48 protein-coding genes and 2 pseudogenes (2 of these 50 running past the window's edge) are annotated in these 57,671 nt (G+C 54.1%); 28 read left to right on the top strand and 22 right to left on the bottom strand.

The genetic code is table 11. From position 1 onward, the window contains the following. Together CA13_RS08560 and CA13_RS34885 are read left to right on the top strand one after the other, a co-directional pair. Positions 1-29, top strand: the final stretch of a protein-coding gene (locus tag CA13_RS08560) for a hypothetical protein (RefSeq protein WP_146395535.1). It extends 445 nt beyond the left edge of the window; the window shows 29 of its 474 coding nt (coding positions 446-474); its start codon lies beyond the left edge, outside the window; it ends in the stop codon at positions 27-29. A 37-nt stretch (positions 30-66) separates the two neighbouring features. Next, positions 67-243, top strand: a complete 177-nt coding sequence (locus tag CA13_RS34885; RefSeq protein WP_419194101.1) for a hypothetical protein — start codon at positions 67-69, stop codon at positions 241-243. Positions 244-289: 46 nt separating this feature from the next. Here CA13_RS34885 and CA13_RS08555 read toward each other — a convergent pair whose 3' ends face one another. After that, positions 290-559: a toxin-antitoxin system HicB family antitoxin gene (locus CA13_RS08555; RefSeq protein ID WP_146395533.1), complete on the bottom strand. Its 270-nt coding sequence runs from the start codon at positions 557-559 to the stop codon at positions 290-292. A gap of 2 nt (positions 560-561) precedes the next feature. Then, positions 562-1,008, bottom strand: a complete 447-nt coding sequence (locus CA13_RS08550) for a putative toxin-antitoxin system toxin component, PIN family (RefSeq protein ID WP_146395531.1) — start codon at positions 1,006-1,008, stop codon at positions 562-564. A gap of 52 nt (positions 1,009-1,060) precedes the next feature. Here CA13_RS08550 and CA13_RS34880 point away from each other — a divergent pair, with 52 nt between their 5' ends. The 4 genes from CA13_RS34880 (at position 1,061) to CA13_RS08535 (ending at position 7,041) form a co-directional block, all read left to right on the top strand. Then, entirely contained in the window at positions 1,061-1,213 is a 153-nt protein-coding gene (locus CA13_RS34880) for a hypothetical protein (RefSeq protein WP_419194100.1), read from the top strand. 600 nt (positions 1,214-1,813) lie between these two features. Continuing rightward, the gene (locus tag CA13_RS08545; RefSeq protein WP_146395529.1) at positions 1,814-2,908 is read left to right on the top strand and encodes a type IV toxin-antitoxin system AbiEi family antitoxin; all 1,095 of its coding nucleotides are present in this window, start codon (positions 1,814-1,816) and stop codon (positions 2,906-2,908) included. Then, positions 2,905-3,453, top strand: a complete 549-nt coding sequence (locus CA13_RS08540) for a hypothetical protein (protein WP_146395527.1) — start codon at positions 2,905-2,907, stop codon at positions 3,451-3,453. The genes CA13_RS08545 and CA13_RS08540 overlap by 4 nt, the downstream gene beginning before the upstream one ends. 321 nt (positions 3,454-3,774) lie before the next feature. Then, positions 3,775-7,041 carry a GH116 family glycosyl-hydrolase gene (locus CA13_RS08535; RefSeq protein WP_146395525.1) on the top strand — a complete coding sequence of 1,089 codons (3,267 nt, stop codon included), beginning with the start codon at positions 3,775-3,777 and terminating at the stop codon, positions 7,039-7,041. Positions 7,042-7,159: 118 nt separating this feature from the next. Here CA13_RS08535 and CA13_RS08530 read toward each other — a convergent pair whose 3' ends face one another. Further along, positions 7,160-7,510 (bottom strand): hypothetical protein, encoded by a 351-nt coding sequence (locus CA13_RS08530; protein WP_146395523.1) that lies wholly within the window; start codon positions 7,508-7,510, stop codon positions 7,160-7,162. Between the two features lie 12 nt (positions 7,511-7,522). On the opposite strand from CA13_RS08530, the gene CA13_RS36115 reads away from it, so the two are divergent. After that, on the top strand, positions 7,523-8,044 hold the full coding sequence (locus CA13_RS36115) for an MDR/zinc-dependent alcohol dehydrogenase-like family protein (protein ID WP_146395521.1): 522 nt from the start codon (positions 7,523-7,525) through the stop codon (positions 8,042-8,044). Beyond that, positions 7,990-9,459, top strand: a complete 1,470-nt coding sequence (locus CA13_RS08520; protein WP_146395519.1) for a hypothetical protein — start codon at positions 7,990-7,992, stop codon at positions 9,457-9,459. The genes CA13_RS36115 and CA13_RS08520 overlap by 55 nt, the downstream gene beginning before the upstream one ends. Positions 9,460-9,506: 47 nt before the next feature. Here the strand turns inward: CA13_RS08520 and CA13_RS08515 are convergent, their stop codons facing one another. After that, positions 9,507-9,680, bottom strand: coding sequence for a hypothetical protein (locus CA13_RS08515; protein ID WP_419194099.1), 174 nt, complete (start codon positions 9,678-9,680; stop codon positions 9,507-9,509). Between the two features lie 121 nt (positions 9,681-9,801). Between CA13_RS08515 and CA13_RS08510 the strand changes: the two genes are divergently transcribed. Both CA13_RS08510 and CA13_RS08505 read left to right on the top strand, forming a co-directional pair. Further along, positions 9,802-10,173: a hypothetical protein gene (locus CA13_RS08510; RefSeq protein ID WP_146395517.1), complete on the top strand. Its 372-nt coding sequence runs from the start codon at positions 9,802-9,804 to the stop codon at positions 10,171-10,173. Continuing rightward, positions 10,170-10,490: pseudogene (locus CA13_RS08505) on the top strand (DUF2924 domain-containing protein); the annotation flags it as partial. The gene CA13_RS08510 and the pseudogene CA13_RS08505, both read left to right, overlap by 4 nt. On the opposite strand, the gene CA13_RS08500 reads toward CA13_RS08505, so the two are convergent. Both CA13_RS08500 and CA13_RS08495 read right to left on the bottom strand, forming a co-directional pair. Next, positions 10,485-10,874, bottom strand: coding sequence for a hypothetical protein (locus CA13_RS08500; RefSeq protein ID WP_419194098.1), 390 nt, complete (start codon positions 10,872-10,874; stop codon positions 10,485-10,487). The pseudogene CA13_RS08505 and the gene CA13_RS08500 overlap by 6 nt on opposite strands. An 18-nt stretch (positions 10,875-10,892) precedes the next feature. After that, positions 10,893-11,408 (bottom strand): TlpA disulfide reductase family protein, encoded by a 516-nt coding sequence (locus CA13_RS08495; RefSeq protein ID WP_146395513.1) that lies wholly within the window; start codon positions 11,406-11,408, stop codon positions 10,893-10,895. Between the two features lie 608 nt (positions 11,409-12,016). On the opposite strand from CA13_RS08495, the gene CA13_RS08490 reads away from it, so the two are divergent. The 3 genes from CA13_RS08490 to CA13_RS08480 are packed head-to-tail and all read left to right on the top strand — an operon-like array spanning position 12,017 to position 15,394. Continuing rightward, positions 12,017-12,583 (top strand): DsrE/DsrF/DrsH-like family protein, encoded by a 567-nt coding sequence (locus tag CA13_RS08490; protein WP_419194097.1) that lies wholly within the window; start codon positions 12,017-12,019, stop codon positions 12,581-12,583. 21 nt (positions 12,584-12,604) lie between these two features. Then, positions 12,605-12,844, top strand: coding sequence for a sulfurtransferase TusA family protein (locus CA13_RS08485; protein WP_146395509.1), 240 nt, complete (start codon positions 12,605-12,607; stop codon positions 12,842-12,844). 6 nt (positions 12,845-12,850) lie between these two features. Next, positions 12,851-15,394, top strand: coding sequence for a sensor domain-containing protein (locus CA13_RS08480; RefSeq protein ID WP_146395507.1), 2,544 nt, complete (start codon positions 12,851-12,853; stop codon positions 15,392-15,394). Positions 15,395-15,511: 117 nt separating this feature from the next. Here CA13_RS08480 and CA13_RS08475 read toward each other — a convergent pair whose 3' ends face one another. The 3 genes from CA13_RS08475 to CA13_RS08465 all read right to left on the bottom strand — a co-directional run bounded on the left by CA13_RS08475 (position 15,512) and on the right by CA13_RS08465 (position 17,354). Next, positions 15,512-16,294, bottom strand: coding sequence for a methyltransferase domain-containing protein (locus tag CA13_RS08475; protein ID WP_146395505.1), 783 nt, complete (start codon positions 16,292-16,294; stop codon positions 15,512-15,514). Beyond that, positions 16,291-16,785, bottom strand: a complete 495-nt coding sequence (locus CA13_RS08470) for an RES family NAD+ phosphorylase (RefSeq protein WP_146395503.1) — start codon at positions 16,783-16,785, stop codon at positions 16,291-16,293. The genes CA13_RS08475 and CA13_RS08470 overlap by 4 nt, the downstream gene beginning before the upstream one ends. 230 nt (positions 16,786-17,015) lie before the next feature. After that, complete coding sequence (locus CA13_RS08465) at positions 17,016-17,354, bottom strand: helix-turn-helix domain-containing protein (RefSeq protein WP_146395501.1); 339 nt, start codon at positions 17,352-17,354, stop codon at positions 17,016-17,018. 163 nt (positions 17,355-17,517) lie between these two features. On the opposite strand from CA13_RS08465, the gene CA13_RS08460 reads away from it, so the two are divergent. The 9 genes and pseudogenes from CA13_RS08460 to CA13_RS08420 all read left to right on the top strand — a co-directional run bounded on the left by CA13_RS08460 (position 17,518) and on the right by CA13_RS08420 (position 27,454). Then, positions 17,518-19,212, top strand: a complete 1,695-nt coding sequence (locus CA13_RS08460; protein ID WP_146395499.1) for a class I SAM-dependent DNA methyltransferase — start codon at positions 17,518-17,520, stop codon at positions 19,210-19,212. A 2-nt stretch (positions 19,213-19,214) separates the two neighbouring features. Then, entirely contained in the window at positions 19,215-19,679 is a 465-nt protein-coding gene (gene tnpA / locus CA13_RS08455; RefSeq protein ID WP_146395497.1) for an IS200/IS605 family transposase, read from the top strand. Continuing rightward, complete coding sequence (locus tag CA13_RS34870) at positions 19,676-20,080, top strand: hypothetical protein (protein ID WP_419194096.1); 405 nt, start codon at positions 19,676-19,678, stop codon at positions 20,078-20,080. The genes tnpA and CA13_RS34870 overlap by 4 nt, the downstream gene beginning before the upstream one ends. A gap of 48 nt (positions 20,081-20,128) precedes the next feature. Continuing rightward, positions 20,129-21,499 carry a restriction endonuclease subunit S gene (locus CA13_RS08445; RefSeq protein WP_419194095.1) on the top strand — a complete coding sequence of 457 codons (1,371 nt, stop codon included), beginning with the start codon at positions 20,129-20,131 and terminating at the stop codon, positions 21,497-21,499. Then, a complete protein-coding gene (locus CA13_RS08440) occupies positions 21,496-21,738 on the top strand; it encodes a hypothetical protein (protein ID WP_146395493.1) in 243 nt (80 codons plus the stop codon). The genes CA13_RS08445 and CA13_RS08440 overlap by 4 nt, the downstream gene beginning before the upstream one ends. 15 nt (positions 21,739-21,753) lie before the next feature. Continuing rightward, complete coding sequence (locus tag CA13_RS08435; protein WP_473087506.1) at positions 21,754-21,927, top strand: cytidine/deoxycytidylate deaminase family protein; 174 nt, start codon at positions 21,754-21,756, stop codon at positions 21,925-21,927. Further along, positions 21,927-22,988 carry an ATP-binding protein gene (locus tag CA13_RS08430; protein ID WP_146395489.1) on the top strand — a complete coding sequence of 354 codons (1,062 nt, stop codon included), beginning with the start codon at positions 21,927-21,929 and terminating at the stop codon, positions 22,986-22,988. Before CA13_RS08435 ends, CA13_RS08430 begins: the two co-directional genes overlap by 1 nt. 333 nt (positions 22,989-23,321) lie before the next feature. Beyond that, positions 23,322-24,170 (top strand): annotated as a pseudogene (locus tag CA13_RS08425) (type I restriction endonuclease); the annotation flags it as partial. 221 nt (positions 24,171-24,391) lie between these two features. Beyond that, positions 24,392-27,454 carry a DEAD/DEAH box helicase gene (locus CA13_RS08420; protein ID WP_419194094.1) on the top strand — a complete coding sequence of 1,021 codons (3,063 nt, stop codon included), beginning with the start codon at positions 24,392-24,394 and terminating at the stop codon, positions 27,452-27,454. 293 nt (positions 27,455-27,747) lie between these two features. Here CA13_RS08420 and CA13_RS08415 read toward each other — a convergent pair whose 3' ends face one another. Together CA13_RS08415 and CA13_RS08410 are read right to left on the bottom strand one after the other, a co-directional pair. Beyond that, complete coding sequence (locus tag CA13_RS08415; RefSeq protein WP_146395487.1) at positions 27,748-29,310, bottom strand: phytoene desaturase family protein; 1,563 nt, start codon at positions 29,308-29,310, stop codon at positions 27,748-27,750. A gap of 258 nt (positions 29,311-29,568) precedes the next feature. Beyond that, positions 29,569-30,210, bottom strand: a complete 642-nt coding sequence (locus CA13_RS08410) for a GNAT family N-acetyltransferase (protein WP_419194093.1) — start codon at positions 30,208-30,210, stop codon at positions 29,569-29,571. Positions 30,211-30,494: 284 nt separating this feature from the next. Between CA13_RS08410 and CA13_RS08405 the strand changes: the two genes are divergently transcribed. After that, positions 30,495-31,508: a ketopantoate reductase family protein gene (locus CA13_RS08405; protein WP_146395483.1), complete on the top strand. Its 1,014-nt coding sequence runs from the start codon at positions 30,495-30,497 to the stop codon at positions 31,506-31,508. 31 nt (positions 31,509-31,539) lie between these two features. Next, positions 31,540-32,901: a phenylacetate--CoA ligase family protein gene (locus CA13_RS08400; RefSeq protein ID WP_146395481.1), complete on the top strand. Its 1,362-nt coding sequence runs from the start codon at positions 31,540-31,542 to the stop codon at positions 32,899-32,901. Positions 32,902-33,352: 451 nt separating this feature from the next. On the opposite strand, the gene CA13_RS08395 is transcribed toward CA13_RS08400, so the two are convergent. From CA13_RS08395 to CA13_RS08380, 4 genes are all read right to left on the bottom strand, one after another. Then, positions 33,353-36,628 (bottom strand): efflux RND transporter permease subunit, encoded by a 3,276-nt coding sequence (locus CA13_RS08395; protein WP_146395479.1) that lies wholly within the window; start codon positions 36,626-36,628, stop codon positions 33,353-33,355. Next, a complete protein-coding gene (locus tag CA13_RS08390; RefSeq protein ID WP_146395477.1) occupies positions 36,625-38,037 on the bottom strand; it encodes an efflux RND transporter periplasmic adaptor subunit in 1,413 nt (470 codons plus the stop codon). The genes CA13_RS08395 and CA13_RS08390 overlap by 4 nt, the downstream gene beginning before the upstream one ends. A 117-nt stretch (positions 38,038-38,154) precedes the next feature. Then, positions 38,155-40,959 (bottom strand): sulfatase-like hydrolase/transferase, encoded by a 2,805-nt coding sequence (locus CA13_RS08385; protein ID WP_419194092.1) that lies wholly within the window; start codon positions 40,957-40,959, stop codon positions 38,155-38,157. A gap of 107 nt (positions 40,960-41,066) precedes the next feature. Beyond that, positions 41,067-42,422 carry an Lcl C-terminal domain-containing protein gene (locus CA13_RS08380; protein ID WP_146395475.1) on the bottom strand — a complete coding sequence of 452 codons (1,356 nt, stop codon included), beginning with the start codon at positions 42,420-42,422 and terminating at the stop codon, positions 41,067-41,069. 93 nt (positions 42,423-42,515) lie between these two features. Between CA13_RS08380 and CA13_RS08375 the strand changes: the two genes are divergently transcribed. The 4 genes from CA13_RS08375 to CA13_RS08360 all read left to right on the top strand — a co-directional run bounded on the left by CA13_RS08375 (position 42,516) and on the right by CA13_RS08360 (position 48,923). Then, complete coding sequence (locus tag CA13_RS08375) at positions 42,516-43,124, top strand: sigma-70 family RNA polymerase sigma factor (protein WP_146395473.1); 609 nt, start codon at positions 42,516-42,518, stop codon at positions 43,122-43,124. A 209-nt stretch (positions 43,125-43,333) separates the two neighbouring features. After that, complete coding sequence (locus CA13_RS08370) at positions 43,334-45,469, top strand: hypothetical protein (protein ID WP_146395471.1); 2,136 nt, start codon at positions 43,334-43,336, stop codon at positions 45,467-45,469. Positions 45,470-45,616: 147 nt separating this feature from the next. Continuing rightward, on the top strand, positions 45,617-46,324 hold the full coding sequence (locus CA13_RS08365; protein ID WP_146395469.1) for a hypothetical protein: 708 nt from the start codon (positions 45,617-45,619) through the stop codon (positions 46,322-46,324). Between the two features lie 70 nt (positions 46,325-46,394). Continuing rightward, positions 46,395-48,923, top strand: coding sequence for a serine/threonine-protein kinase (locus CA13_RS08360; RefSeq protein ID WP_146395467.1), 2,529 nt, complete (start codon positions 46,395-46,397; stop codon positions 48,921-48,923). A gap of 581 nt (positions 48,924-49,504) precedes the next feature. Here the strand turns inward: CA13_RS08360 and CA13_RS08355 are convergent. The 7 genes from CA13_RS08355 to CA13_RS08325 form a co-directional block, all read right to left on the bottom strand. Next, the gene (locus tag CA13_RS08355) at positions 49,505-50,392 is read right to left on the bottom strand and encodes an IS1096 element passenger TnpR family protein (protein ID WP_146395465.1); all 888 of its coding nucleotides are present in this window, start codon (positions 50,390-50,392) and stop codon (positions 49,505-49,507) included. Between the two features lie 18 nt (positions 50,393-50,410). Next, entirely contained in the window at positions 50,411-51,046 is a 636-nt protein-coding gene (locus CA13_RS08350) for a Fic family protein (protein ID WP_419194091.1), read from the bottom strand. Beyond that, positions 51,043-51,420, bottom strand: a complete 378-nt coding sequence (locus CA13_RS08345) for a helix-turn-helix domain-containing protein (protein WP_146395461.1) — start codon at positions 51,418-51,420, stop codon at positions 51,043-51,045. Before CA13_RS08345 ends, CA13_RS08350 begins: the two co-directional genes overlap by 4 nt. Positions 51,421-52,465: 1,045 nt before the next feature. After that, positions 52,466-53,878 carry a DUF1214 domain-containing protein gene (locus CA13_RS08340; RefSeq protein ID WP_146395459.1) on the bottom strand — a complete coding sequence of 471 codons (1,413 nt, stop codon included), beginning with the start codon at positions 53,876-53,878 and terminating at the stop codon, positions 52,466-52,468. A gap of 65 nt (positions 53,879-53,943) precedes the next feature. Beyond that, on the bottom strand, positions 53,944-55,461 hold the full coding sequence (locus CA13_RS08335; RefSeq protein ID WP_146395457.1) for a DUF1254 domain-containing protein: 1,518 nt from the start codon (positions 55,459-55,461) through the stop codon (positions 53,944-53,946). A gap of 115 nt (positions 55,462-55,576) precedes the next feature. Beyond that, positions 55,577-57,073 carry a DUF1254 domain-containing protein gene (locus CA13_RS08330; RefSeq protein WP_146395455.1) on the bottom strand — a complete coding sequence of 499 codons (1,497 nt, stop codon included), beginning with the start codon at positions 57,071-57,073 and terminating at the stop codon, positions 55,577-55,579. Between the two features lie 71 nt (positions 57,074-57,144). After that, positions 57,145-57,671: the 3' portion of a TetR/AcrR family transcriptional regulator gene (locus CA13_RS08325; protein WP_146395453.1), read on the bottom strand. The gene runs 127 nt beyond the window's last position; 527 of the gene's 654 nt are visible here — the last part of the coding sequence; the start codon falls outside the window, past its right edge — the gene reads right to left on this strand; it ends in the stop codon at positions 57,145-57,147.

Below are 57,671 nucleotides of genomic sequence, written 5' to 3'. Positions count from 1 at the left end.
GAAGCTGGCGGCAAATGGCGTCCAGATGAAAGCGATATCAAGTCAGCCCGACAATCACTTACAAAGATGAAGCCAGAATACACAGTGGAGTTCATCAGCCTGATGGCTCGATTCCAGGCTGCCAGGCGACAAGACGTGGAAGGGCTGATCCGCACTCCGACCATCAAAAAGGTGATTGGAAAGTACTGCCGTCGAATTGACGAGCAGCTTGAGTTGTTCGTCGTTGACGATGACTGGACTTAGACGACAGAAGTCGATAAATGACGCTCGAGTAATCCAAAGCCGGCGTTTACTGGCCCGAGATGGCTTGCTCGATCTCAGCCAATGTCGGCTCGGTTCCACTTTGGGTTTTGGACATGAATTTCATGACTCTTGCATGCAACTGTTCGCGATCGACATTGCTTAGCCGGTCGCCCATCATCGCGAGCGTCTCGGTCTGAGCGATCGTGGCTGCAAGCGTTGCGTTGATGTAACTGTTTAATGAAACGCCCTGTTTGCTGGCTAACTGTTGTGCCTTTGCTTTTAGGTCATCTCGCATTCGCAAGGAAAGCGTTGCCATGGTCAATTCTCCAGGTCATAAATTGTTGTGAACTCAAGCGGCGTCATCACGACCCATCCGTGCTTAACGAGATCCAACTGCGCAAAATCGCGAACGTTATAGGTGACGATGATTGCAGTAGCGGCGATGGCGGCCTCGACGAACTTATTATCCGCTTCATCGAGCAGGTTCGGTCGCCAACTGAAATGGAGTTGAGTTTGGTGCGACAGCGAAATGAGATTCAAGATCAAATCAGCGTTCTGCTTCACCGTCAGTCCGGTCAGCTTTCTTGCCGCCAGCCGCCCCAAAACGTCTGCATACTCAGCCACTATGCCTTCGGTAAGCATGAGTGGAACTTGACGGCCAAGGACAGCCATCAGCACTCGGTATGCCAAGCTGCCTTCATGTCGACACGCTCCTGCGACCAAAACGTTCGTATCAAGAACGATGGGAGGGCAGGTGTTTTTCAACTTTGAACCTCAAATGCTGTTGCCACGAGTGATACCACATTGTGCTACACTAATGGCCTTTCGTCAAGCGGAATTTGCGGCAAGCTGCAGTGCATGGGTTGCCACCGAATCTGCGAAACCTGCTGTGAAGGCGGACGCGGCTGAGCATGTTCGTGTCAGGGAAACGAAACCCGGCGAGTTGGGCGACGTCATTTCTGGGTTATGAAGTCGTAGTATTTCGCAGTGATCGTGCATTCGTCTGCATGAATCTGACATGTGTTTTTCGCTGGGGTTTACCACTTTTTTGTAGGAGGGCGGTCAGAGTTCCGCTGTGGATAAACTGTGCGGAGAGACCTTTTGGAAGGAGTTCGGTTCGCACAAACTTCATAACCCGGCGGTCGGATTCTGCCGGAAGTTTTCGGCTGTTCATTAGGACGCTTGTTCAAAAACGGCGTGTTTTGCATTGTTTGAAGGTGTTCGGTTCGCTAGAGAGGTTTCGTTTTGCTCAGTTTAAGAGGTCTCTCGGAGGTCGCGCGCGTACCCAACTCCTTTCAAACTCTCTGACCGCTGGGTTATCGTGCATTTGTGAGAAACACCCGTGATTTGCCGGCTGAAACGGATCGACGAGAGAACTCGTAAGGTCATAACCTTAGGGTCGGAGAGGACAATTGCTCTCCCTTGGCAAAGTCGGTTCCAACGGCTGCGCTTACGGATATTCGATACTTTACTACGTAGTAAAGAGCTGCTTTTTAGTAAATTTGCCTTGGTGACTTTAATTAAATAGCTATATTTACTACGTAGTAAACTTCGCTCTTTCGGTATAAACATGGCCCAAGCCCCTCCACCCTTTGAGAAACTGCTGGCACAACTCCTTGCAGAGCTTGGGGCGTTTGACATTAAAGTCAGCCAGTCTGGGTCAAACTCTGGACGCGACTACCGAATCATGGGTCCTGCCAGACGGACGATGCATCTGCACGTATTCACTTACCAGCGTCTCACCCCGGCCACCGCCGATGCTGTTTTCCGCAGACTAAGGGACGAGAGCCAACAGGCGAAGGCTGAGCCAGTTTTGTATGCGTCGGTCGTATCTGATCGAACAGCGAAAATCGCCAAGGAATATGAAGTCTCCTTGGTCGACTTTGCCGGTAACTGTCACTTGGTATTCCCGGAATTCGGCATTTACGTTTCTCGATCTGGCGTTCGTAATCCGTTTGGCAAAACGATGTCTGGCAGGCTGAACGTCTTCTCGCCCAAATCGAGTCGAGTCGTTCGTGTCATGCTGCATGAACCATCGCGTGGTTGGCGACTTGGCGAATTGGCGGAGCACAGAGACGTGAGAATCAGCGGGGGCCTGATGTCGCGAATCAAGAAGTCGATGATCGACGAAGGGTACGCAGTCATGCATGACCGTCAACTGTTTCTGAAGCGATCCGAGGCATTGCTGCAGGATTGGGTGCAGCACTATCGCACCGACAAGCCAAAAGAAAATGGGTTCTATGTTCGCGGCGATGTAGAAGCCGTTGAATCCAAACTAGCCGCGTGGTTCGCTCACGCCAAAATTGAACACGCCCTTTCACATTTCTCAGCCGCCTGGCGGTTGGCTCCCGAAGTTCGATATTCGATCTCTAGCTTTCTGGTGTCCGCAGAAGCGCTCCAAGCGGACACTCTGGCGTCGCTTCGTGAAGCCTGTGGTGTGAGACGGGTGGATTCAGGTGCAAATCTTATCTTGCGAATTCCCAAAGACAAAAGCCACTTCAGTGGACGACTGGCAGAACCGTTGGAAACAACTTCGCATCTGCAGACCTACTTGGACCTGATGACATTAGAAGGCCGCGGAGAAGAAGCAGCGATGGCAATCTACGACGAGCATTTAGGACCAAGTCTTGAATCGGCGGATCATGCAGCAAGGAGTTTGGAATGAAACCTGAAGAAGCTGCCTTTCGAGTCATGTATCAAGCGATCAAGACAATTTCTGAGTGTGGTGAGCTGGTCATCGTTGGTGGTTGGGTACCCGATCTGCACTATCCCAAGCAAGGACACACGGGCTCGATTGACGTCGACATGGTGTTGGATCCCGATTCGTTCCCACCCGAAGTCAACTTGCACGATCATCTTCTACAAAGCGGTTACACCAAATCAAAAAAGCCAACTCCGACCCAATACCTGTACTCAGTTCCTGGCTTAGACAAAGATGTTGCGGTCGACCTGTTAACGACACCGCAGCACCGTGGGATCAAGACTCCTAGTATCGAAATTGGGGGCCTTAACATTGAAAGCCTGCCAGGGCTGGACCTCGCGCTGAAGTTCTCTACCACGTTCACCTATACTGAGTTGGTTGCTGTCTCGGCCAATTGTCTCAGGTGTCTCTGTTCGATAGGACCTCAAGGTTATATGCCAAAAAGTTCTATCGCTCATTTTCTGGTTCGCAGCAGCATGAAGCGGCTAGGTGCAAACCGTTTTCGTTAACCAGTAAACCGGTGATCGAACTGTCATTCCAGCACTTCGTTTCAGTTCCCTCATCCGGTAAAATGAAGTGATGCAAATGCAGCCCTACACATCCGATGAAGCTTTGGCGGTTCAGCTTGAGGGGTTGCGGCGCATGTCTCCGACCGAGCGAGTCATGAACTTGTCTGACACCGACGACTTGGTGCTCGCGTTGGGGCCAGTTGCCCGTTTGCTGCAAACTCTTGGAGTGCGGTTCTACATTGGCGGCAGCGTTGCCAGTTCTTTTCACGGTGCTGTTCGTTCGACGATGAACCCATTTCGTTCAAGGGGTGGAATAATAAGATGAAAATGAAAAACACGATGACAAGAAGAATCCTGCTTGTGTTGGCGGGCAGTTTGTTCGCAATGATCAACCAAGCTGTCGCAATGGAGCCTGTGGTCGATGACGAAGCAGCTCTATTTGATTTTGAGAGCGGAGACCTAACGGGCTGGAAGTTTGTGTCCGGGAAGTTTGGCGAAATCGTTTCCGACCGTGCGACGTTTCATGGTAGTAAAGAGCCGTACAATCACCAGGGAAAGTGGCATCTTTCCACGCTTGATGGGCCGTCAGGAACCAAGAGCGATGCGTATGTCGGAGAGTTACGTTCCGACACGTTTAAAGTAACCTCGGCCCGTGTCAACTTTCTGGTCGGCGGTGGAAGTCGCGGCGTTTACGTGGCGCTCTGTACCGAGGACGGGACGGAGGTACGGCGGGAAACCGGCGGTAACGCTCAAGAAATGGAGCGGATTGTTTGGAGTATCCCCGAGTTGGTTGGAGAAGAGGTGTTTCTGAAAATCGTCGATCGCGGCACCGGGGGATGGGGGCACATTACGTTTGATGATTTTAGAAAGGGCGGGGACGCGCTTGCCGTAAAAGTCAGAGTGAAGCCAGTTCTTCCGGTGATCCCAGAGGATAAAAATCTGTCGGCGGAATGGATAAAGGCTCTCTCTACCCGCGGTACGCCCGAGGTGTTCAGTGGAAATGAGCTGAATTACGTCGGGTTGCCGATTGGGGGCATTGGCTGTGGACAGCTTTATCTTTCAGGAGATGGCCGCCTCTGGTTGTGGGATATTTTTAAGAGCAACTACACACGTGAAAACGTTGGCGGTCTCAAGCTCAGCTTAATGACCATGAACGGCCACTATACCGAACCGGTCGATTCCAAAACCGGCACTTATAGTCAACGCAATGGCGCCGACGTAGAGCAGGGCTTTGCCATTCGGATCAAGCAGAAAGATGCCGTCGAAGTACGTTCGCTCGATTCGCAGGGTTTTCCGGGGGTTACCTTTCGTGGTGAGTATCCGATCGGTCGTGTCACGTACGCGGATCCGCAATGTCCGGTACAGGTTGAGTTGGAGGCCTTTTCTCCGTTTATACCATTGAGCGCGAAGGACTCATCGCTACCGGCGACTGTGTTGGCTTACACCGTTACGAACACCGCCAAGGAACCCGTCGAAGTGGATTTGATGGGTTGGTTGCAGAATGCCACGTGTCCGTATGATGACGTGGCAGATCGGGGGCAGCGGCGCAATACCCTCATCCAACAGCAGGGCCTTGTGACACTCCACCAAACCGTTGAGCCCGCCGCGGGGAAAGGACTCGAAACGCATCATGGCTACGGTTCGATGGCGCTCAGCTTGATCGACCCGGCCCGCGACCCGGCCCGCGACGGGCTCCTCGGAGCGCCAGAGGCCAAGCTGCCGTTAAGCCAAGAGGCATTTACTAAAACGTTTGAGCAAGCGTCTGAACAAGCTGGTTCGGTTTCACATGCACTCGACAAGCCGCTGGTGGGGACGTTAGGGCAATCGTTGACGTTGGCTGCCGGTGAGAGTCGCCAAGTTCAGTTTTTGCTGACTTGGTATTTCCCTCTGCATCAAAAGAAGGAGGGACAGTCTCGAGACATGGCTGTGGTCGAGGATTTTTCTACGATTAACCGTCACTATGCACCGTTGTTTTCCAGTGCTGCCGACGTCGCTCAGAAAATTGAAAAAGATTTTGACCGACTGGCAGGCGGGACCCGACGTTGGAACCAAACCTGGTATGACTCAACGCTGCCTCACTGGCTGTTGGATCGCACATTTATTCCGATCAACTGTTTGGCGACTCAGACCTTTCATTGGTTTGACAACGGTCGCCCTTGGGGGTGGGAAGGCGTTGATTCTTGCCCGGGAACTTGTACTCACGTTTGGAGTTATGCGCAGGGGATGGGGCGGATTTTCCCGGAGTTCGAGCGATATTTACGCGAGCATGTGGACTACGGTGTTGCGATGAACGGCAGTGGAGGCATTGCCTACCGGGGGCAACGCGGTAAATCTGCAGCGACCGATGGACAGGCGGGCACGATTCTGCGCACCTTGCGTGAACACCAGATGTCCGCCGATCCAGAGTTTCTCAAACGCGTTTGGCCAAAGACGAAGAAGGCCATTGAATACCTTCTTCGGCAAGACCCTGAGCAACAGGGTGTGCTGGAAGGCTCTCAGCGGCACACGCTTGATGCGTCCTGGGATGGGCCGATGGGGTGGATTTCGTCGTTGTATTGCGCGGCCCTGCGTGCCGGATCCCAGATGGCCGAGGAGATGGGGGATGACGCGTTTGCCAAGACCTGTACGGACGTGGCGGATCGCGGTATGAAAAATATCGTTGAACAAGTTTACAACGGTGAATACTTCATTCATCGGCCGCCCAATTTCGATCGGATCAATACCAATGTCGGGAGCCATATCGATCAAGTTCTCGGTCAGTCATGGGCATGGCAGGTTGGGTTGCCCCGTGTGTTGCCGAAGCAGGAAACTGATTCCGCGCTCAACGCGCTTTGGAAATATAATTTCACTCCGGATGCCGGAGGCTATGCCCGCAAGCACACCTTTATCAAGGGAGCACGTGTTTATGCGGATGTGGGTGAGGCCGGTATGATTATGACCGCTTGGCCCCAAGGCGGTAGTGACGTCGCCGTGCCGGGGATGGAACGCCGCAAAGAAGACTTCAAAACTTGGCTTGGTGCGGGCGGCTATTTTGACGAGTGCATGACCGGGTTCGAATATCAGGTTGCATCGCACATGATCTATGAAGGCAAACCGGATAGTGAAGCGGTACAACGTGGTTTGGCTGTGGCTCGTGCGATCCACGATCGTTATGGTGCAGCAAAACGAAATCCTTACAACGAAATCGAATGCGGCGACCACTATTCGCGGGCAATGGCCGCCTACGGCGTTTTCTTAGGCGTGTGCGGGTTTGAATACCACGGTCCGAAGGGCGAGATCGGTTTTGCGCCGCGTCTGACTCCGGAAGATTTCCGTGCCGCATTCACAGCCGCAGAAGGATGGGGCACGTATAGCCAAACGATTGGCCAGAAACAGATGCAGGCCACGCTAAGGCTGAGCAGCGGTAGCCTGTCCCTGCAAACAATACGTCTGGATCCGCAGGGCATGGATAGGAAGCAGGTTGCCGTCATCTGTAATGGAAAGAGGGTGAACGCAACCGTACAAATGAATCAAGGCACCGCCGTGGTTCAGCTCAAGGCCCCCGTTCGAATTGCCACGGGGCAGGAGCTGGTGATTACTTTAGAGTGAGCTGCAAATGAAACTCCCCGAATGGGAAGTAAGGAGAAACGATAACTGATACTGATTTGCTTCCCCGGTGAAGGCCAAGAGAAATGGAAACCGTCCGCTGCTTCCACTTGTCCGGCGATTAGATGCACCTGAACCGAGGCTGATCTGTCTGCCTGCTGTCAATTTCAAAGACTTCCGAAAGCTCATCGATCGTTTCGATCGTGATTTCGCCAGAATCGTGATTGAAAACGACTCGTTCAATGACATCTGGCAATCGCCTCTGTTGCAGTCGTTCGTCCAGATCGCTCCATTGCTTCCGGAAGGTTAGCGGTATTTCGGATTCTTTATCCTCGACATCCGCCAGCACGTTGCAAACGAATCGCTCAAGATTGTACTGGCCAATTCCCGCTCCAGGACACGGTGGCCTTCCGCCGGCGTTGAACCGGCATCCGGCGAAATGAACTGATGCAAATGCAGCTCTTCTCAGCATCAGAAAGTTGGTATGTCAAAACAGTTGTTCGATCTCACAAACAAAACAGCGCTGATCACGGGTTCGTCACAGGGGATTGGGTTTGCTCTCGCCCGGGGACCTGCATCGGCTGGTGTCGTTATGCAACTGGGGCTTGGTGGTGATATGATGATTGCAATGCAAACGATAACCGTAAAAGAGCTGGATTTGAGGGGCTCATTTCGATTTCATGAAGAATTTGGAATGGCGGTCAGCTTGATGCAGCAAGGCATCATTGATGTAAAACCGTTGCTTTCCCATACGGTTTCATTTGAGGATGCGGCTAGGGGGTTTGAGCTTGCAAATGATCGAAGCCAAGCGATGAAAACCCAGATCCGATTTTCCTGGGTCAACTTCTCAAGTAGTTTACGATTTGTTGCTCGGAGTCGTCGTTTCTTCAACCAACCAAATGTCCTATCACCCCACCACACAAAACAGACAACAAGCAGAAAGCTCACACTATGGCGATTAGATTTTCAATCATTATCGGCGTCGCGATGTTCACGTCTCCACTGAGCGCGAGGCTGTATGGACAAGAGGCCGCTTCCGTTATTACGGTCGATATGGAACATGCGATCAAAGATGACATCAAGCAGCAACCGGCGGCGGCGAATCTCTGCTGGCTGCTTACTAATGACGACTATCGGTCTCCTGGGGCGATGTCTTTCGAAGAAGCAGTGAAGGAGCTCGGGTGCGGATCCCTTCGATTTCCATATGGGCACTTGGCCGACAACTACCTTTGGCACACGCCTCCTTTCGAGGAGACCAGTCAAGGCCTTCGCCCGAAGGTTGCGGCCAGGTCACAAGCTCCCGGAGCCTGGGACTGGGCGATCGATAGTGAAGGCGGCTTCAAATCGGCCATGGATTTCGATGGGTACATGCAGCTCTGCTCGAAGCTGGAGATAGAGCCGCTCGTCGTCGTCAACGTTTTCGCCTGCAAATACAAAGGGGGCCCGTCCTACGAAGAACTCAAGACCACGGCCGTCGAGTGGGTGAAGTACGCAAAACGCAAGAACTACCATGTCGCCTACTGGCAAATCGGAAACGAGGTGGACCACCACAAAGATCGGATGACGCCGAAGGAATATGTCGACTGTTACCTCGATTTCGTGAAGGTGATGAAGGAGGTGGATCCTTCCATCCGCGTCGGTCCTGGAATTCTTAGCAGCACGAGCTACTTCGACGCGATTGTTTCCCGATCGCCTGATCTCATCGATTTCGTATCCTGTCACCAATACATGTACGCCTATCAGAAGAAGTGCGCCAGCTACACGCTCTGGAAACAGTGCGATGAGCAGTTCATCCCCAACGTCGAAAAGATGCAACATGCGGTGACCCGTTCGGCGAACCCGGAGATGGAGATCGTCATTACCGAAACTGGTGTAACGCCCGCGAATGAGACCCTGGGACGGATCAACAATACGTACAAGGCTCTGTGGTGGTTTGAAGTGCTGATGAACGAACTTGCGGTGAAGAACGTCTCGTACGTCTACTACTGGGGCGCTCACAGCCCATGGAGCGGCCCGCGCGATTCGAACAGCGACGTCGGAGTCCTTCTCCGGGTGGATAGTAACGAACGGAAACCGACGGGTGAAATCGTTCGACTGGTGAATCGCTCAATGCTTCAGCGGATGCTCGAATGCACTCGGGTATCCGGAGACGTTCGTGCATATGCCACGGCAGACGCAACGGGCCGCCAACTGAATTTGTTCCTGTTGAACAAGAATACGGACTCGGAACAGGTTGCCATCAAGCTTCGAAACGACTCTGAGCAGAGCAGGACTTTTCAGCGAACGGTCTTCCTGGGGAAGTCGCCCGACGATCGTGCGCCCGTATACGAGACATCCCCGAGCGTCAGAACAGACAAAGACGCCATGGACCTGCAGTTGCCTCCCCTGTCGATAACTTTCTTGAACCAAACCGCGCGGTGATGAAACTCAGCGGCGGTTGCGATCACGAGATCGCCCGTTTCGTTTTGTCATTTATCCGGCTGCATCGCAATCACCCCAAGCTTCGCTGCGATGATATTGGGACTCACTGGGATGTTTTTTTCGGTTGATCGGATCTCGCCTGCCCAGCTCCAGATCGAACCAAGCATGTCACGGTAGAGTCCGAGAAGCCAATCAAAATTGAACCGGGCGTTCTTTCTCAAAGCGGTTGCATCTCTCGTCGCGAAAAGCTGGTTAACGTCATCCACCCTTCTCCTAAATAACCCTGAGGGCCGGACCGTTTCGTTCGGTTCGCTAGGGATTCTCGGGAAGAGGATGGGTTATATGGCGTTGAATAATGTGCAGCCTGCTGAGCAGGTGAGGAAGCTGGCGAAATTGCTCGGCATGGCGGCGATTCGCCTAAAGCGGGGGCAGATCGCAAAGAGTTTGGAAAGTTCTCGCGAGATCGGCGAATCAACGCTTGAGATTTCTTCGCAGTCAGTGATCACTGTGTCTCGCGGCAACGATCTCGCAACGGGCGAGACCGGCTGCAGTGATGGCTTACACAGCAAGGGTGATCCACTTGAGCGAAAAACAACGCGAAGCGATCGCGACCATTTTGGCGCGGGCGATTCGACGAACTTTGGACAAGAAGGCGGCGAAGTCTGCCAAACAGAAAACAATCTCAAAACCAAACGACGCGGAGGTGACAAATGAGTCCTAGCGCAAGTTTGGAGATCGCGAGACTGGCTGACTTAACGATCGATCAACTGGTCGACAAATACGCAGAATTTCACAACGAGCAATGCCGCTCACGAAACCGACGCTTCCTTGTTCGCCGCATCGCTTGGCGGATTCAAGCCAACGAGGAAGGCGGACTTAGCGACCGAGCGTTGCTTCGTGCTGGCCCGATCGCCGACGAATCATTGATCCGCGTGACCCCGCCGAAGCCGAAAGTGGGCGGCGATGTGGTCCGCACCAAAGCACCAGACGGATGGGACATGCGAATTCCTCCGCCCGGTCAGCGGTTAGAGCGACACTACAAAGGCAAGTTGCACTTCGTGAACGTACTGACCGACGGTTTTAAGTATCAAACGTGCAACTTGGTTCAGAGCCCGGGGGCTATCGAAGTATTCTTCGACCTGAGCGGCGGCTGCTTTGTTGAATTCCTCCATCTGGTTGCCCTGAAGAAGAAAACTCATGCGAATTTGTTTGACCAGTTTGTGTTCCGGCAGCTTGGCCAGAATTTCGTCACAGAGTTTAACGGCGGTCTTGAAATCGCGGGCAATCATTGCGGCGTTAAGCTTGGGCATGTACTCTTCCACAAAGCGTTCTGCATCGGCGTCTGCAATGAATTGCGCTCGTGCCGCAGACGAATCCCACGATCCGTCAACGATTTGCGTCAGAGCGGCATCCATGGTCGCGGGGTGACCGATTCATTCAATGTTGCCGGAAGTGCCGACGACAAACGCTGCCGGAATCCCCCTTCGATTGGCTGCCTGTATGTATGCATTATTGGTTGCATCGTTGTCATCCAGCGCAATCCGGTACGTCAGTACTTCGGACCAGGTCTTACCGTCAATGCCTGGCGATTCACGATCCAGAAACAGAGCCACTTTTTCTTCGTCTTCTCGAGTCACGCCGATGAACTTGACTTTGTCTCCGTATTCCGATTGAAGTTGTGCCATGTGAGGCATGCCTTTCACGCACGGTCCACACCATGTGGCCCAGAATTCGACGACATCGACCTGCCCCTTCTCGATTTCTTCCGCCGGTTCACCCTGCATCCATTTGGCGATCGAGATCCGTGGAGCGGGTGACCCCGGTCCGAACAAGTGTTCTGCCGCGTCTGAGGTTGCCGGAGATTCCGCGACCGATGCATCGGTGTTGGTGTCCGTTTCTTGGGATTCAGATTCCTGGGTGCCTGGTGTTGAATTGCCTGACGGTTCCACCGTAGGTAGGCAAGCAGTCGAAGCTTCAGCTGCCGTAAACTTCGGAGCACTTGCGCTGGGAGGAGCATCAAAGTATTCAGATAGGTCAAGAACTTCATCTGAATCGCGTTGCGGCGAATCGCTTCACGAACGCGGCGCTGATGGGCGTTCCCCCGGAACTTAAACTTGATTATGTATGCAAGTCGCTGCGGGTTCGACTTCTTCCCTCAGTAATCCGTTGATCATGGCGAGCGTCTTTTTACGAGGGATGTTCGCTGACATTTTGATCATGCTTAGGTTGCGATTCAGCTCGGCGCGATATTTTTCACCAACATGTTCTGAAATACTCGATCTCGAGTCCAGACACGCGGATGTTATGCATTCTACAGACAACCGAAAAAGTCCTGTATTCCACTAAGCGTGACCTATGTTTTTGTAGCCATCGTAGGGACTGCATCTCTGGTGCACGCAGTCCAGTTGAGAGCCCCCTGGGAAGCGACAAGGTCATCGGCCACAGACGCTTGTTCTCTTGTTGGCAGATTAGCCGGCCTCAACGCTGGAATGTCAAGCAAACGTCGATGACGGACGTCTCGGAGAAACCAATGTCACATTTTCAATGCGAACAAATAATGACCGACCTGCTCGCTGAAACAACGGTTGATCGTACAGCAGAATTGGCAAGACGCGTCGATGCATTAGAGCGGCGTCTAACCAGCAAAGAAAACACTCTTAGCCTAGTGGTCTTTAGCAACGAATTCGACAAGCTCATGGCGGCGTTCACGATCGCAACGGGAGCTGCCGCGTGCGGGATGAAGGTGTCAATGTTCTTCACGTTCTGGGCGACCGCAGCTCTGAAGAAACAAGGCCGTCAAGCAGGAGGGAAAAGCATCGTCGAGCGGATGTTTGGCTGGATACTGCCCGGTGGTTTTAAGAAGCAGAAGCTCTCAAAACTCGACATGGCTGGAATGGGACGATGGATGATGGGTCGGGAGATGGATCGCAAAAACATTGCCAGCCTGGAAGAACTCGTCGCGTCGGCTGATGAACTCGGTGTTCAGATCGGTGTCTGTGAAATGGCGATGTCTCTCATGGGCATCCGACCTGAAGAACTCATCAACTATTCCGACCTAGACTACTGCGGTGTTGCCACCATGTTGGATCGATCGAGTGAATCCAATACCACACTGTTTATTTAACATGCTCAAGGGGCAAACGAAATGACGAACGTTAGCGAAATCGATTTGACGGGAATGAAGTGTCCCATGCCAATCGTTCACTTGACTAAACTAATGAAGACTCTAGATGACGGCGATGAAGTGACCGCTTTCGCGACCGACCCGGCTTTTTGTTTAGATGTCGAGGCTTGGTGCAAACGGACGGGGCACGAACTCGTTGAACTCGTGAACTCCGAAAACCGCGTGTCGGCAAAAATCTGCAAGACCGAAACACAGGAGTGACTAAGAATGTGCATTCCGAACGATCCGTTGAGGCAACTCGAAAATCTGATCACAGGCATTGAGGCATCGGTTTCGGACGAGCTAAGTGTTGCATTTTCTATACTGAAGGAGCAACTTGTGCCTGGTTGCCACTCGATCCAGAGAACAGAGAAGACGCAAGCAGAAGCCATCCTCAACGCGACTTTGACCATCGAAAAACTTGAGGAATCGCTAACGGCAATGCGAGACGAGTTGAATCACGCTCGAAAGGAACGTGACAACTCAGAAACCAAGGGCAAGATGATGGCAGACGCGCAAGCCGAAGCGATCGTTAATTCCGCTGAGATTATATCCGAGCTTGAGGAAACTAAGCTGTGCCTGAAAGCGGCGCACGAGGCGGAAAGGGATTCGAAGATCGCCGCAGAGCGACTGATTGGGTTCGGGAACATTCTGGATGAGTCCGACAATGAAATCTACATTTTTGACTGTCAGTCATTGCGATTCGTCTTTGCGAACCAAGGGGCTAGGAAAAACCTTGGGTACACGATCGACGAACTTCGCGAGATGACTCCGGTGGACATCAAGCCCGACCTGGAAATGGACGGTTTGGAGCTCCAGCTTTATCCGTTGCGAAACAAACAAGCTAGCTCACTCCGTTTTTCAACCGTTCATATTCGCAAGGATGGCACGCGTTACCCGGTTGAAGTTCATCTTCACCGCTCTATCTATGAGGAGCGCCCCGTCTTCGTCGCGGTGATCCTCGACACAACCGAGAAAGTACAGGCTGAGGAAGAACTTCGAACGCTCTCAGTGACCGTGGAGCAGAGCCCGGCATCGGTCATGATCACAGACCTCGACGGAAATATCGAGTATGTCAATCCGATGTTTACGAAGGTGACGGGAATCTCGCGTGATCAAGCCCTTGCACAGGATTGTTGGGGGTTGCTAGCGAACATGCTTCCCACGCACCGCTGCAAGGAACTACGACAGAAGATTTGTGCAGGCGAGGTTTGGCGTGGTGAGATCGAAAGCAAGAATCAGAACGGTGAACCATTTTGGGAATTAGCGTCGATCTCCCCGATCCGAAACGCAAGTGGTGACATCATTCGATTCCTGGCAACCTTTCAAGATGTAACGTACAGCAAAATGCTGATGCAAAAGATGGAACATCTGGCGTTTCACGATTCCCTGACCGGTTTGCCAAATCGCAGTTCGATACTTCAGACCATTCAGAGGGCGATCGATAGCAAGAAAAGAAGCCAATACGCTGTTCTGTTCATGGACTTCGATCGCTTTAAGCTGATTAATGACAGTCTCGGCCACAAGGCCGGCGACGAACTGCTGCGTCAGATGTCTGAGCGCCTTCGCCGAAGCCTACGTAACACGGACCATGTCGCTGCGGCGCGCTTGGGCGGCGATGAATTTGTTGTTTTCCTAAACAATCTCAGCGACTTGGACAGGGCTGGCAGAGTGGCTGAGAGACTGCTTCAAACGTTTTCCGAAAGCTACCAGCTTTGTGGAAACACTGTCCACTCGACAGTCAGCATCGGAATTGTGACCAACGAACAACAATATCAGTCGGCCAACGACATGCTTCGCGATGCGGACCTTGCCATGTATGAGGCAAAGTCGCAAGGGAGAGGATGCTATGCTCTCTTCGACCAGTCGATGCACGAAAGAGCGGAAACACGTATGCGGATCGAAGGTGATCTGCGGATGGCGATTCAGCGTGATGAGTTTGTGCTGCATTACCAACCGATCGTGGATCTTGAGTCAGGTCACCTCGAAGGCGTTGAGACACTCGTGCGTTGGAACAATCGTGATCGCGGCTTGGTGCAACCGAACGATTTTATTTCCATTGCCGAAGAAACGCGGCTGATTATTCCTATAGGAGAGTGGATTCTCAAAGAAGCCTGTCGTCAGTTTGCGGAGTGGCGAAGGACCCTGGGCGAACATGCCCCGCCCTGCTTTCATGTCAATGCCTCTCGTTTGCAGATGTTAAATCCTGGTTTTGTGGAGATGGTGACAGACTGCCTGTATGAGAACGACATCCCGTCGCAATGTTTGCATTTGGAGATCACTGAGAGCGTCCTCATCCAGGAGCCGGGAACGATCGTCCGCACCCTGGATGCACTGCGCGATGTCGGTGTGCTAATCGACATCGATGATTTTGGCACAGGATACTCGTCGCTATCGTGCCTGCACGAGTTCCCGATAGACGTTTTGAAGATCGATCGAGTCTTCGTCAACAACATGCGCTCGGTTAAGGATGCCGCCGCTCTGTTACACGTAATTCTAACGCTTGCGGACGACCTGGATCTACAGGTGATTGCCGAAGGAGTGGAAACGCCGGAGCAGCTCGCGACTCTACAATCCATGGGATGCCAGTACGCTCAAGGTTTCTTCTTTTCGAAACCACTTGCAGTGGACGAATTTGAAGCCTTTGCCATGAAGGCAGCCAACGGATTGAACGTCGTCGACTCCCCTGCCACACCAGCGTTGTTCGCAGGATACCAGAACACTGACACATGCCTGATCCCCGTGCTGGACGCTCTACACATTGAAGCCTGAAGAGAAGGAAGGCCAGTTCTGCAGCGTGTTTCCGTACAAAACGCACGTGCAGTTGTCGTTTGCCAACGGCGTAGGTCTTCGCGGCTAAAAAAACTTCGATATCGGTAGTTTTTAGAGTCAAGCGACTTTGGGATAGGAAAGAAGATCTAAATGTGGAACGCGGAGTTGAAGTTCACCCGATTGAAATTGCTCAATCCGCCGACACTCCCAGGCATCCACGTCAATGGAAACTCGCATTAATCTCGCTCTACGTGCCACGCCTGCTATCACGCTTTTCATCAATGCCAGGTCGTTGTGCCGGAGTTCCCAACTGCTATCTGCAATCTCGACCACGCACCCTAGCCTTTCCAGTTCTCTTACCAAGAAACCGGTTGCTTCCGTTCCTACGGCGGGACCAAAGCCTTGATCGCTTTGCTGATGGCTTGAAATTGCTTGCTGAATTGGTTTGTCGTCACGATCTTGCGGATCCAACTGGAAGACGCCTGAAGTTGTCATGGCGATCAGTAGCGGCGTATCGAAGAAATGGTTCGCAAAGTCGACGATCCATTTGTTGGAGGTCATGTCCAAAAATGCTGATGCAGTGACAGCGACGCCGCTACCTTTTGGGACTCCACAGAGATTAGCGGATAAATCCAGTCGTTCGAAACTCACATTGTCTGTCGGCAGACTTGAGGCAGCTTGCTCTAGAAGTATGGAATCATTGTCGATGCAGAGCCACTTCATCGACGTTCTAAAAAACCGTGAAAGGTATCGGTAGTTCGCGCCTGTACCACATCCCAAATCGACGACCAACGCATCTGGGCTGGTAATCTCTGCAAACGCAGCTGCCAATCGCTCGCTTCGTGAGCGAGGATCGCACCTTTCCCGAAGTGAAAGCCAATCGTTCTGAGAATAACTCAAATTACCAATTCCTGATTACAGAGGCATCGGCTCATCGTATCCATCTTCCATTCTTCCTTAAATCCGCGATACGCGTCAAACAGATTCACGATCTTCAGGTCTCGCTTCACTCTAAATCTTGCCACAGATAAGTACGATCCTATCCACGGTCGCATTTCTTTCACTGCGATCTCCGGTGAAATGGAGGCGTAGAAAATTGCCTTGTAATCTGCGTTGGCTCTTCCTGCTCGGACATGATTGTTTTCGGGGAGCATTCTCTTCTTTCCGTGACACTGGAGTGGTTGCGGATGTTCGTCCCAGTCCGTTTGCCGCCATCCGTGTTGCGCTCGATACAGATTCGAGCCTTTTTGCAGAGTTACCACTCGTGGTTTGACGCTCTTTCGGATTCCGTTTAGGAACGCATTTGCCGTATCATCGACAACAAACTGATTGCCGGAAACAACCGAATTCCGGAAGTCCATATACTCTGATTTGAAGTGTTTACCGGGCATTCTCGAAACTCATCTGAACTTCTCGTAAAAGGCAAACCTCGACTGATTCTGGCGAATCCTTCTGCATTACCTATTGGCGTTTTCCAAGTCCTTGACGCGCGCCCTGCCATTCGTTTAGTCGGGCAGTCGCCAGTATTACGACAATTTGCGGTTGCAATACGATCCGATAATGCCGGACCGTGTAAGTCGATGCATCCTTCCAGCGACGAGTTCGGCAAAACCGGTTCGAGTTACTTCTTGCCGGTTCGAATGGCTTGGGCTGCGACGCTTCGCAAGGTTGTATCGTCACACTTCGCGAGCAAACGAAAAACATCGGGCTGCTCAAGGATTCGGCGGGCGATGGATTTCGGAATCCGGCCGGCCATTAGCAACAGTTCGTCTTCATCTCCATCCAGTGTTTCGGCCAGCTTGTGGATCAAAGCTTCAGACGGCGAGTCACCGAAATCGAGTTTGCTGTTCTCGACTTTGCTTAGATAACTGAAGCCAACCCCGACCATCGGTGCCAACGTGCGCAATGAATAGCCTTTGAACTTGCGAAGCTCACGGATTTTGTTGCCGAAGACTTTCATGTTTGTAGCCTGCTTGTTTGCGGTGCTCTGATAGCATACGATTGTAGCAGTGAAAAGGCAACACTACGAAAGGGGCATGCACGGCCGGACACGGTCGACTTATCACTTTCGTCATTCCTTCCTCGGCGACTTTTGTCCTTCCTTCCTCGGCGAAGAGTGAACCATGGCGGCATCGGACGCACAGCAATTCTTGAAAGACCTCGACAAGAAGCTATGGACCGCGGCGGACAAGTTGCGGTCGAACCTAGATGCGGCGGTCTACAAGCACGCTGTGCTGGGTCTGATCTTCTTGAAGTACGTCTCCGATTCGTTTGAGCTGCGGCAGCGTGATATCGAATCACAGCTCCGCGACCCAGATCACGACTACTACCTCGATCCGGCCGACTACGACGCTGCCGACTATGAATCGACCATTGCGGACGAACTCGAAGTCCGCGACTACTACCTGGAACAGAACGTTTTCTGGGTTCCGGCGCTCGCTCGTTGGAAAACGATTCAACGGAGTGCTCCGCTCGCCGCCGGAACGGAAATCACCGTCAAGAACGGGACAAGTAGGCAGTACAAAATCACATCCATCGGCAAACTCATCGATGACGCCCTCGCCGAAGTCGAAAAGGAAAACCCAAAACTCAAAGGCGTCCTCAACAAAAACTACACCCAGCTCCAACTGCCCGCCGAAAGCCTCATCGGCCTGATCAACCTGATCGCCGAAATCCCCTTCCAGCACGAATCGCTCGACGCCAAAGACATCCTTGGCCACGTCTACGAATACTTCCTGGGCCAATTCGCACTCGCCGAAGGCAAAAAGGGCGGCCAGTACTACACGCCCAAATCTATCGTCTCGCTTGTAGTTGAAATGCTCGAACCGTTCAAAGGGCGAGTCTACGACCCGGCGATGGGCAGCGGCGGCTTCTTTGTCTCCAGCGAGAAATTCATTCAGCAGCACGGCGGCAAGATCGGCGACGTCTCGGTCTACGGACAGGAATCGAATCCCACCACGTGGCGACTGGCCGCGATGAACATGGCCATTCGCGGGATCGACTTTTACTTTGGCAAACAACCCGCCAACTCGTTCACCAGCGACGCCCACCCGGACCTGCGAGCCAACTACGTGATGGCCAATCCGCCGTTCAACATGAAAGAATGGTGGGATGGCCGCCTGGAAGGCGATCCGCGCTGGGAACATGGCGACCCGCCCAAAGGCAACGCCAACTTTGGCTGGTTGCAGCACATGCTGTATCACCTTGCCCCCAAAGGTTCGATGGCCCTGCTGCTGGCCAATGGCTCGATGAGCAGTAACACCAAGGGCGAAGGCGACATTCGCGCTGGCGTAGTCAAAGCGGACCTCGTCGAATGCATGGTCGCCTTGCCCGGCCAGCTCTTTACCAACACGCAGATACCGGCCTGCATCTGGTTCCTGACCAAAACGAAACAGAAACGGGGGCGTGGAAAAACCGCCTTCCGCGACCGAGCGGGCGAAGTGCTCTTCATCGACGCCCGCAAGCTGGGCTACATGGTGGACCGAGTCCTCCGGGCCTTCACGGACGAAGACACCGAGAAGATCGTCAGCACCTTTCATGCGTGGAAGCGCGGCAAAGACGCTTACGAAGATGTTCCGGGTTTCTGTAAGAGTGCCACGCTGGACGAGATCGAAGAGCACGGGTTTGTGCTCACGCCCGGTCGCTACGTCGGCGCCGAAGAACTCGCAGACGACGGAATTCCGTTCGTTGACAAGATGGCAACGCTAACAGCTGAACTCGCGGACCAATTCGCCGAGTCCGCAAAGCTCGAAAAAGCCATACGCGTAAATATGAAAGCGTTGGGGTTTGAGCTTTCGATCACTGCAGGGAAGGAATAGTCATGTCCACCTTCACGAACCTGCTGTTTCACATCATCTACAGCACGAAGTATCGAAAGCCAGCGGTTTGCGCCGATTGGCAAGATGACCTCTACGGATACATCGGAGGGATCGTCCGTGATCAAAAAGGAACGTTGCTGAGGATCGGCGGCGTTGAAGATCACGTTCACCTGTTGGCAAAGTTAAGTCCAACAGTCGCGATCTCAGACGTATTGCGAACGATCAAGGCCAATTCGTCGAAGTGGATCAACGAGCGTTCGGATGTGTCGAGAAAGTTTGAATGGCAATCCGGCTACGCCGCGTTTTCAGTCAGCGAATCACAGATGCCCGTCGTTGGCGAATACATTGCCAACCAAGCCGAACACCACCGGAAGGCGACGTTTGAAGAAGAGTTCCTCGCGATATTGAAAAAGCACAATATCAAATTCGACATGCGATATGTCTTCGAGAAGGAGGTCATCGCATGATTTGGATACGAACACCAGCCACGAAGTGGCGAAATGATGTAGCCATGGGCGTCAGCCCATGGAAACGGAATCCCCACCGCGCCGTTAGTCCCGAAGGGACGACAGGAACCGTCGCGCACGCAACTCATGTCGCCCCTTCGGGGCTGGTCGATCGGGTTCGTCCAACCATCCACGGGTTTGCACCCGTGGCTACAACATGCCGTCCCTTCGGGACTGTCCTCACGCCCGGTCGCTACGTCGGAGCCGAAGAGGTGGAAGACGACGGCGTCCCCTTCGCCGAAAAGATGGAGGGCTTGACCCGCGAGTTAGCCACTCAATTTCACGAGTCCGAAAAACGGCAGGCGGCGATCCGCGACAACATGCAAAAGCGGGGCTTTGCCTTGCCGGAGGTGGGCGAATGAGGCGTTCCACGTTGGAGCAAGTTGAGACCAGACACAGAGAGGCGCAATGTGTCTAAGTCAATTTCATGGCCGAAGCAAAAGGTCGCATCGTTGATCGAGAACGGATCGCTGCGCATCGACGACGGCTATCGAGTGCGACGAGTCGAACTTGGACCGGAGGGCATACCCTTTGTGCGAGGTGGCGACATTGGAAAGGGTGATATATCGACGTTGGTCGAGGATCATATCCGTTCTGAGCTAGCCGAACGAGTGCAGACGAAGCTCGCCAGGCCACTCGATGTTGCGTTCATCTCAAAAGGCACGGTGGGTCGAGTCGGAATGTTACGTCCGGGCCAGCCGGAAGTGGTTTTCTCACCGCAGGTTTGCTACTGGCGAAGTTTGGACTACGCGGAAATCAACCCGCGTTTTCTGTATTACCTTATGACTTCGCATGAATTTCAGTCGGAGTTACATGCAGTTATGACGCATGGCTCAATGGCCGCCGACTACGTGAGTCTTACTGACCAAAGAGACTTTCACCTCACTTTCCCACCGATCGAGACACAGAACACGATCGCATCGATCCTTGGCGCGCTGGACGACAAGATCGAGGTGAACCGGCGGATGAATGCGACGCTGGAGTCTCTTGCGCGGGCGATCTTCAAGAGTTGGTTCGTCGATTTCGACCCTGTGAACATTAACGCTGGCAAAATCAACGCGGGCCAGATGCCTGCCAGCTCTGCGATTCCGACCACGCACGACCCAAAGGTTCTCGAACTTTTCCCCTCCACCTTCCAAGACTCCGAACTCGGACCAACACCGGAAGGTTGGGAGGTCAAAAGAGTGAAAGAAGTTGGCAATGTTGTTTGTGGAAAAACACCCTCGACCAAGAAACCTGAGAACTACGGTGACGACGTTCCGTTCATCACCATTCCAGATATGCACGGAAACATTTTTGTTTTGAGCACCAAAAAATCACTTTCAAATTTAGGGGCGGAATCGCAAGTGAAGAAGTCGTTGCCGCCGGGGGCAATCTGCGTCAGTTGCATCGCAACGCCGGGCCTAGTTTGCATCACTCACACGGAAGCTCAAACCAATCAACAAATTAACTCGGTAATCCCCAACGAATCAGAGCAAGAAGGCTTTTGGTATTGGACGTTCTGTGGACTGGGCGACGAAATTCGTGCCGGAGGCAGTGGCGGCTCCGTACTTACAAACCTAAGCAAAGGACGTTTTGAAGAGTTGAAACTACTCGTGCCTCCTTCGGGATTGCGCAGAGAATACACGAACGCGACCAAGAATTTGTTTGAGTCGATCTTTCGCAATCTGGTTGAGTCTCAATTGTTGAGTGAGTCGCGCGACGCACTGCTTCCCCAACTCCTGTCCGGCGAACTTCCCGTTCCCGAAGCCTTTACACAAGCCGAGGAGGTGCCCGCGTGACCATTGATACGGACAAAACGTACAAGCTGAGCAAGGTCAATGCTCGCAAGCTGATGGAACTGTCTATCGACGTCGTGAAATTGTCGATCCCGGAAGATCGAGGCGACAAAGTGCCGCCTGCCGTTGGCGCGCTCATTTGGTTCCCCGAAGAGAAAGAGTACATGGTCGCTTACCGCGGTGAGCTGCGCGATGGTGACCATGGTGAGTTCACGTTGCTTGAACGAAAGCTCGCGAATTGAAAACTCGACGACTGCATTCTGTTTACGACACTCGAACCGTGCATGAAGCGAAACCGGCCGAAGGTGCCATGCGCGCGACGTATCACTAACGCGAGGATCAAGACTGTTTACGTCGGCATTACCGACCCGGATGTGACTGTAGACGGAAAGGGCATCAACACCTTGAGGACAAAGGCGTTGATGTCGTGATGTATGACCGGGACTTGCAGGAGCAAATCGAGGAGGTCAACAAGAAGTTCATCGAGAACGCCAACGAAAGGAAGAAGGCGGAGGAATCGGAAGATGTAACTTCTATGTTGGAGGCACCCGCAGCGAACGTCAACTTCAGCAATCTCTCATCCGCCGCGTTAGCTCAGTTTATCTCGCGGGCAAACCTCGACGAGGCGATTGCATCTGAGGATTTCAAAAATCGGCTAACTCGCCTAAACGTGCTCGATGCAGAGTCGGAGCCAACGAACAACGGCATCATTCTGTTCGGGAATGAACCACGCGAGACAATCGTGGATGCAGGCGTGCTGGGGACAATTCGTTTTGAAGACGGTTCTGAAGAAACGGAGGACTTCGACGGACCGCAGGTCTTGGCTCCTCAAAAGATCATGGACTGGATCAAAGCCAAAGTTCCCAATCCGAACGATCGCAATGATGCGAAGAGAAAAGAACGAGACGAAGCTTTCTTTCGTCTTGTGCGTGAAGGCGTGGTCAACGCGATTGTTCATCGTGACTACACAGTGTCGGGTTCAAAGACACAGGTAGTTGTGACCAAAGATTCGGTCACGATCATGAGCCCCGGTTCACCGTTGGTCACGCTGGAGCAACTTCGTTCATTGAACGCTCCAATGCGAAGTCGCAACCCAACTTTGCATTACGTTTTCAACCGGATGGGACTCGCGGAAGAACGCGGCTTGGGATTGACTTCGATGAAGCAGGCTGCGGAAACGAATGAGTTGCCCCTGCCAAGCTTCGCTTTTGAAGACCCTTATCTCGTGCTGACGATTTACCGGTTATCTGAAGCGGTCGTCAGCAGTTTAATTGTGGAGGTGCTTGAGCAATTGAGCAAGAGTCAACGCAGAGGTTGGGAATGGCTCTCGAAGCAAGGCACTGCATCGCGCGGTGATTATGCCGACGCACTCGACATCGCTGACCGGACGGCCACAGCCCATTTGGGACAGTTCAAGACGCTCGGCCTCGTAAAGGTGGTAGAAGGATCGGGGCGAGGGCGATCAACGACTTATCGGGTGGTGGCGCGATGATTTGGAACTCTAATAGCGCCGAAAAACGCGCCAAAACGGCGCTATTACAGCCTGAAGCCGACCGGTTTTGAGCTATCTCGCCGAAAATCTCGCCGAAACGGCGAGATAGCCGAAATGGGACAAAAATGGGACATCGCGCGATCGGTCGCGCGATCGGTCGCGCGTCGGCGCGCCATAAAGTGCTGCGCTGCAATGGGTTCTGCGCGTTCGAGAAATGAGACATCGGCAGCCGCGCGGCAACTCGGTCTTGTTTAGGCGCAATACGCCAAACACCCGAATCTGCTCCGAAATCCGCCCAAAACACGGAGATTCTTGTTTAGACGCAAACCGCACATGACTACTGAAGACCAACTCGAACAACTTTCCCTCAACTGGTTCAAAGACACCGGCTGGGACTACGTGAACGGCGTGGACATCTCACCTGACGGGGACGCTCCGGAGCGGGATGACTACCGAGTTGTCGTCTTGAAAGATCGCTTGGCCGAGGCGGTGGCTCGACTGAATCCTGATCTTCCGCAATCGGCCGTCGATGATGTCGTGCACGTCGTCGCCAATCCCGATCATCCCAGCTTGGAACAAAACAACCGAGCACTGCACAGGCTTTACACCGATGGCGTCAAAGTCGAGTACAGCACCGACGATGGCAAGGAAACGATCTACGCTCAGATCATCGACTTTCAAAACCCGGACAACAACGACTTGCTGGTCGTCAACCAGTTCAGCGTGGCGGGAACCAAGCAGGCTCGCAGGCCCGACGTGGTGGTCTTCGTCAATGGCTTGCCGCTGGCGGTCGTCGAGCTGAAGAACCCGGCGGATTTGTCGGCCGATGTGTGGAAGGCCTACTCACAGCTGCAAACTTACCGAAACGAAATCACCGACTTGTTTGCATACAACGTAGCTTTGGTCATCAGCGATGGGTTTGATGCGCGAGTCGGTTCGCTGACGGCCAACAAAGAACGGTTCATGCCATGGAATACGATCAAGAACGAAGACGATCGGCCGTTGCTGGAATACCAGTTGGAGAAAGTCGTTCGCGGCTTCTTCGATCCTGAGCTGTTTCTGGATTACATGCGGTTCTTTATCCTGTTTGAAGACGATGGCGATGAGCTGATCAAAAAGATCGCCGGATACCATCCGTTCCACGGTGTCCACGAAATCTCCACGATCGCAATACCGGAAAGCTGCACGTCACGAAAAACCAGGTTTTGGCTTCGATTTGCAGGCGGACCGAAGTGTATTCGGCCACGAGATTGATACTGATCGCTCTCTGCAGATGAGCAAGCAACCAGCGATCCCATCAATTCGCTAGAATTTAACCTCTTTCCAGCAGGCAGCTTCATTTTGCCATCGAAAACTAATTGGGTAGTAGGCAGCTAGTGGAAATCGGACTCTACGATCATCTTTTGACGAAAACTATCGAAGACGAGATTGCTCGACTGGGCGACCCCCGTTTGGCAGCGTTTGCGCCGGTCGATTCAGAGGAGGCGCACTCGGCCCTAGCTCAATTTCTCGAGCGGATGATCGCTGGTAGTTTGGCTGCGTTTCGTGGCGATGATGCGGCTGAAAAGCAACGTCAGCTCACCGACAGGATTCTAAGCACGCTTGCTGAAGCGTTGCATGACGGCGAGGGTGAAGTTCTAAGCATCGCCAGTCCACTACGGCGGCTGTTGGCGATTCACCGGTCAGTCGATGGTTTGCCAAACGAGAGACCGGCCAGTCCCCTTTCGCGTTGCTCGCTGCTGACGGGAACTCGGCTGGACACGAGCCTAGGAAGCCAGCTTCGTAAGGAGATCGCAACTTGTGATCGAGTTGACATTCTCTGCTCGTTCATAAAATGGAGCGGATTGCGAGTCATCGTTGACGAACTTCGCGAACTCGTCGAACGTAATGACGAACTGGCTGTCCGTGTTATCACCACCAGCTACATGGGTGCAACGGACCCGAAAGCGGTTGCAGCGCTGAGTGAACTTCCAAGGACGGAAGTGCGAGTCAGCTACGACACAAAACGAACTCGGCTGCACGCAAAAGCCTATCTGTTCCACCGCAAGACCGGCTTCAGCAGTGCCTATGTTGGCTCCGCCAATTTGTCGAACGCGGCCTTGTCCGAGGGGCTTGAATGGACGACCAAGATCAGTCAGTACGAATTGCCGTATTTGTGGGACAAGGTCACAGGCACATTTGAAACCTATTGGCAGGATGACGAGTTCCAAGCATTCGATATTGAATCGCTGCCTCGGCTTCGCCAAGCAATTAGCACCGAGCGGAAAGCTGGAACTGACACTGGACTGGCGATCAACTTTGACTTGCGTCCATTCCCGTTTCAGGAAGAGATCCTTGACATCATCGCTGCGGAACGTGATGTCCAGAACAAGTATAGGCATCTGATCGTTGCCGCCACGGGAACCGGCAAAACGATGATTGCTGCGTTTGATTACGCTCGTGTCGCGAGAGAATTGGGACGCAAACCGAGATTGCTGTTTATCGCTCATCGAAAAGAGATTCTCAGCCAGGCTATGGTAGCGTTTCGTTGCGTGTTGCGAGATCAAAATTTTGGCGATCTCCTCGTCGATGGGAGTCAACCGGAGCAGCACGAACATCTATTCTGCTCGATCCAGAGCTACAACTCTCGAAATCTGCAAATGGAGTCCGCGGAGCAATTCGAGTATGTCGTCGTCGACGAGTTTCACCATGCTGCGGCACCCAGCTACCAATCCTTGTTAGATCACGTTAAGCCTCGGGTTCTGCTTGGACTGACAGCGACGCCCGAGCGTTCTGATCAACTGGATGTGTTGAGTTGGTTTGGAGGGCGAGCAAGTGCTGAAATTCGGTTGCCGGATGCCATTTCGCGGCGCCTGTTGTGCCCGTTTCAATACTTTGGGATTTCAGATGCAGTCGATCTTGATGGTCTGACATGGCAACGTGGCGGCTATCGAATCGATGATTTGGATCGGCTCTACACAGGCAACGACGTTCGCGCGAAGTTAGTATTCGAGAAGGTTGCCGAGACCGTACTGGATTCGCAGGAGGTGCGTGGGCTGGGATTCTGCTGCAGTGTTGCTCATGCCGAGTTCATGGCTCGCTTCTTCGATGAAAACGGTATTCCGTCGATTGCGTTATCAGCAGGCTCGACCAAGGAGGAACGCAATTCCGCTCAGCAACGGTTGCGCGATCGCTCGGTCAATTTCATCTTTGTGGTCGATCTTTACAACGAAGGCATCGATATTCCTGAGGTCGATACGGTGCTGTTGCTCCGACCGACAGAAAGCTTGACTGTGTTCTTGCAGCAGCTTGGACGGGGCCTGCGATTGCACCCTGAAAAAGAGTGTTTAACAGTGCTCGACTTCATCGGGGCGCAACGCAAAGAGTTTCGGTTCGCCAGCCGGTTTCGTGCGTTAAGCGATAAACCGACTGCAAAACTTGACGTTGAAATCGAAAGTGGTTTTCCTCACCTCCCGAGTGGATGTGTAATCAAGCTGGAGCGAGTCGCTCAACAACGTGTGCTTGAGAACGTGCGTGAGTCGATTCGTCTAGTCCGTCCGCGGATGTTGAGTTCGCTGCGTGATCTGAAGCAGTACTTGGGGAGAGTGCCAACACTTGAAGATGCGCTCGACTATTTCGACACGACCCTCGATGAGTTACTGAAGCGAGGTTTGTGGTCACGACTGCTGGCAGATGCTGGTCTTGCCCAAGTTGCGGACGCACCAGACGAAAAACAACTTGCAAAAGGTCTGCGTCGTTTAAGTCACATCAACTGCCCACTGCAGATCCAGGCTGCAATGAAATACATCGAGCAGGATGCGGTCCCGGAAAATGGCATCGCCGAGATGCTGCATGTATCATTGTGGGGGACGCAGCATGCGGGAATGTCACTCTCCGAGGCGGACAAAAGACTGCGAGAAAATTCGGTCGTTGTCGATGACCTGCAATGCGTGTTGGAATACCGATTGAAGCACTCACCATTGATCGCAAATCGAAACGCAACGGCGTTCGAGCCGTTGGCCATTCACGCTACCTACACGCGAGACGAAATCTTGGTGGCGCTCGGGCACTGGAATTTCAACGATCGGCCAAGTCAGCGTGAGGGTGTGTTGCATCTGAAGGATCGTCAACACGATGTCTTCTTCGTGACGCTGCAGAAAACCGAAGATGAGTACTCGCCAACGACGATGTATGAAGACTATTTGATCTCGCACAATCAATTTCATTGGCAGTCACAGAGCAACACGTCCGAGCAATCACCGACTGGCCAACGCTACATCCGTCACGGTGAGAAGGGTTACACGCCGTTGCTTTTCGTACGCGAGACGAAGAATCTTCCGTCCGGGATTTCGGCGCCATACCACTTCCTTGGACCGTGCCGCTACTTGAGTCACACAGGCAGTCGCCCCATCAGCATTATATGGGAGCTCGAATTTCCTGTTCCAACACGCTTGCTCCGAACGATGGCACGGCAGATAGCCGTCTAGAGGAATTGCCAGATCAGGCCGATCTCCGACGGCCCGGGGCGCCAGGTCGGTTTATCGAGGTCGTCCAGTTTCACCAGGTCATGGAAGGAAGTTTGAAATTGTTGGGTGTTAAAGTCGTAGTATCGCGTGGTGTGAAGCCACGTGCGCAGGGGGCTGCTTGGGATACTGACTCAAAACCTGGCAATCGAGTGGCCATTGCTTGGTCGATCTAAGCGATCAGGTCATGCTTTCGCCGTCCGAAGGATCGGCTATGAATCGAAGCCAGTGGGAGCGTATGGATCATGCCGACACCTTTACCCGTTCATGTGCATAAACACTTTGGGGTCGATGCTGCCGGCGCACAGAAAGCCGGCCCAAAACGCTCCGGGAATTCCAGGAGTGAGAACGTCCTGTCCGGTGAGGTAAAGTCCGTCGATCGGTGTTTTCATCCGGAGCGCCTCGGTCGTAATGCGGTGTGGAGTCACATCGAGTCCGTAAAACGACCCCATGCGGTGGCCTGTGATCGATGCGGTTGCCAGCGGCGTTGAGAGTTCGTGAAAGACGACTAATTCGGCCAGCCGCGGGAAGTACTTCGCGAACTGGTCCAGCAGGATCGTCTCGATCTTCCTTTTGAACGACTTGTAATCTTCACCCCGCTCGCTCCGTGGAACGGACGCCCATTTCTCGACGGTCGACCAATCAGACCACACCATTATTTCGCCAGCGTATTTTTTCTCCGGACCGGGATCGTGAGCTGGGTCTTTGAATGACGCGAAAGAAACGAACATGCCCGGCGGCGCACTATCGGGGGCGCCGGTCCAAACCGCATCGACCTCGCCGGTTGGATAGAGCCATTGATTGGACTTTGTCATCCCGGCCGCTTCGACATCGCCCTCAAAGCCAAGGAACAATGAGTAGTGACAGATGTTCGGCCCAATCGACCGAATCTCATTTACCCAATCGTCGTGGCCGTGACCCTCCGGCAACAGCCGATCGACGGTTTCGCGAGCGCCGATGTTCGACACAATGCGTTTCGCAAAGAACTTTTCTCCATCCGCTGTTTCGACACCCGTGACAACTCCGTCTTCCATGATCAACGACGTGACTTCGACGCCCGCCCGCGTTTCACCTCCGTTGTTCGTAATGGTGGGCAACAAGTGCTCGCCTATCGAGCCTGCCCCGCCGACGGGATAGTAAGCGCCAGCTTCCAGATAGGAATTCAACACAGCCGCGTGGAACGCAAAACTCGTCGTGCTTGGTCGGCCACCGAAGTCGCCCCACTGGGCTACGAGGACTTTGGCAAGCTCCGCATTGTCAGTGATTTCATTGACAACTTTTGCGGTAGTGCTTTCGCAGTATCTACTGAGCTTCTTGCCTCGCCACCATTTCACGGCCGATGCAAAAACAGACGGGATGGATCGTACCTGCCCGGCAGTGGTCACGGCGTCGCGGCCGTCGATAATCGCGTCAAACCACTTGTCGATCGCTTCCGTTTCGCCAGGAAAGCGTTCTTTCAAATCCAGTCTTTGTGCTGAGGCGGGACGTGAGAGTTTCAGCGGAGCCGCGTCGCCGATGTGCAGCGTATCGTAAACGGGGCCAATCGGAGCCAGTTCGATCGGCGAGTCACAAAGCCAATCCAGCATCGCTTTTTCAGATACTTCCGGACCGAATCCGCCGAGGTAATGAAGCCCCACGTCCCACGAAAAACCTTCGCGCGAAAAGCTATGCGTTTGCCCGCCGAGCTTGTCGTACTGTTCCAGCATCAGCACCTTGTGTCCCAATTTGGAAAGTGCTGCGGCAGTGACCATCCCACCCATGCCAGAACCGATCACGATGACATCCCACGATGCGTGAGTGCCTGCAGTTTCTGTGCTCATTGAGATCTCCTTGATGGAAGTAGCAAGTCTTTGGAATTAACAGGCAAATCGAGTGCCGCATACTTTTAGTACGTAATGCAGTAGCGACGGTGCGTTGGATCGCTCAGTTGGTGACGTATCCGCACAGTCGCCAATTGCGGTGCGCCGAATTCTGAGAGCAACCCGCGATTACCGAGGTGCGGGGCGAATCCTCGTAGCGGCATGTAAATTGCCAATTCGTTGTCGAAGGGACATTGCAGGCAACCTGGTCGCATTCGGTCAGTATGTCACCGTGGCTGGCTCGATCGATTTCGTCATTCGCACAATTTGAAGTCCTGGCAGGAATAACCGCTTCGGCCAGCTTGCCCCGACGGTCATTCCTCGGCTTTCATACAGTCGCCGCGCGGCTTCGTTTTTGCCGGCCACATCAAGCAAGAATCGGCTGGCAGCGTTGTTGATCGCGCGCGTCTCCATTGCGTCAATCAACATTGACCCGACGCCCTTGCCGCGAAGTTCTTCTTCGACGGCAACGGCTTGCAAGTAGAAATCGCCGTCTTCTATCGTATCGAGAAATCGCCATAACGATCCAAAGACCAATTGAAACATCGCCATGCGAAACGAAGGATAGCCTTTCGCTTTGACCAGCACTTCATCGGAACACCCGTGATGCTGTTTCGCAGTAAAACCCGAAGCCATTCCAACGATCATCGCGTCTTGCTCCGCGAAGATGACGTTCTCGAACGAAAAATCATGAGCGGGGGTGGCGAATGTATCTGCAATGACTTCGGCGTAGCTTTTTCCAAGCATAACGCCGAAAAATCCATCAGCAGCCTGGTCCAGGCATCTCGCGTATGCCAACCCGTCTTCTAACGCAGCCGTGGCTGGACGAAGAATGATATCGAACTCGTTTCTCGGTTCCACGATTCCCGTCCTCCAAATCGAGATTCTTGCGTGACAGTTCGCACACATGCAAGGCACAGCCCCGCAACACGCGCGGTGCTGGCGATTCGCCCCGCAATCCTTGCGTGATGCTCGTCAGATGTTGGCGTCAACGAGCAACTGAACAACCAGCTGCACTATAACGCTTCGCAAACTGCTCGGATTCAACGCATCTGCCGTGCCGAATCCGTCGGCCACTCGAACTAGGCACGCTGGTTGCATTCAAGCATTGATGTGTGGTGGTCGCTCAAGCCAGGGAGCGAGAGATGAAGGTACTGGTCTATGGCGCAGGAAACATCGGTTCGCTGTATGCGGCGAAGTTGACGAATGCGGGAAACGACGTCGCTATCCTTGCGAGAGGAGAGCGTTTGAGTCAAATCCGCGAACACGGAATACGTCTTCAAGATTTTGTCAGCGGGGAAAAGACCATCACACGGGTCGAATCGGTGGAACGACTCGCTCCAGATGACGCCTACGATTTCGTCTTGGTGATCCTGCCGAGAGACAATGTCAGCGAAGTCTTGCCAATCTTGGCGGCGAATCGGAACACACCGAGCGTTATGTTCTTCGGAAACAACGCTGGCGGGCCTGACGAGATGATCGCGGCAATCGGTCGCGAGCGAGTGCTGCTCGGCTTTCCCGGCGCGGCTGCCGCGCGCTGCGACGAGTGTATTCGATACCTCATTCTCGATCGGAGCGAGCAGCCAACGACAATCGGTGAGCTTGATGGTGCCGAATCGAAACGCATCAAAGCAATCGCCACCGCGTTGAAGCAGGCAAACTTCCCTGTTTCTATTTCTCGGAACATGGATGCATGGCTCAAGACTCACGCTGCCGAAATCAGCCCGACTGCGGGCGCGTTGTACATGGCGGGTGGAGATATTGGCCAACTGAAAAGCAACCGCGAGGCCCTCGTTCTGATGATTCGGGCCATCCGAGAAGGCCATCGCGCTCTCTCATCGATTGGTGTTCCGATCACGCCGTCGATTCACAAAATTTTTCGGTGGATTCCAGAAATGCTCTTGGTCGCAATCACGCGCCGAAAGCTCGATGACAAAGCCGCGAGCATCAAAATCGGTCACGCCTTGGCCGCGCGTGCGGAGATGAAAGCGATTGCGAACGAACTTGGCGAACTGGCTCGCCAGTCAGGAATTGCCACACCTGCGATCGATCAGCTACGACCCTATCTCGACTTAGGAAGTCAACGCGCGGATGACATCAGCGAATCCCACACCAGAGCGATTGGCCAAAATGCACGTGAAGTCGAGAAGGCAAGATGAAACGTCTCGCAAACCCGCGGAGCCTACGTCAATGCGATTCAGCCTGCTCAGAATATTGGGATACTGCGTTGGCGGACTTTGGACAGCCTGGGGCGGACGTAAAAGAATCAACGCCCGGCAATTGAGGAGACTTCGGCGTCTCGTTGAGAAAGTGCGGCAGGATTCCCCACTGTTCCAAAAACTCTATTCCGATTTGAGGGCATCCAGCCTGATCGAATTGCATGAGCTTCCGGTGACTCGTAAGCCCGATCTGATGCGTGAATTCGATGACTGGCTGACCATTCGCTACCTGCCTCTAACCCGCGCACGGGATCACCTGCTTGATATCAAACAACTGGGCGTTCCCATTGGCGATGTCGCTGTTTTTCGAACCTCGGGGACGTCCGGTGAACCAGCCGTGATCGTATTGCCATCAGCAGTCTTCGAGCTTTTGTACGGTATTACCCTGGCTCGCTTGGACAGAAGCCAATTCAGGATAATTAAAGAAGCACGTAAAGCCGGATTGGACGTGGCGATTAGCGGCGGAAACGGTCACTTTGCCGGGGCTGGCATTATCCGACTGATGAACCATTTGCGTCCCTGGCTGGCGAAGCGTACGACGTTTATTGAGGCCGAGCAACCGATTGAGAAAATTGTCGAGCAACTCAATGCTATAGATAGGATCGGCACGATTGTGACTTACCCAAGCGTCTTGTCGATTCTGGCCAGAGAGAAGGAAGCTGGGCGACTGAACACTGAACCGGCCCTTTTCAGAGTTGGCGGAGAAACTCTCACTGATGATCTTTGTCAGAAAGTTCGTCACGCGTTCCCGTCCTCAAAGCATCATGTTGTTAATTCCTATGCCAGTACCGAATGCTTCACGCCGTCGTTGGAGTGCAGCCATCGCCGCCTTCACGTCCACGAAGACTGGGTGATCTTGGAGGCGGTTGACGAAAACATGCGACCGGTCCCCGATGGTACTCTTTCAACCACGGCACTTCTGACCGTGCTCGTTAACGATGTTCAACCGATTATCCGCTATGACATGGGCGATCGTCTCAGGTTCTATTCAGACCCGTGTCGGTGCGGCTCACCCTTTCGTAGTTTTCAGGTCGTGGGGCGCCAGGCGACTCTGCTTCATATCGGCGAAGTTGTATTGTCACCCCTGGTCTTTGATCTCGAACATGAGCAGGCCCGGCGCATTCAATTGGTTCAATCCGCCGAAAAGGAGTTTGAGGTAAGAATTGAATTAGCAGAAGACGCCGTCTCCGAGGCTGTTTTTGAACAGGTGATACAGTCCGTAAAACGGGTTTTTCAAGAGAACAACCTGCCAGATGTGGAGGTCAGAGCCAGCCAGAGTTCACCTCAATTGACGGCAAGCGGCAAGTTCCACGAAGTTCTGCCCCTAACCTGATTGATTGAGTAGCGGTCCATTCTGGCTTGGAGAATGGTCTGCACAACTGGAAGTTGACAACGACATTGATCCAACACAGCGGAACGACGAGCTGGAGAGAATCAGGCTCTAGTGCCACCTGTATCGCCCGCAATCTTGGACTCTTGTTTTTGCTGTCCGTGCACAACGATTTCTGGGTTATGAAGTCATAGTATTTCGCAGTGTTCGTGCATTCATCTGCATGGAACTGACATGCGTTTTTCGCTGGGGTTTACCACTTTTTTCTGTAGCGGCGGCCAGAGTTCCGTTGTGGATAACTTTGTGCGGACTGGTCAATTACGCAGGACGCGTAACGCAGGTTGCGTAATTGAGTCGGGAGAATGGTTTGACGAATCCTTTTGCTTATGGCGGCGTGGTTGTTAACTTTGTTTTCTGGAAAGGTTGAATGTCCTGTTTTCCGTCCACGAGCCGTTCAAGATGTCTCGATGAGCGTTTCTGCCGTTTGCTCAAGCGGCGCGCCGGAAAACTTGGCGATGATGAAAAAACCAACCGGCGCGAGGATCAGGACTAGCGCTGTGCCGAAGATGAGGCCGAAGCTGAGACTGGTCGCCATGGGGATCAGAACTTGGGCTTGGCGTGATGTTTCTAACAGGATTGGAAGCATGCCTCCGATGGTGGTGAGTGATGTGAGTAACACCGGGCGGCAACGGCGTCGACCGGCATCGATGATCGCTTCGTGAAGAGACAGTCCGTCGGCGATGCGGCGGTTGATAAAATCGATCAAGACGATCGAGTCGTTGACGACGATGCCTGAGAGGGCGACGAGGCCGTAGATGCTAAACAGCGTGAACGGTAGACCTTGGATAACGTGGCCGAAGATCGCACCGCACGCTCCGAATGGAATGATGGATAGGACGAGCAGCGGTTGCAGGTACGATTTAAATTCGATCGTGAACAGTAGGTACATACCGATCATCACGGCGATGAATCCGTAGAACATGCTGTTCATCGAATCGTTGGTTTGTTCCTGCTGGCCTTCCCATAGCACTCGCAGACTGGGGTAGTTTTCGGCCAGTTTTGGCATCAGTGTGTTTTGTAGGTCGGCGGTGATTTGGAACGCGTTGCCGACTTCTTCGTCGACGTCGGCGGCGATCGTGATGCTCCGCATCTGATCGAGTCGGTGGATGGCGGAGTAGCTGCGCTGGATATCGACTTCGGCAAGCTCGGTGAGCGGCCGCTGGTTTCCGGCGGGATCGCGAACACGGATTTCGTCGAAGTCGGCTAGCGATTGTCGTTGTTCTCGAGGATAGCGGACTCGCAGTTCGACTTCATGACGGCCACGCTGAAGTCGCATGGCTTCTTCGCCGTAATACGATGCTCGCACGGTGCTGGATAATTCGGCAAGTGAAACGCCCATTGCTTTGGCTTCGTCTTTGATCGTCAGCCGGTATTCCCACTTTCCAGGCCGCCCGCCCGCGGTCACATCGTGGACACCCGGATACTTTTCGAGCTGATCGACGCACGCTTGCACGGCAGCTTCCAGTTGCGGAATATCCTCGCTGCGGGCCAACAGCGAAAACTCGATCGGCAGCCCCGCTAGTCCTCGCGGGCCGGAACCGAACGACACTAAATCGGCTCCGACAAAACTGCCGGCTGCTTTACGCCAACGCTGCACCATTTCTTGACTGGTGATGCCACGGTCACCGACGTCGACCAGTTGCACGGTCAGGCTGCCAACATGGCTTCCCGACGAGACATCGCCGTCGGTGCTCGCCCCGTAACCGACCGACCGATGGATCGCGCTAACAACGCCACCGGGTATTGCGGTGAGACCCTCGTCGATGGTTTGTTGGTTGATGGATTGGACGGCGTCTTCGAGTCGCTTGGTTGCTTTGTCGGTGATGTGTTCGGGCGTGCCATCGGGGAAGGCGATGATGACAGTGCAAAAGTTGGAATCGATTTGTGGAAGCACGATGTAAGGAACGGTGCCTGATCGTACGACGCCAATCGCGGTCATCAGGAAAGCGATCGCACAGCACACTATTAGCATCGGAAACCGAAGCGAAAAACGAAGCGTTGGTAGATACAACGTTTCGATAAACCACTCCAAGCCTTTGGCGACCCAGCCATTGACGACTGCGATCGCGGAACCGACGACGCGAAATGGCCCAAACAACCAAGATAACGCCTTCATGCCCGGCCCGTCGGCGTGTGCGAGGTGTGATGGCAAGACGGTGAGTGCCTCGGTGAGCGAAAACATTAGGATCGCGATGACAGCGAAGGGCAGCACTTCGGTGAACCGAGCCAGCCGTCCTGTCATGAACATCATCGGCAGGAACGCCAGGATGGTAGTAAGCACGCTAGTCACCACGGACGGCATGACTTCGAGCGTTCCATCGATGGCGGCATCACGAAAACTCTTACCCGTCGACCGATGGACATAGATGTTTTCGCCGATCACAATTGCGTCGTCGACCATGATGCCCAACGCAATCAGGAAAGCGAACATCGAGGTCATGTTCAGTGTTTGGCCAGTGTAGTACATCAGCGCGCAAGCACCCGCAATGGAAAGCGGAATGCCCATCGAAACCCAAATCGCCAAACGTAGTTCTAAGAACAGCGTGAGCAACAAAAACACGAGCAGCAAACCCTGCCAGCCGTTCTTGACCAGCAGCATTAGCCGCGCGAGTACGTCGTCGGTGCGATCGCGAAAGTAGATCAATTCGTAGCCATCGGGCGGCGAATATTCCTTGACGAATTTCTGAACCGCTCGGCCGACATGAATGATGTCTTCGGTTTGAGTGGTTTCGATTTGAATGGCCAGCCCCGGTCGACCGTTGATGCGGCTGATGGCTGAGTCGTCGGTGAACTCATCACGTACCGTGCCGAGGTCGTCGATCGTGAGTACGACGCCACTTTGGTCGGTGACAAGGGGTATGTTGCCGATGTCCTCGCCAGTGGATTGTCGGTTGCTGCCGCGAAGCAGAATGTCCTGCGACGCAGTTTTCATCGTACCGCCGGGTACTTCGACGTTTTGTGATCGAACGATCTCAGCGACTTGCGAAAGGGTCAAGTTGTACTGACGAAGCGTTTCCTCCGGAATCTCAACGTCGATCTGATAACGCGGCACGCCGACGACTTCGGCTTGTGAGACTTCGTCCATCAGCAGGACTTCGTCACGAATCTGTTCGGCGAGATCACGTAGGGCGAGTGCGTTTTCGACGTTGCGGTCAGCGGTAGCGGAAGTCGTCAGGACTTTCGATGAGCCGGGTCGAAAGTCTTGACGACTTCCGCTACTAGATTCTGGTCCGATGACGCCAATGCTGATGGCGGTTGTGCGGGGCTGTTGCCGTTGGACGACGGGCTGTTCGGCGAGTGCGGGAAAACTCGGGATGCCGTCAACTCGCGAGCGAACTTCGCCGAGAATTTCTTGGACGTCGGGTTCGCTGACGTCGGCTTCCAGTTCAATCGAGACGACAGCGGATCCTTCACGGGCGACCGACGTGATTCGCCGAACGCCTTGAACGCTGCGGACCGTCTCTTCAATTCGTTGGCAGATGCCCTCTTCGACCTCTTCAGGGCTTGCGCCACGATACTCGACGCTGACCTGGATCACATCCAAATTGGAATAAGGCCAGAACTCACGCTGCATGGATGCGGCGCACCAACAGCCAAGGATTAGAATCGCGACGACCAGCGTGTTGGTCGCGGGGCCGTTATCGACCGCCCAGCGAACGACGGACCTCACGGTCGAGCACTCGCTGACGCGGTTGAAACTGTAGCGGAAGTCGTCAAGACTTTCGGTCTATTCGGCCGATACTCTTGATGACTTCCGCTAAGGGTCGCACCGCGACGAGGTTTGTTCGCGATCATTGAAACCGCGAGACCTGGCTTTGCATTCGGGACTGGCGAGCTGATGATCTGCTCGTTCATCTTCAGCGAGGAATTGTGTGTATTGAGATAGGCGATGCCATCTTCGATGCGAGCGATGCGAACCCGTTCGATCTGCAATTGGTCGTCCCGCATCACCCAGATGGTTTTTCCTGGACGAATCACGGATTCCGGTACGACCGCCAACGGCTGCTGTGGCTCGCAATGCAGACGCACGCGAACAAACATTCCACGCAGTAACGCGAGCGAGCCGTTAGAGGAACCGCAATTCTGCGTCGGGTTGTCAACACAAATTCGCACGGGAATAGTGCGCGTCTTCTCGTCGATGCCAAGTCCGTCTTGCCGACTGAGCACGGCGTTCCAAGCATAAGTTTGGCCGGCGCGGTCATATTCAACGGTGACCGGAATTTGTGGCAACTCGTAACCACCGCTTTGCAAGAACGACATGTCCTCGCCCCTCAGACTCGCACGCACTTCGACCTTTGACGTGTCTTCGATCGTGGCAACGACGGCACCTGCTGCCAACATTCCATTTTGTTCGACATGGTTTGCGATGACGACACCAGAGAACGGTGCCTTGATTTCAGCCCGTTCTAAATCGAGCTTCGCAAGCCGCAGTTGCAAGTTTGCAAGTTCGAGCGTCGTTTGCATTGTCTTTGATTGCGAATCAAACGTTCGCAGCTGGTTTTCTTGTGACGTGATTTGTTGCATGGCGGACAACAATGCCAATTCGACGGAATCAGATTCGCTCGCTGAAGTCGCGTTGACGTTTTGCAGTCGCTGCAAACGCTGTACATCGCGGCGGCGAACTGTGACGATGTCTTGATTGATCGCCAAGACTCGCTGCGTGTTTTCTTTGTCCAGTTGCAGTCGTTCGATATCCAATTTCGCTCTCGCAACTTCTTGCTCCAGACGTGCGACTTCGATTTCGTAGTCGGAGGGATCGACGCGGAGTAGCAACTCGCCTTCATCGACTACCTGGCCGGGGCTAAGTGACTCGGATTTGAAGACGACTTCGCCGCTGACCCTGGCCGCAAGCTGGACATCGCGATAGGGAATCGCGACGCCACTGACAACGATGTCCAGCGTTCCGGTATGCGGACGTGCTTGAACCAGTTCGACCGGAATGGACTTGCGAACGGGCGGCTTCTTACGCTTCGGTCGCTGTTGTGCGCCCATCGAGTAAACAAACCATCCCGCACAGCCGAGAACCAGCAGCGGTGCGACGTAGCGAAGGAACAGGATTGGGATTTGACGTTTGTTCATGAAGTTTCGTAGCGGAAGCGAGGTGGGATAGGCTTCTAGCCTGTCGGTGCGCGAATTGACAGGCTGGAAGCCTATCCCACGTTTCAGTGCTGAATAATTCGACAAACCGTCAAAGCGTTACCGTCGTCCCGGACGATTGTTCGTGTCGATCTCTCCCCAGTATCCTCCAATGATATGTGGGTATTCGCCGGGCGTGACGTGATAGTGAGGACCACGGTCAGCGTCTTCGTGAAGATTGAAATCGTTGAGCGGGTTCTTCGTGTCATCTTTGGCAAGCAAGCCTTTTGATTCGTACGGCCCGTAAACTGGGAATCCGTCGAACGCGAATCCGATCACGCCCGAATGTGATTGGCCTTCGTCGCTCCAAGGAGTCTTCACGCAAACCGGATACTTGTGGTAGTGGTACTGCTGTCGAGGACTTGGGTGGCCACAACAGCGGTCGAGACGCCAAACCGCATCGGTTTCAAAGATGTGGTCGAAGGGATTGAAGAAGATCACGCCGTTGGTGGCGACACCAATCGCTCCCATGGGTAAAGCTTGGTTGGAGTTCTTTTCGTCCATCGCGAACGCGTCGGGATCACGCTTGGGCTCTAACGGAATGTGCCAAGTGTTCGCCTGTTCTTTGATGTACGACGGGTTGCCGTCCAGCATTCGCCAGCGATCGGGGAAGGTCGCGGTCGGGTGGTTTGGCAGGTTACGACTTCGCATGACAAGATGCTCGTCGGTGAACGTGATGATGACGGCGTAGGGTTTGTGCTTGTCCTTCGTGACTTCGTCCCCGTTGAAATCGAGGTATCCTGCACGCAGCCACGAACTCATATTGCCAGCGAACGGAGCGTGGTAGCGATCCGTCTTGTAGAGCAGTTGATCGGAGTTGGTGTAGTCGAACTGTTTGGGCGCTTGCCGCTGTCCGTCTTTCGGGTTGAAGTACCAGCGACCGCCAAGGGCTACCAACTCCGATTCATCCGGCTGTGGGAAGTCTTGGATATTCGGTTTGGCGGCTTGATAGTTGGCGGGAGCATCGATGGGTTTGATGTTTATCGAATTGACCCAGAACTCGGACGTCCCTTCTTGGCCTTTCCCGTTTGCAAAACCGACACTCAGCTTCACCGTGTCGACTTCCGCGAACGGGGTTCGGAAGTCCATCGCGTAGGTTCGCCAAGTGGCGTGACCAAGGCTTTCGTTGGTGTCTTTGTCAAAGAAGTCCTCTCGTTCCTGCAAAACTTGCGGGTAGATCCGTTCTTTGATCAAGTCCAATGAATCGGTGCCGTTCTTTTGAAAGAACTCGACTTTCAAATACAGGTCGTCCTGATCGACTGCGAAGTTGTCTTGCGCGAGCCCAGAGATGTAAAAGCGATACCAGCGTTGGTCCGGGGAAACGTCGTTGCTGGTTAGCGACGCTTCGCCTGCAAGTACACCGTTGCCGTCGGTATCTTGGCTGGAAAGCAAGCGTAAGCCACGCCCATTGGATTCAACTCGCGGATCGCCGAGCACGCCGTACTTGGCGTCGCCAATGATTGATGCTGTCGCCAGCGATTCGCCTTCTTGCAAGTCTTCCGTTGCGGTGTTCGCCAAGACCTTCGGCGTGGCACGTTCGGCGACAAGTGTCTCGAAGACTTCCGTTGCAGGCCCATCCGTTTGGACAATCACCTGGTACTGAGTCAGTTTGGACAACAACTGCGAGGCAACCTTTTGCTCTGAATCCGCTACGTTCTTGGCTTCCGTTGGATCCGTCCGCAGATTGAAGAGCTCCGTGCCACCGCCTGCGAATTGAATCAACTTCCAATCGTCGCGAATGATGGCGTGATCGTTCTCGGCAATCACGATGGTTCGCGGAGTCGCCTTGCCACTGACCAAGGCTGGCCAGAGGCTAATTCCGTCGAGCGGTTTCGCCGATGAGATCGAAACGCCAGTGGCCGCCGCGAGCGTGGGAAACAGATCGTGAATCGCACAGAGCTGTTCATTTTTGGTGCCGGCTTTCAACAAGCCAGGAGCACGTATGACGCAAGGGACGTGAATCCCGCCCTCGTAGACTTGTCGCTTCTGCCCGCGAAACGGCTCATTCGTTCCGAGTCGGGCCGCGCCGTTATCTGATGCGAACACAACGATCGTGTCTTCGCGAAGTTGATTGTCGTCGATTGCCTCAAGAATGCGACCGATGCCTTGGTCCATCGAATCGACCATCGCCGCGTAGGTCGCTTCACGCTCGCTCAGTCGACCGCGGTACTTGGCGATCAGATTTTCCGGGGCCTGAAACGGTGAATGCGGCGCATTGAATGAAACGACCATGCAAAACGGTTTGTGTTTGTCACCATCATTGATTTGCCGCACAGCTTCGTTAGCCAACAAATCCGTCGAATATCCATCTTCATTGATCGTCCGGCCGTCGCGTTTCCAATCCACCTGGCCACGCATGCCGGTGTGCTTGAAATAGTCTATCGATGCATCCATGAATCCATAGAACTGATCGAAGCCTCGCTGGCTGGGATCCGAATTGTCACCGGTAACGCCGAGATGCCACTTGCCAATCAGACTGGTTCGATAGCCAGCTTTCCCAAAGGCTGACGGAAGCAACTGTTCGCTCGCAGGCAAGCCTTCATCGCGTGGTCGAACTGGATCAACAATTCCATAGCGATGCGGAAACCTGGCGGTCAGCATTGCCGCCCGGGCGGGGCTGCAGGCGGGATAGGCATAAAAGCGATTGAGCCGAACGCCATCTTTGGCGAGTGCGTCAAGATTGGGTGTTTGAGCAACACCGCCGTGAAATCCAACATCGCCCCAGCCGAGATCATCAGCTAACAAGATGACAATGTTCTTGTGAGTTTCAGCGTGTGCAATAGAAGGAACCGTCAAAACGGTGGCGGTCCACAACACCAGCGAGTAACAAACGAGTCGGATAGGTCGATAATTCGATACGGGCATGACGGGATTTCCGATGCGGGTGTGTGAGACAAAGGTGGCACGGTCTTAGAAACCCCGTGCACTTGAATGATCTACAGGCCTGTTCTCAAGAAAAAAGAAGAGTACCGTCACTGAAAACGACGTGGACGGTTCCTCGCGGGGAGGGTGTGTTGCTCGATCGGTGGTCCGTTCTCGCGCACGGTCACTTCGCCTGCTCGCACCGGGCGGACCAGGTTGTAAATCCCGATCACATCGCCTTGCGGGCCACGACCATGCGGGAAGCGAGACGGATCGCCAGCCTTCGGATCGCTACGTTGTGCCCCGGCACCGTGAACGTCCAGCAGAGTCATTCCGCCGCGTGGATCCCGCATCCATCCTTGAGACCTGCCAAACGAAACGTAAGCCGCGGTATCGCCACGTCCCAATCGCTTGTGGGTTGTTCCCGTCCAGTACGAACCGAAGTCAGTCTTCCCGGCAGGGTTTTGCTGTGGTGTGCAAGTAAACAGCTCCGCGATTGCAGCCGATCCGTTGGAGTCTGGCGATCGGGTGTAGTCAACGATGCTTTGCAATTCCTTCGCGTTGGGCAGACGCCAATCGCTGTGCCCTGCGAATTCCAGCCCTTCGGCCCAAGCAAGAGCTTGTTGCCAATTCAGTTTTCCGTCGCGACGATCGCCTGCCTTGAGCGTTCCGCTGTCGCCCTGCATCCATGTCAGTCCTGTGGCCTGATCGGTGACCGTGCCGTCGCCATTGTCATGAAAATCGTTGGTTCCATAGTCCGGATTTCCGCGAACGTAGAACACGACATATGTCTTTTCGCCACGTCGTCGATTGGGTCCGATGGGATAGCCTTTGATGCGTCCATCGGCGAAGTTCACGCCGAACATGGTCGGGCTTCCGTGCATCGTGGTACTCACGTACTTCGTTGACGTCGCGCACTGGGAATCAATGATCCGCTCACCTTTGGATGGATCGCCATAGGCAAAATCAAAATAGTCGGTGTCGATGAACGGACGCAGGCCCTCGGCGGATCGGGCTTGCGGGTCGATATCTTCGCCGCTGAAATCGATCAGCGAATACAGTTCTTTGATACTCGGTAAACGCCAATCGTCGAAGCCGCCAACACGGCAATCTGCAGCACCATCGATCGCTTGGTTGAACGGTACTTTCTGCTCCGGGGTCTTCTGCCACATCAGACCCGAGACGAGGTCAGAAATGGTGCCATCACCATTGTCTCGGTATGTCGGCTCATTGCCTTCGTAGTGCGCGTCCTGACCAAACAGCGGGTCGCTTTGTTTGGGATAAATGATTTCGCGAGAGTTGTCGTAACACCGTCTCTGAGCGGTGTCCACAATCGAGTAAGCATGGGAGGGTAGGACCAGGTGGTCTTTTGGATGTGGCGATTCTTCCGCCACCACTACCGCTTTCGGTGTGAGAACGAGTGCCCAGAAGGCGGCCACTGAACAGATGGCGAGAGTCGGTTTCATCAAGATCGGCCTTGGATACAATGGACTGAGCAATAACCTCACGATTAGAAACCCCAGCGATTTCAGACATCTACAAGCAAAACGAAACAATTTGTGAATAGCAGTGCCGGAGACATCGAGCAGCAACTCAAACATGGCGATTTGTCGCTGTTTGCGGATGCGTTTTCGCGCCATCGCCCCCGATTGTGGCAGATCATCCATTTCCGGCTTAGCGATCAGATTCGCGCCCGTGTTGATGCAGATGATGTATTGCAGGATGTCTATTTAGATGCCGAAAAACGGCTCGATCACTATGTCGAGGGCGATTTTCCGTCACTATTCCTGTGGCTACGACTGGTCACTGGGCAAACGCTTAGCCGGGTGCATCGCCGGCATTTGGCCACCGAATCACGTTCGACGTTGCGTGAATCTAGTCCGAACGACGGAAATCTTTGGAGCAACACGTCGCTGTGTCTTTCGCAGCGTTTCATTGCTCATCTGACTTCGCCCAGCCAAGCAGCAGTGAAGGTGGAGCTCATTGCAGAGGTGCGGTCGGCACTGAGTGAAATGAGTGACATCGATCGCGAGGTGGTTGCGCTGCGTCACTTTGAAGAACTGACCAATCAAGAAGTTGCACTGGAACTTGGCATCACGTCAAAAGCTGCCAGCATTCGGTATGTGCGAGCATTGGAACGGTTGCGGTCAGTGCTGGAGAAGATCTAGGCCGACATTAGTGGGATAGGCTTCCAGCCTGTCGATGAATGTTACCTGACAGGCTGGAAGCCTATCCCACTCATGAACAATCCGTTGGGGTTTCCGCTACATCGGAATCAGCATTCCAAATTAAATTTTCTGTTTTCCCGGTAGAAATTGTGTGGCGGTGGGGTTTAAGCGTCCGAACCCTGCTCACTGAAACTTCCACGGGACTAATTATGAAGCGTCTGTCGTTGCTCACTTTTTTCTTTGCATTCGCTTTGTTACTAAGCGATTCACTTGCCAACGCACAGCCGCCAGGTGGCCGCCCCGGCCAAGGAGGCGGACGGCAAGGTGGTGGACCGGGTGGTTATGGCGGTGGACGCGGCCAAGGAATGGGTGGCACTGGTGCCCAACAAATGCCGCCAATGCTACGCATTTTTGATACGGACGGTGATAGCGAGCTTTCGTCGGAAGAGATCGACGCAGCAGCCGTTGCACTACGAAAACTCGACCTCAATCGTGATGGAAAGCTGACCGCCGAAGAATTCCGACCAACCGCACAGCAGGGCCCTCAAGGACAGGGTCGCGGAGGTTCACGAGGTGCAATGCAAGGTGGCCAGCCTGGCGGCGGTCGCCCCGGTAGTGGATCTCTTGGCGGCGGACCTGCGGGAGGCGGACCTGCCGCTGGCGGACCTCCGGGAGGTGGACGACCCGGTGGCGGTGGTAACGGCGGCGGTGGTAACGGCGGCGGTGGTCGAGGCGGTGATCCTGCTCAGGTCGACGCAGCCTTTGCGAAAGACATAATGTCGTTTGACGAAAACAAGGACGGGTCGCTCGGTAAGTCCGAATTGCCCGAACACATGCACAAAGCCTTCGCAATCGCGGACGCTAACAAAGACGGCTCGCTTGACCAAGCCGAGCGACTCGTGCTGGCGTCTCAGTTCCGGCGCAATCAATTGAATCCAGCCGGCGATGATCCCGTGAACGCGCCGACTCAAGGTGGTCAGCGTGGTACTGGTCAGCGTGGTACTGGTCAAGGTCGTCCGGGGCAGGGTCGTCCGGGGCAGGGTCGTCCGGGGCAGAGTTCCGGACCGGGCGGTGGCCAACGTGGTGATGGGGCCGGGATGAGACCCAGTCAGGGACGTGGCGGCTTGGGGGCGGCAGGCGGAAACCAGCGTGGTGGGCAAGCATCGCGGGGTGGACGCCCTCGGGATCGCGAGCGTCCCCGTGACATCGAATTCAAAGAGAAGTTTCCCATCGGAGCCGAACTACCCGCAGACCTGAAAGTCTACAACGTCGATCAGGAGTTGGTGCCGGTCAATAGCATCTTCCAGTCGAAGTACACCGTGATCGTCGGTGGCTGTTTGACATGCCCCGAATACCGAAATTCCTACCCCGAGATTGAGGCGGTCGCTCGCGACTTCAAGGATCGAGGCGTTGATTTCTACTTCCTGTACCAATCCCTGACACACCCAGAGAATTGGGGATTTGTGCAGCCGTCTTCGATCGAGGATCGCTTTGCTCAGGTCGAACATGCCAAGGACCTCTTGCAAACCCAAATCCCTTGGTTGACTGACACGATGGAAAACCGGTTGAAAACGCATTTCGTATTGACTCCCAATTCACAATTCGTATTCGACCAGTCTGGCAAAATCGTCCATCGTGATTCATGGGGACGCGGTTCGAGTCTTCGCGAGTCGCTTGAAACCCTGGTCGGCAAGCCGCAAACACTGACCACCGTCGAAGAACTGAACCTTCCTCGTTTCGAACGTCACCTCACACCCAATAGTGAAATGCTCTTGGAGCGAGTTAGCGTGGAAGGTAAAGCTGTTCCGTTGCGTGTCGAGTCGGGCGGGGAAAGTAGTTCCGTCGCCGCACTACGTTCCCTCAACTTTAACCAGACCAATCGATATGCGAAACTTCGGCCCGAGGCAGACCAACAATTGATGGAGACCGGAACTGGCAAACTGTATCTTGGTTTTCGCCAAGACCCGGTGCTGGGCGCAAGTTGGAACAATTTGGCCAGTCCACCGGAGTACAAGATCGTTTCCGAAGGTGCGTCAGTCTCACCCGCAACAGGTCAATCAAAGCGTTTGGAAGTTGAATCAGACAATGAACCACGAGAGTTCCTGATCGATGTGAAGAACTGGGACGCGGGCAAGCCGATCTCGGTAAAGCTACAGTACTTTGCGTGCAACAAAGAAAAGGGGTGGTGCAAGTCGGTACAACAGGAATTCACTGTCTGGCTGGACGAAGATGAGGCGGCAGGCATGGTCAATGGACGCAGTCATTTTCCGGGTGGTCGCGGTGGCGCACGTCAGGGAGGCCAAGGCCGCCCGGGAGCGGGACAGAGGCCGGGCGGACGACCCTAATAAGGATTGAAAAAGCTAAATTGACAAATGAAAAATGAATAGGTGCGGCTTAGGTTGAACCAGAGGATTTGAACGTGGGATAGGCTTCCAGCCTGTCGTTCATTGCCATAACAGGCTGGAAGCCTATCCCACCTTAGAGAACTCAGCATGGCTGATGAGTGGATTTTTCGGCGTCGCAATTTGCCGCATGTGGATGTCGAGGGAAAGCCAACGTTTATAACGGCTTGTTTGAGCGGCAGCTTGTCAGCGGCGGGTTTGAGAAAAATTCGCAGCTACCGCGAAGAACTTAGCAATCGATCTGCTCCCGAAGATGTCACACCGGAGGAATGGGAACTGAAAAAGCATAAACTGATCTTCAAGCTGGTCGATTCGCTGCTTGACGGTGCCGCGCCTGTTCAGCACCTGAAAGATCATCGCTTGGCAAGAATCGTACAGAACGCGTTTCTGCATTTCGCGGATCAGCGATATCGGCTCTACGCATTTGTCGTTATGCCAAGTCATCATCATTGGGTGTTCCTACCAGACGAAACATGGGCAAGTGAGCTGGCGGTAGAGCAAGCCGGCAAGGCTCGCCGTAAGACACCGCGAGAAGCGATTTCGCATAGCATCCAAAGCTTCACGGCCACGCAGTGCAACCGAACGCTTTGCCATTCAGGGGCATTTTGGCAGACGGAAACTTTTGATCATGTTGTCCGAGACGAAGCGGAACTGATGCGAATCATCCACTACATAGAACAAAACCCTGTCGTCGCCGGACTGGTAACGAATGCCGATGATTATCACTGGTCGTCAGCACGACTGCGGAAACAACTGGATCTGAAACCGGGCGACGCCATCACGAAACCGGTGGAATAGGCTTCCAGGCTGTTTTCTTTGAAATGACAGGCTCGAAGCCTATCCCACTTTTAGTCAATAATACCGCGTTATGACACCCACTGACATCGACGACGACACTTATTCAACGGTCGATATCCTCGCCAGCGACTTCGTAGCACGTTATCGAAGTGGTGATCGACCCACCGTGGAAGAATACGCCAGTCGCCATCCCGATTTGAGCGAACCAATCCGGCGCGTCTTTCCGTTGGTACTTTCGGTCGAAAAGGTCAAGGTAGACCAGCAAGTCGAACACGACGGAAGTGCAACACTTGCGGGGCGAGTATTTGAAAGACTTGGTGATTTCCGGCTCGAGCGAGAGATCGGACGTGGCGGCATGGGAATCGTTTATGAAGCAGAACAAGAGTCACTTGGACGCCGTGTCGCGATCAAGGTTCTGCCAAAGCAATCTTTGCTAGACGACAACGCCTTACAAAGTTTTGAGCGCGAAGCGAGCACTGCTGCGGCGATGCACCATTCCAACATCGTGCCAATCTTCGGGACAGGCCAGTGCGATGGAACGCATTATTTGGTGATGCAACTCATTCGCGGCGAGTCGCTTGATCGACGTATCACAACAGAGGGACCGTCATACGACTGCCGCGCGGCTGCTGAAATCGCCGCCCAAATTTCCGATGGGCTCGCCTACGCTCATGGAAACGGCGTGCTTCATCGCGACGTGAAACCCGCCAATATCCTTATTGACGAAGATGGCGTCGCGCAACTGACCGACTTCGGACTTGCGCGGAACACGCAAGACGATCCGACCATGACGCAAGCGCTCAGCGGCAGTCCACGCTACATGGCACCGGAACGTTTCCAAGGACAATCGGATGAGCGATCAGACGTGTACGGTGTTGGATTAACACTCTACGAAATACTGGCTGGAACCCCCGCTTTCAAAGACCTAACGCCGCATCAACTGCCAGAGGCCGTGAAGCTTCATCTCATCAAGCCACTGGGGGATGTTCGCGCCGACGTTCCCACGGACTTGCGAACGATTGTTGCCAAAGCGATCAATCCTGAGCCAGCACATCGGTATCAATCGGCGTCCGATCTGCGAGACGATCTGAAACGCTTTTTGAAAGACGAGCCAATTCTTGCTCGACGCACAACGGCGTTACAGAGACTTGTTCGTTGGTGTCGTCGCAACCCGAAGCTCGCTGTCGTCACCGGCATCGCAATCGTGTCGATGCTGGTCGCAACCGTCGCGTCGTCGGTCGGGTTAGCGATGACATCCGACGCCAACAAGCGAACCAGCAGGGCGCTCGCACAATCCGAACAAACCGTTGATCTTGCACTGCAATCGCTCGACGGCGTTGTGGACGTCGTTTCCATCCCGGCATCCGCAATGGGGGATATGGGAGAAATGGATTCGGCACAATTTCTGCTGAACCCATCGCCGCATGCTGCAAGCGTGTTAGAAAACATCCAACCACTGTACCAGCGGCTTGCTAACCAGTCTCCAACTCGGCCTGACATTGTTCGGCAAATGATTCAAGCGAGCCTTCGGCTTTCCCAGATACAACAACAACTCGGACAGACAGACGCTGCAATCACAACTCTCAACCAAAGCATTGAACTTTTGGAGACACGCGGCGACTTGGCTGGTTTGCCAACCATCGAGAAACAGGTTCGGATTGCGCGTTTGCACAACGAGCTTGGCAAAGTCTACGCACTGGAATTGGACTACGCGAACTCGGACAAAGCCTATGCAATGGCGATCCAGTGCGGCGAAGCTGTCGCCGATCCCGACGATCGGCTGAAACTGCAGCTAGCGCATGCGTTTGTTTCACTAGGTGATCCGCCTCCCCAGCGTCACCGCGACCAATCTGGCTGGCCGGCCCAATCGCGAATCGCACGGGAGCGATTGTCGGCCGCCAATTCGCTACTTAGCGAATGGAATCCCTCCGAACATGACGCCAGTGAAGTTGCCGTGCTTCGAGCGCGGATTCATCTTGCAACTTCACGTCGAGCAAAACGGCCAGCGGTTCGACAGTCAGAGTTCTTAACAGCGACCGAAATCCTGCGTGAACGACTCACTCAAGCACCAGGCGATTCCCGCGTTCGATTTGCCCTGGTCGAAGTACTCGCCAGCGTGAATCTGCGACGACAGCTCGGTTCTGAACGATTGGCCCAAGAAGCGAACGAGCGACTTCACGAAGCGCTCGCCGAATTGCAACCGCTCCGGTCCAGCAGTCCCAAGACACAACTGTTTGCAGTCTCGGAAGTTCATATCCTGCACAAGCTATCGAGCCTCGCTCGTTCGGATGGCGACTTTGCCCTCGGACAGGAACGCCTCGAAAAGGCAATTGCCATCCAGTCGTCGTTGGTCGATGCATCGCCCGACAGCATGCCCCACCGATGCTGGCGAGCGTTGCTATATCGAAGTCTCGCTGAAGTGCATCGCCAACAGGGAAACGCGAACGCGGAACGCGAAGCAATCGCATCCGCAGTCGCAGACATGGAGGCCATCGACGCGGACTCAAGGCTACATCCCTTTGCGGTTCAGACTCAACAAATCATTCACGAGCTGTTCACCGAACGAAATGACGATGCATCCACAAACGACACGCTGTAGTGGAAAGATGGTTCGAGGGCCAGTTGATCGAGGAGAGCTTTCGCCGCTTGCTGCCGAAAGAGGCTTTTTGTTTATCGACAGCATCTTCGTCGCTCTGCCCTATTTCATCGTCATTACTGAGGTATGAAGTCTGAGTATTTCGCAGGGCACAGGCTTTTATCAACGTTGGCCGGAAACGCATGTTTCGCAGGGGTTTACCACTTTTTTGTAAGAGGGCGGTTAGACGACCGTTGTGGATAACTTTGTGCGGAGAGACCTTTTGAAGGGTGCCCGGTTCCCGCATTCAACGAATTTCACGAACTTTTGCGTCAAGAAAAAGCCGTTCCAGATGCGTTTTACACTGTAAATCACGGCGTTTTTGCATAGCCGCTACTTAACCCGGGTAATGGCTTAGAGACTGTTTTCTCGGACAGGTTGCCCCCTTCTCGAACTGCCGTTTGGGCTGGGTTATTTGATTTGCTTCACGAAGCCCGTCTTCTACCGTGTCAAACGAAAGTCATAGAGACAGCGAAACCAAATAAGTCGATGGGCACAGAGACATTGATTGAACGAGTGCGGTTGCTTCGAGTTGAAAGTTGGAGTCACCACGATGGGAGCCCGACACGCATCGCTTCGTTGGTCTCATCGAGATCGAATGCCTCGGCGTCGAATTCGCCAGCCCACTCCGTGAAGTCGTCGTGCTCCTCGTGTTCGGGATTACCGATCGCGTCTAGGAAGTGTTCGTAACCGTAGATCCCACCAACATCCTCCGGTGGACAATTGTGTTTTCCGGCTAGGCAGCGTGGATAGCATATTGCCGGTTGACGAGTGGTCGTTTTCTCGAGCAATACATCGTGCTCCCATCCGTCGCCGAAATCGTACAAGTAGATGAGTCTCAGCTTCGGACCGTGTTGCTTAATCAGGTCACTGATCTTCATTTTCCCGTACGACTTTTCGGATGGGTCGGGAAACACATCGTCGAGCATTCTCGGATCGGTGTAGCGGACTCGGCCAAACTCGAACGCGTGGAGATGAGAATTGGTCCAGCCCATCGCAGTTTGGATGGCTTCATGAAATTTGGCGAGTGTGACGTCCAGGGTTTCAATGCGTCTCCATATCGGCGGCTTGATACCACGGAGAGATAGCTTGAATTGATAAACCGTTTGACTTGATCTCGATTGCTGGGCAAGCTCCGTTTTTGTCACACGAGGTTTCGTTGAAGCCCAACCAGTGACGGTTCGCGTCATTCGCTTTCCCGTCCACATGGGAATCTCACTCCGGTCGATCAGGATCTCGATCGAACGCGCAACACCAGCTTGCCGCTGGATTAGGCCCTTCTTTTCCAGCATCTTCATCATCTGGTTGACCGATGGCGGTGAGACTTTCAACGCGTTCGCGATTTCCGATTCGGCCGGCGGCAAACCGAATCCCTCGATGTAGGCCAATAGGAAGGATAGGTAGCGACCTTGAGTGGGAGTGAAACTGGGCATCGTAATTCTTCGGCTCCTTCAGGTTGTGGTGTCTTCGCTGAACCTATGGTGTAGGTCAATCAATGGCCCGTAGTTTCGTGCATCGGCCTCTTTGATCGCAGCAATGTACTCATCGCGAATCGGACTTTCGGTGTTTCGCAAGTTGGTCGCCGGCCAGAGCGTTGCTGGCTGGTCGTGTTGCATCAGCCACACATTCGCCAAGAGTCGAGCCCACCGACCATTGCCATCTTCAAAGGGATGAACCCAAGCCGCGCGGTGATGAAACTCAGCAGCGGTCGCGATCACGAGAGCGCCCGTTTCGTTGTGTCTCTTGTCGGCCTCCATCGCAATCACCCCGAGCTCCGCTGCGATGATGTTGGGACTCACTCCGAAGTTCTTTTCCGTTGATCGGATTTCGCCTGCCCAACTCCAGGTCGAACCAAGCATCTCACGGTGGAGTCCGAGAAGCCAATCAAAACTGAACGGTGCAATCTTCCGAGATGGTTTCGAGAGCAGGTATTTCTCGGTGACGCGAAGGATCGACGCAAACTCGACGTCGTTGAGCTCGCGCCGTGTTTTGATCGTCTTGAGCTTGAGACCCGATCCATCAAACGGCGTGTCGTCATCTTTGCCGCTCGAACCAAGCTTCTTGCCTTTGCCACGACCAGCGTTCATGAGGCCCACAGTTTTCGACTGGACGATTCAATACGAGCTTTCGCTTCTTCGAGATGTGATTGAGCCGAAGCCCGCGAGACAGCTTGAGACTCGAGAGCCACATTGCCCTGCGTGAGCGCGATCAAACGTTTGGCTTTTGCGGTCGCAATCTGATCTCGGAATTGCTTGGCGGGAATCTCTGTTAGTTCGAGAGAGATACCCAAGGCGAGCAGAATGGCCTGCAAGTTTGCGAACGAGAATTCGTAGTCCTCACCGCCGAGAATCCGAATGACTGTGGCCCGCGAAACGCCGCTGCGGCGCGCGAGATCCGAAACTGAGATATCGAGCTCTCGTTTTCGTACTTGGATGCGGGCAACGATTTCGTGAAGGACCATGACGACACGTCCGGTTTATATGGAGGGGCTGATTCGCAAATCGGACAGAAAACCGCAGCTCATCGGCCACGATTTAATTGTTGCACACGTGCAACAAAAGTCAACTTGTCATTTGTTTGGCAGCAACGTTACGTCGTGCAAAAGACGACAAACACGCGATATTACGTGAGCGGGAAGAAAAACGAGCCGATACTGCGCCCGTGTTTACCTGGCACGGATGCGATCCCCTCACATCAGTGGTTAAGAGCTGGTTTGAGCGAGGTGTGGTTTGCTCAACTCTCGATTTCTCGACGAACTTCGGTTGACGGTCGGGTAAACGAATTGGTCGGCGATTTCTGGCCGGGTTCTCTGGCTCTCGGTTTGGAGCGTCTCCATCGCGGGAGGTGGGGCGACCTTGCAAGCCCTCGGGGCCGGAACTCTCGGCACTCTCTTGTCTCGCCGACCTTGCCCTTATTTGAATCCCACCGACGCAGAGATTTTTTGGACAACGGGCTTCCGATCCCATTTTCCAGAAAATCCGCTCGCGCCGTTTGCATTAGTAACCCAGAGAGGCGTCGTTGAGTTTGGCTTGTTGAGTTTGGTTTGTTTTGGAGGGGAGACGCGATGCAGGATTCGGTATTGCCGGCGGATCAGGTGAAAGGGGTGGCGTGTTTGTTGGGGCGTGCGGTGCTGTGGTGGCAGCGAGATCGGGTCGCCAACCCGAGAAGTTCGGAAATTGTCTCCGACTCTCTACCCGAGCGGCTTGAGATACTGCCCCGTCGTCCACCGCATTATCATAGCTCTGCTACTGACCATTGCATGCAATCGGTATTTGGCGGTCGACGAATTTGGTCTGTTTCAAGAGTCGGAGCAGATTTGCAATGACGTTTGTTGCGATGATCTGCTCCGTGATTTTTTCGATGACGGTTGCGACTGTCAGGGGCAAGATAAAAACACGAGTTGCTTTGATCCCTGGCTGCCTCGTTCCTGCCTTGGCTTGCCGTTGATGAAAGAGGCTGCGGAGAAACGCCGGGCGATGCTGCCGCCGCCTAAGCATTGGAACGATTTACCGAATCTTCTGGACGTCGTCGAGCTTCCACTTTTTGGTGAAGAATGATTTGTCCGGACCGTAGAGGCGGAAGAGCAGGAAGAAGTCCTCGCCAGTGGGAATGGTGTTCGATTCGAAATTTTCAACCGGCTTTGGCGCGAAGTAGATATCGACCGAACCGTCGGCGTTCTTCTTCATCTGATCGAGTTGTCTGGAGGACAGGCCAACCCGATCGACGTCTTCGACGAAGCCTTTCGATTTCATGCTGTAGACGATCACGGACCAGAAGTCGTTGGCGGGAGTGTCCGGCGGAACCGTCAGCTTGTAGGTGTCCTTGCCGTTGAACATCTCGCCGTCGGCGGTGCGAAGCCCGGTCAGGTAGAAGGTGCCGCCGCCGAGGTTTTTCGGCAAATAAGTAATCCAGAAGAAACTGCCTCCGGAACGCTCGTCGATCAGAATGCGGTCCTCGGTCACATACGGGAATCCCGCTTCGGCCTGGCCCTCGGCGAAATTCCACATGTACCATTTCCGGTCCTCCCACCAGGGAAGCACCGCTTTGCCATCGGTGGTGAAGTAGGCCTGCATCCAGTCATAGGCGCGCGACAGGCCCTCGAGCATCGCTTTTTCCTGATCGGCGGTGGGCTCGAACGGTTTGCCCTTCTCGATGCCGATACCAGCCAGCAGCGCCATCATCGCCTTGTCCTGTTCGCGGACCGGTTCTCGGTTGATGACATCGTAGATGTCCTGGAAATAGGTCATGTCGTAGGTCGGCAGGCTGCCGTATTTTTTCGGGAAGGCGTCGATGTGCTTCGTCGCAGGCGGGTTGTCAGCCTCGGACAGGTGATAGATTTTCAACTCCTTCGCATAGGCGGTCGTGTCCTCGAAAGTAGCGTCCGCTTTCATCACCGGGCGAAAGGAAAAACCCGAGTTGTAGGTGGTGGCCGGCACCGCCACGTAGCCCTCCGGAATGTCACCTTCGTGGCCGGGCGGCAGCAGAAGGTATTTTGCGCCCTTGCCCTTGTCGTGACCGGTCGTTCCGACGTCGATCAGTGGTACGTCCCAGGCATCGACGATGGTACCGAAGTAGCCGACCTTGTCGTTGGCCGGCGGGACTTCGACCACCAACGGACCGTCCTCGGTGCTCATCGACGACCAGGCGTAGGGCGTGACATCGTTGGCAGTGAGAAAGCCATGGCGGGAGGCGAATGGTTTCGAGACATAGACAACGTCATTAACGTCGCCGCCGAGATCACGCTTGGTCGCCTTCTCGAAGTCGATCATGGCAGCCGCGGGCATGGCCCAGATGGCGGCTTCGCAAGCCCGTTGCACCATCATCTGGTGCTCGAGACCCTCAGCGGCCTTCGCGTAGGAACATAAAGCGACCGCCGCGGCAGCGGTCCAAGTGGTCAGTTCTCTGAAAGGTATTTTCATTTTGGTCTCACGCGGTTGAATTGGTTTGAATTGGTTTGAATGTAAGCGTCAGCGTCTGGGCGCAGTCACTTAACAGGCTCGAAGTCACCCGGCATCCAGGTCTTATCGAACCATGGTTGGAGCGGTCCGTAGAGTCTCAGCAGCACGTTGTAGCCCTTACCTGGCATCGTCTGCACCCAGTTTCCTTCCTGTCCTTCTGGTTTCTGAGGGCCGAAGTAGACCGTCGCGGAGCCATCGTCATTCAGCTTCAATGCTGCTGAGTTGCTGTCCAGGCCTCCGGTCTTCTGATCCGTTTCAAGGATCGAGCGGGTCTGGTTGTCGTAGACCATGAAGGACCAGAAATTCTTGGCCGGAATGGGTGCCGGCAAGGTGACGGAATACGTCCTGCCGCCGTCGAGCGCCTTCCCGTTGCTGTCGGTCGATCCGATTTCATACACCGAACCCGTTCCGACTTTCGGTTGAGTCATCTTCGGCGTGATCCCGGTGGCGTAGTAGTGAAATGCAACCCGATCATCCAGCACTCGTGCCCCATGGTCGAGGAACTCATGGCTCCCACCCGCAAGCGGTGAATACCACTGGCGCTTTCCAGGATAGAAGAACACCTTCTCATCTCTCGGTCGGAACAGGATCGCCCGGGACGCCGCATTCCCGATGGCTGCTGCCTCCTTGAGGATCTTCTTCATCCTGTCATCAGGTTCAAAAGGCTGTCCCTTCTTGATACCGATCGAAGCTGCCAAACCAACGATTTCCGGGTCATACGAATCTTCAGGCTCGTACTGGATGACAGCGTTTATCTCGTCGAAGAACCCAGCATCATTCGCGTGAATGGTGTTGTATTGCTTGTCGGAGAGATTCACGAACTCCGTCGGCTTTGGATTCGCAGCGTCGGCAAGCGGGTAAATCTTGAAGGTCTTCTTGAATGCCTCAACGGCTTGCTGAGTCTGACCGCCGGTAACCACGATGCGTATCAGCAGCCATTGGCGGTATGTTTTGGTTTTTAGCACGAAGTAATCATCGGGGATTTCTCCTTTGAAGTCGGGGCCCACCACCAAGTACTTGCCGCCCTTGCCCTGGTCGGGACCAACCACTCCGAGGTCCCCCACATACCGAAAGTAGGCATCGTCGATTAGCCCGATCACCGGCGAGCCCAGTTCGACCACCACCGGGCCGTTCTTCACATCGATTTCACCATGCACATAAGGGGTCGTCGTCTGCGGTGTCAGCCACAGTGATCTGGCATTCATTAGCGTCTCGGTGATTCCGACCGAGTGATTCGCCTCGCAACCAATTTTTTTGTGTCCCTCCAACAAGCCGTAAATCGAGGCCGCCGGCATGGAGCTAAGGAAGACCTGGACGGCCCGGGATGTATCCAGATAGTCATAAACGTTGGTGACTGTCTGGTCGGACGGAAACCCATCCCTGAACTCGAGTTCGCCAACGTACTTCGTGGAGACCCTGTCGGGGGTGCTAATGCTGTCGGGAACGTCGGCCTTGTAGGTCGGTTCGTCTTGAGCTGGGAGCGTTGAAACGGTCAACGATCCGGCGAGAACCGCAACCGAGGTGAGCAGTCTTAGTTGGTGCATCTGAATTCTTCCAAAAATTGGCGATGGTGTTTTAACAGAGAGTTATCCGGATGCGGCGGTCAGCTTTGAACGCCTCATCCGAATCAGGGTTGGAATCAGAATCAATCGCAGCGTTTTACTTGACCAGTTCAACCTCGCCGGGACGCCAGCTCTGGTCGATCCATGGCTTGAGCGGGGAATACATCCGCAGGATCACAAACCAGCTCTTGCCGGGAACCGTCTGGACCCAATTGTTCTCGTTTCCTTGCGGCGCCTCGGGTGAAAAGTACACCGTATAGGATCCATCATCGTTTTTCCGAAGACCCTCGGTGTTACCACCGACGGTCGGAGAAGCCTGTTCGGTTTGAAGCATGGAGCGAGTTTGGGGATCGTAAACCGTGACTGCCCAGAAATTACCCACCGGCGGGTCGGCCGGAATGGTTAGCTGGTAAGTCTTGGAGCCGTCGAAGGGCTGCTTCTCAGAATCAACGTAAGCGATGGCGTAGTCGGATCCAGTGCCTTCCCGTGGGGCTGCCATCGCCGGGGTCACTGCGGTGTAGGGATAGTGAAACATGACGCGGGCATCGGTGTTCATGGTCCGGCCATCTTCGCCGTTGAAGAAGACATTGCGAGCCGTGTAGGCCATGATCCAGGCACTGTCGGTGTCGGGATAGACGCGCACGCCTTTCATGTTCTTGCCAGAGCGGGGATACCAGACGACCGACCGCGAGGCGGCATTACCCAGCGCGACCCCCTCGGCCAGGATTTTTTGCATCCGCGCATCCGGCGCGAATTCTTTGCCCTTTTCGATACCGACCGAAGCAAACAGTCCACGGGTCTCGGCATCGATGATCCCCAGCGGCTCGTACTGGATGATTTCGTCCAAGTGGTGATAGAACTTGCTGTTGTTCGGGTGGATGGTATTGAACGCCTTTCCGGTGGCGCTGACGAATTTCATCTCGGGCTGATCCTTGAACTTCGAGAGCGGATAGACCTTTACGTTTTCCGTGCAGAGGGAAGCAGCCGCCTGGACGTCACCATCTTTCACCGACGATCGCAAAAAGACCCAGATTCGGTACGTCCTGGGACGGTAAACGGCAAAGCCATCCGGGATCGCTCCGTCATAGCCGGGCGGGAGGTAGAGATACTTTCCTGCGGTCGGAAGGTTGTTGATGTAACGGAACCAGGCGTCGTTGGCGGCTCCGAGCAGCCCGTCGGGGACTTCGACCACGGTTGGCCCGTCGCGTTTCAGGTCGAGATCAGGAATGCAGTAGACCGTCGAACTGTTACCGGTCAAGAAGAGGGACTCCGGCCCCATGAGCTTGTCGAAAATCATCACCTCATTGGCCTCGACAGCGCCAAGGGAGTGCGCGCCATCGATCAACGCCTTGAGAGAAGCGCCAGGCATCCCCTTGAGAAACGTGTCCATGGCCCGGGTCGTGTCAAGGTAGTCGTAGACCTTCTCGGCAGTCGCCGGCAGCGGTGCTCCGTCGAGAAACTTGAGCGTACCGATCGATGTTTCGACTTCGTTCGGAGTGGAAATCGAATCAAGAACCTCCTGGCTCACCTGAGCCGACGCGGGAGCAACGGTCAAAGCCGTCAGGAAGAAACTCAGCGAGATCATTTTCTTCATGGTGTAAAGCTCTGGTTAGTGATAGTGGTGTCGGAAAAACGAGAAAGGTGGTTTGGTTGCACGCTTGCACCTCACGGACTGCAAACGATCTGTGGGTAAAGGGTCGATGTCCAGACACGAATGATCGCCTCACGGATCGGTTCTGGTTGGCTACGCGGTCGACTTCCAAAGGCTTGGATCAGCAGGCTGGCGTCCATCCGGTTTAGCGCCATCGCAACAGGTCTTGCCTCAAACGACGCGATCAAACCTTGGCCTTGATGCTGCTCGATTCGTGCTGCCACAGCATCGTCGAACTGGCCGAGGAACCGATTCCATTCTTTCTCAAGGCGTTCATCACTGACGGCTGCGTCCGAAACGGCCCTTAGAATCGGACCGCCGTCGTAACAGACTTGCACAAGTCCGGTCAGTGACTTTTTCAAAAGTGCGAGAGCGTCACCCTCGCCCTGCAGCCAGGGAGTTGCGACATCCAAAATGGACGCCTCCAGCCCGCAAAGGAGCGCTTCAATCAGCTCATAGAGATCGCCGAAGTACTGATAGAACGCTGACCGACCGGCACTGGTTTTGGACATCAATTCGTTCACGGTTAAATCGCGAAACG

This window comes from Novipirellula herctigrandis (genome assembly GCA_007859835.1).
Lineage (GTDB): Bacteria > Planctomycetota > Planctomycetia > Pirellulales > Pirellulaceae > Novipirellula_A > Novipirellula_A herctigrandis.
Note: the sequence above shows the minus strand (reverse complement) of the source record. Positions and strands in the feature narration are given on the sequence as shown.

Excerpts from the sequence above, each read along its gene's own strand:
- CA13_RS34885 (WP_419194101.1), top strand. The coding sequence starts at position 67 with ATGAAGCCAGAATACACAGTGGAGTTCATCAGCCTGATGGCTCGATTC.
- CA13_RS08555 (WP_146395533.1), bottom strand. The coding sequence starts at position 559 with ATGGCAACGCTTTCCTTGCGAATGCGAGATGACCTAAAAGCAAAGGCA.
- CA13_RS34880 (WP_419194100.1), top strand. The coding sequence starts at position 1,061 with ATGGCCTTTCGTCAAGCGGAATTTGCGGCAAGCTGCAGTGCATGGGTT.
- CA13_RS08545 (WP_146395529.1), top strand. The coding sequence starts at position 1,814 with ATGGCCCAAGCCCCTCCACCCTTTGAGAAACTGCTGGCACAACTCCTT.
- CA13_RS08540 (WP_146395527.1), top strand. The coding sequence starts at position 2,905 with ATGAAACCTGAAGAAGCTGCCTTTCGAGTCATGTATCAAGCGATCAAG.
- CA13_RS08535 (WP_146395525.1), top strand. The coding sequence starts at position 3,775 with ATGAAAATGAAAAACACGATGACAAGAAGAATCCTGCTTGTGTTGGCG.
- CA13_RS08530 (WP_146395523.1), bottom strand. The coding sequence starts at position 7,510 with ATGCTGAGAAGAGCTGCATTTGCATCAGTTCATTTCGCCGGATGCCGG.
- CA13_RS36115 (WP_146395521.1), top strand. The coding sequence starts at position 7,523 with ATGTCAAAACAGTTGTTCGATCTCACAAACAAAACAGCGCTGATCACG.
- CA13_RS08520 (WP_146395519.1), top strand. The coding sequence starts at position 7,990 with ATGGCGATTAGATTTTCAATCATTATCGGCGTCGCGATGTTCACGTCT.
- CA13_RS08510 (WP_146395517.1), top strand. The coding sequence starts at position 9,802 with ATGGCGTTGAATAATGTGCAGCCTGCTGAGCAGGTGAGGAAGCTGGCG.
- CA13_RS08500 (WP_419194098.1), bottom strand. The coding sequence starts at position 10,874 with ATGGATGCCGCTCTGACGCAAATCGTTGACGGATCGTGGGATTCGTCT.
- CA13_RS08490 (WP_419194097.1), top strand. The coding sequence starts at position 12,017 with ATGACCGACCTGCTCGCTGAAACAACGGTTGATCGTACAGCAGAATTG.
- CA13_RS08485 (WP_146395509.1), top strand. The coding sequence starts at position 12,605 with ATGACGAACGTTAGCGAAATCGATTTGACGGGAATGAAGTGTCCCATG.
- CA13_RS08480 (WP_146395507.1), top strand. The coding sequence starts at position 12,851 with ATGTGCATTCCGAACGATCCGTTGAGGCAACTCGAAAATCTGATCACA.
- CA13_RS08470 (WP_146395503.1), bottom strand. The coding sequence starts at position 16,785 with ATGCCCGGTAAACACTTCAAATCAGAGTATATGGACTTCCGGAATTCG.
- CA13_RS08465 (WP_146395501.1), bottom strand. The coding sequence starts at position 17,354 with ATGAAAGTCTTCGGCAACAAAATCCGTGAGCTTCGCAAGTTCAAAGGC.
- CA13_RS08460 (WP_146395499.1), top strand. The coding sequence starts at position 17,518 with ATGGCGGCATCGGACGCACAGCAATTCTTGAAAGACCTCGACAAGAAG.
- tnpA (WP_146395497.1), top strand. The coding sequence starts at position 19,215 with ATGTCCACCTTCACGAACCTGCTGTTTCACATCATCTACAGCACGAAG.
- CA13_RS34870 (WP_419194096.1), top strand. The coding sequence starts at position 19,676 with ATGATTTGGATACGAACACCAGCCACGAAGTGGCGAAATGATGTAGCC.
- CA13_RS08430 (WP_146395489.1), top strand. The coding sequence starts at position 21,927 with ATGTATGACCGGGACTTGCAGGAGCAAATCGAGGAGGTCAACAAGAAG.
- CA13_RS08415 (WP_146395487.1), bottom strand. The coding sequence starts at position 29,310 with ATGAGCACAGAAACTGCAGGCACTCACGCATCGTGGGATGTCATCGTG.
- CA13_RS08405 (WP_146395483.1), top strand. The coding sequence starts at position 30,495 with ATGAAGGTACTGGTCTATGGCGCAGGAAACATCGGTTCGCTGTATGCG.
- CA13_RS08400 (WP_146395481.1), top strand. The coding sequence starts at position 31,540 with ATGCGATTCAGCCTGCTCAGAATATTGGGATACTGCGTTGGCGGACTT.
- CA13_RS08390 (WP_146395477.1), bottom strand. The coding sequence starts at position 38,037 with ATGAACAAACGTCAAATCCCAATCCTGTTCCTTCGCTACGTCGCACCG.
- CA13_RS08385 (WP_419194092.1), bottom strand. The coding sequence starts at position 40,959 with ATGCCCGTATCGAATTATCGACCTATCCGACTCGTTTGTTACTCGCTG.
- CA13_RS08380 (WP_146395475.1), bottom strand. The coding sequence starts at position 42,422 with ATGAAACCGACTCTCGCCATCTGTTCAGTGGCCGCCTTCTGGGCACTC.
- CA13_RS08370 (WP_146395471.1), top strand. The coding sequence starts at position 43,334 with ATGAAGCGTCTGTCGTTGCTCACTTTTTTCTTTGCATTCGCTTTGTTA.
- CA13_RS08365 (WP_146395469.1), top strand. The coding sequence starts at position 45,617 with ATGGCTGATGAGTGGATTTTTCGGCGTCGCAATTTGCCGCATGTGGAT.
- CA13_RS08360 (WP_146395467.1), top strand. The coding sequence starts at position 46,395 with ATGACACCCACTGACATCGACGACGACACTTATTCAACGGTCGATATC.
- CA13_RS08355 (WP_146395465.1), bottom strand. The coding sequence starts at position 50,392 with ATGCCCAGTTTCACTCCCACTCAAGGTCGCTACCTATCCTTCCTATTG.
- CA13_RS08350 (WP_419194091.1), bottom strand. The coding sequence starts at position 51,046 with ATGAACGCTGGTCGTGGCAAAGGCAAGAAGCTTGGTTCGAGCGGCAAA.
- CA13_RS08345 (WP_146395461.1), bottom strand. The coding sequence starts at position 51,420 with ATGGTCCTTCACGAAATCGTTGCCCGCATCCAAGTACGAAAACGAGAG.
- CA13_RS08340 (WP_146395459.1), bottom strand. The coding sequence starts at position 53,878 with ATGAAAATACCTTTCAGAGAACTGACCACTTGGACCGCTGCCGCGGCG.
- CA13_RS08335 (WP_146395457.1), bottom strand. The coding sequence starts at position 55,461 with ATGCACCAACTAAGACTGCTCACCTCGGTTGCGGTTCTCGCCGGATCG.
- CA13_RS08330 (WP_146395455.1), bottom strand. The coding sequence starts at position 57,073 with ATGAAGAAAATGATCTCGCTGAGTTTCTTCCTGACGGCTTTGACCGTT.